The organism is Wohlfahrtiimonas sp. XWW7 (assembly GCF_056716055.1).
The window spans coordinates 1,525,687-1,583,357 of record NZ_CP168032.1 but is presented as its reverse complement, the minus strand read 5'-3'; the positions used below and the strand labels follow the sequence as shown (position 1 = coordinate 1,583,357).

At 37.1% G+C, this 57,671-nt stretch carries 51 protein-coding genes, 1 tRNA gene and 1 pseudogene (2 of these 53 only partly in view); 20 read left to right on the top strand and 33 right to left on the bottom strand.

Annotation, left to right across the window (positions count from 1 at the left end):
* Both ACA100_RS07605 and ACA100_RS07600 read left to right on the top strand, forming a co-directional pair.
* A protein-coding gene (locus tag ACA100_RS07605; protein WP_481077107.1) for an alpha/beta hydrolase crosses the window boundary here: on the top strand, positions 1-617 show its 3' portion. It extends 148 nt beyond the left edge of the window; the window shows 617 of its 765 coding nt (coding positions 149-765); its start codon lies beyond the left edge, outside the window; it ends in the stop codon at positions 615-617.
* 106 nt (positions 618-723) lie between these two features.
* Positions 724-1,431 carry a Bax inhibitor-1 family protein gene (locus tag ACA100_RS07600; protein ID WP_481077106.1) on the top strand — a complete coding sequence of 236 codons (708 nt, stop codon included), beginning with the start codon at positions 724-726 and terminating at the stop codon, positions 1,429-1,431.
* A 45-nt stretch (positions 1,432-1,476) separates the two neighbouring features.
* On the opposite strand, the gene ACA100_RS07595 is transcribed toward ACA100_RS07600, so the two are convergent.
* Positions 1,477-3,093, bottom strand: coding sequence for a nitrilase-related carbon-nitrogen hydrolase (locus ACA100_RS07595; RefSeq protein WP_481077105.1), 1,617 nt, complete (start codon positions 3,091-3,093; stop codon positions 1,477-1,479).
* A 149-nt stretch (positions 3,094-3,242) separates the two neighbouring features.
* Between ACA100_RS07595 and recN the strand changes: the two genes are divergently transcribed.
* Both recN and ACA100_RS07585 read left to right on the top strand, forming a co-directional pair.
* On the top strand, positions 3,243-4,907 hold the full coding sequence (gene recN / locus ACA100_RS07590; RefSeq protein ID WP_481077104.1) for a DNA repair protein RecN: 1,665 nt from the start codon (positions 3,243-3,245) through the stop codon (positions 4,905-4,907).
* On the top strand, positions 4,904-5,593 hold the full coding sequence (locus tag ACA100_RS07585) for a murein L,D-transpeptidase catalytic domain-containing protein (protein ID WP_481077103.1): 690 nt from the start codon (positions 4,904-4,906) through the stop codon (positions 5,591-5,593). The genes recN and ACA100_RS07585 overlap by 4 nt, the downstream gene beginning before the upstream one ends.
* A gap of 3 nt (positions 5,594-5,596) precedes the next feature.
* Here the strand turns inward: ACA100_RS07585 and ACA100_RS07580 are convergent, their stop codons facing one another.
* Entirely contained in the window at positions 5,597-5,782 is a 186-nt protein-coding gene (locus ACA100_RS07580) for a hypothetical protein (protein WP_481077102.1), read from the bottom strand.
* A gap of 92 nt (positions 5,783-5,874) precedes the next feature.
* The gene (gene guaA, locus ACA100_RS07575) at positions 5,875-7,407 is read right to left on the bottom strand and encodes a glutamine-hydrolyzing GMP synthase (RefSeq protein ID WP_481077101.1); all 1,533 of its coding nucleotides are present in this window, start codon (positions 7,405-7,407) and stop codon (positions 5,875-5,877) included.
* A gap of 210 nt (positions 7,408-7,617) precedes the next feature.
* Here guaA and metC point away from each other — a divergent pair, with 210 nt between their 5' ends.
* A complete protein-coding gene (gene metC / locus ACA100_RS07570; protein ID WP_481077100.1) occupies positions 7,618-8,793 on the top strand; it encodes a cystathionine beta-lyase in 1,176 nt (391 codons plus the stop codon).
* Between the two features lie 74 nt (positions 8,794-8,867).
* Here the strand turns inward: metC and ACA100_RS07565 are convergent, their stop codons facing one another.
* On the bottom strand, positions 8,868-10,082 hold the full coding sequence (locus ACA100_RS07565) for an amino acid permease (protein WP_481077099.1): 1,215 nt from the start codon (positions 10,080-10,082) through the stop codon (positions 8,868-8,870).
* 134 nt (positions 10,083-10,216) lie between these two features.
* On the bottom strand, positions 10,217-10,864 hold the full coding sequence (gene grxB / locus ACA100_RS07560; protein ID WP_481077098.1) for a glutaredoxin 2: 648 nt from the start codon (positions 10,862-10,864) through the stop codon (positions 10,217-10,219).
* A gap of 207 nt (positions 10,865-11,071) precedes the next feature.
* Between grxB and ACA100_RS07555 the strand changes: the two genes are divergently transcribed.
* The gene (locus ACA100_RS07555; RefSeq protein ID WP_481077097.1) at positions 11,072-12,325 is read left to right on the top strand and encodes a D-amino acid dehydrogenase; all 1,254 of its coding nucleotides are present in this window, start codon (positions 11,072-11,074) and stop codon (positions 12,323-12,325) included.
* Between the two features lie 60 nt (positions 12,326-12,385).
* Here ACA100_RS07555 and ACA100_RS07550 read toward each other — a convergent pair whose 3' ends face one another.
* Positions 12,386-12,739: a 5-carboxymethyl-2-hydroxymuconate Delta-isomerase gene (locus ACA100_RS07550; protein ID WP_481077096.1), complete on the bottom strand. Its 354-nt coding sequence runs from the start codon at positions 12,737-12,739 to the stop codon at positions 12,386-12,388.
* A gap of 77 nt (positions 12,740-12,816) precedes the next feature.
* Entirely contained in the window at positions 12,817-14,178 is a 1,362-nt protein-coding gene (locus ACA100_RS07545; protein WP_481077095.1) for a sodium-dependent transporter, read from the bottom strand.
* Between the two features lie 300 nt (positions 14,179-14,478).
* Between ACA100_RS07545 and ACA100_RS07540 the strand changes: the two are divergent.
* Together ACA100_RS07540 and ACA100_RS07535 are read left to right on the top strand one after the other, a co-directional pair.
* Positions 14,479-15,910: pseudogene (locus ACA100_RS07540) on the top strand (DASS family sodium-coupled anion symporter).
* A 119-nt stretch (positions 15,911-16,029) separates the two neighbouring features.
* Positions 16,030-16,920, top strand: a complete 891-nt coding sequence (locus ACA100_RS07535; RefSeq protein ID WP_481077094.1) for a DMT family transporter — start codon at positions 16,030-16,032, stop codon at positions 16,918-16,920.
* Between the two features lie 44 nt (positions 16,921-16,964).
* Here the strand turns inward: ACA100_RS07535 and ACA100_RS07530 are convergent.
* The 9 genes from ACA100_RS07530 to ACA100_RS07490 all read right to left on the bottom strand — a co-directional run bounded on the left by ACA100_RS07530 (position 16,965) and on the right by ACA100_RS07490 (position 26,599).
* Positions 16,965-17,041 (bottom strand) — tRNA-Met (locus ACA100_RS07530).
* An 82-nt stretch (positions 17,042-17,123) separates the two neighbouring features.
* Positions 17,124-18,197, bottom strand: a complete 1,074-nt coding sequence (locus tag ACA100_RS07525) for a hypothetical protein (RefSeq protein ID WP_481077093.1) — start codon at positions 18,195-18,197, stop codon at positions 17,124-17,126.
* Between the two features lie 100 nt (positions 18,198-18,297).
* Positions 18,298-19,101 (bottom strand): tryptophan synthase subunit alpha, encoded by an 804-nt coding sequence (trpA, locus tag ACA100_RS07520; protein WP_481077092.1) that lies wholly within the window; start codon positions 19,099-19,101, stop codon positions 18,298-18,300.
* 2 nt (positions 19,102-19,103) lie between these two features.
* The gene (trpB, locus tag ACA100_RS07515) at positions 19,104-20,306 is read right to left on the bottom strand and encodes a tryptophan synthase subunit beta (RefSeq protein WP_481077091.1); all 1,203 of its coding nucleotides are present in this window, start codon (positions 20,304-20,306) and stop codon (positions 19,104-19,106) included.
* Positions 20,307-20,402: 96 nt separating this feature from the next.
* Positions 20,403-21,776: a bifunctional indole-3-glycerol-phosphate synthase TrpC/phosphoribosylanthranilate isomerase TrpF gene (gene trpCF / locus ACA100_RS07510; RefSeq protein ID WP_481077090.1), complete on the bottom strand. Its 1,374-nt coding sequence runs from the start codon at positions 21,774-21,776 to the stop codon at positions 20,403-20,405.
* Between the two features lie 6 nt (positions 21,777-21,782).
* A complete protein-coding gene (gene trpD, locus ACA100_RS07505) occupies positions 21,783-22,781 on the bottom strand; it encodes an anthranilate phosphoribosyltransferase (RefSeq protein ID WP_481077089.1) in 999 nt (332 codons plus the stop codon).
* Positions 22,782-23,043: 262 nt separating this feature from the next.
* Complete coding sequence (locus ACA100_RS07500) at positions 23,044-24,258, bottom strand: pyridoxal phosphate-dependent aminotransferase (RefSeq protein WP_481077088.1); 1,215 nt, start codon at positions 24,256-24,258, stop codon at positions 23,044-23,046.
* Between the two features lie 86 nt (positions 24,259-24,344).
* The gene (locus tag ACA100_RS07495) at positions 24,345-25,004 is read right to left on the bottom strand and encodes a hypothetical protein (RefSeq protein WP_481077087.1); all 660 of its coding nucleotides are present in this window, start codon (positions 25,002-25,004) and stop codon (positions 24,345-24,347) included.
* Positions 25,004-26,599, bottom strand: a complete 1,596-nt coding sequence (locus tag ACA100_RS07490) for a toxin-antitoxin system YwqK family antitoxin (RefSeq protein WP_481077086.1) — start codon at positions 26,597-26,599, stop codon at positions 25,004-25,006. The genes ACA100_RS07495 and ACA100_RS07490 overlap by 1 nt, the downstream gene beginning before the upstream one ends.
* Before the next feature lie 210 nt (positions 26,600-26,809).
* Here ACA100_RS07490 and ACA100_RS07485 point away from each other — a divergent pair, with 210 nt between their 5' ends.
* The 10 genes from ACA100_RS07485 (at position 26,810) to ACA100_RS07440 (ending at position 35,425) form a co-directional block, all read left to right on the top strand.
* A complete protein-coding gene (locus tag ACA100_RS07485; protein ID WP_481077085.1) occupies positions 26,810-27,772 on the top strand; it encodes a DUF2157 domain-containing protein in 963 nt (320 codons plus the stop codon).
* Positions 27,773-27,919: 147 nt separating this feature from the next.
* On the top strand, positions 27,920-28,576 hold the full coding sequence (locus tag ACA100_RS07480) for a DUF4401 domain-containing protein (RefSeq protein WP_481077084.1): 657 nt from the start codon (positions 27,920-27,922) through the stop codon (positions 28,574-28,576).
* Positions 28,566-29,033, top strand: coding sequence for a GDYXXLXY domain-containing protein (locus ACA100_RS07475; protein ID WP_481077083.1), 468 nt, complete (start codon positions 28,566-28,568; stop codon positions 29,031-29,033). Before ACA100_RS07480 ends, ACA100_RS07475 begins: the two co-directional genes overlap by 11 nt.
* A gap of 62 nt (positions 29,034-29,095) precedes the next feature.
* The gene (locus ACA100_RS07470) at positions 29,096-29,638 is read left to right on the top strand and encodes an HdeD family acid-resistance protein (protein WP_481077082.1); all 543 of its coding nucleotides are present in this window, start codon (positions 29,096-29,098) and stop codon (positions 29,636-29,638) included.
* Positions 29,639-29,760: 122 nt separating this feature from the next.
* Positions 29,761-30,258: a division/cell wall cluster transcriptional repressor MraZ gene (mraZ, locus tag ACA100_RS07465; protein ID WP_481077081.1), complete on the top strand. Its 498-nt coding sequence runs from the start codon at positions 29,761-29,763 to the stop codon at positions 30,256-30,258.
* A gap of 6 nt (positions 30,259-30,264) precedes the next feature.
* Positions 30,265-31,053: a glutamate racemase gene (gene murI / locus ACA100_RS07460; RefSeq protein ID WP_481077080.1), complete on the top strand. Its 789-nt coding sequence runs from the start codon at positions 30,265-30,267 to the stop codon at positions 31,051-31,053.
* An 18-nt stretch (positions 31,054-31,071) separates the two neighbouring features.
* Positions 31,072-33,603: an aminopeptidase N gene (gene pepN / locus ACA100_RS07455; protein ID WP_481077079.1), complete on the top strand. Its 2,532-nt coding sequence runs from the start codon at positions 31,072-31,074 to the stop codon at positions 33,601-33,603.
* Positions 33,600-34,145: a nitroreductase family protein gene (locus ACA100_RS07450; protein ID WP_481077078.1), complete on the top strand. Its 546-nt coding sequence runs from the start codon at positions 33,600-33,602 to the stop codon at positions 34,143-34,145. Before pepN ends, ACA100_RS07450 begins: the two co-directional genes overlap by 4 nt.
* Positions 34,146-34,149: 4 nt before the next feature.
* Complete coding sequence (locus tag ACA100_RS07445; protein ID WP_481077077.1) at positions 34,150-34,923, top strand: TSUP family transporter; 774 nt, start codon at positions 34,150-34,152, stop codon at positions 34,921-34,923.
* A gap of 10 nt (positions 34,924-34,933) precedes the next feature.
* Positions 34,934-35,425, top strand: coding sequence for an acyl-CoA thioesterase (locus ACA100_RS07440; RefSeq protein WP_481077076.1), 492 nt, complete (start codon positions 34,934-34,936; stop codon positions 35,423-35,425).
* A gap of 66 nt (positions 35,426-35,491) precedes the next feature.
* On the opposite strand, the gene ACA100_RS07435 is transcribed toward ACA100_RS07440, so the two are convergent.
* From ACA100_RS07435 to pobA, 7 genes are all read right to left on the bottom strand, one after another.
* Entirely contained in the window at positions 35,492-36,037 is a 546-nt protein-coding gene (locus ACA100_RS07435) for an NADPH-dependent FMN reductase (protein WP_481077075.1), read from the bottom strand.
* Positions 36,038-36,151: 114 nt separating this feature from the next.
* Positions 36,152-37,426, bottom strand: coding sequence for an O-acetylhomoserine aminocarboxypropyltransferase/cysteine synthase family protein (locus ACA100_RS07430; protein WP_481077074.1), 1,275 nt, complete (start codon positions 37,424-37,426; stop codon positions 36,152-36,154).
* Positions 37,427-37,694: 268 nt separating this feature from the next.
* Complete coding sequence (gene hemW, locus ACA100_RS07425) at positions 37,695-38,828, bottom strand: radical SAM family heme chaperone HemW (RefSeq protein ID WP_481077073.1); 1,134 nt, start codon at positions 38,826-38,828, stop codon at positions 37,695-37,697.
* A 12-nt stretch (positions 38,829-38,840) separates the two neighbouring features.
* On the bottom strand, positions 38,841-39,599 hold the full coding sequence (gene nadE / locus ACA100_RS07420) for an NAD(+) synthase (RefSeq protein ID WP_481077072.1): 759 nt from the start codon (positions 39,597-39,599) through the stop codon (positions 38,841-38,843).
* Positions 39,589-40,686: a nicotinate phosphoribosyltransferase gene (locus tag ACA100_RS07415; protein WP_481077071.1), complete on the bottom strand. Its 1,098-nt coding sequence runs from the start codon at positions 40,684-40,686 to the stop codon at positions 39,589-39,591. The genes nadE and ACA100_RS07415 overlap by 11 nt, the downstream gene beginning before the upstream one ends.
* A gap of 398 nt (positions 40,687-41,084) precedes the next feature.
* Positions 41,085-41,522 carry a YqaA family protein gene (locus tag ACA100_RS07410; protein WP_481077070.1) on the bottom strand — a complete coding sequence of 146 codons (438 nt, stop codon included), beginning with the start codon at positions 41,520-41,522 and terminating at the stop codon, positions 41,085-41,087.
* Positions 41,523-41,668: 146 nt separating this feature from the next.
* Positions 41,669-42,838, bottom strand: a complete 1,170-nt coding sequence (gene pobA / locus ACA100_RS07405) for a 4-hydroxybenzoate 3-monooxygenase (RefSeq protein ID WP_481077069.1) — start codon at positions 42,836-42,838, stop codon at positions 41,669-41,671.
* A 442-nt stretch (positions 42,839-43,280) separates the two neighbouring features.
* On the opposite strand from pobA, the gene ACA100_RS07400 reads away from it, so the two are divergent.
* Both ACA100_RS07400 and ACA100_RS07395 read left to right on the top strand, forming a co-directional pair.
* Complete coding sequence (locus ACA100_RS07400; protein ID WP_481077068.1) at positions 43,281-44,435, top strand: class II histone deacetylase; 1,155 nt, start codon at positions 43,281-43,283, stop codon at positions 44,433-44,435.
* 148 nt (positions 44,436-44,583) lie between these two features.
* Entirely contained in the window at positions 44,584-45,909 is a 1,326-nt protein-coding gene (locus tag ACA100_RS07395; protein WP_481077067.1) for an APC family permease, read from the top strand.
* Positions 45,910-45,975: 66 nt separating this feature from the next.
* Here the strand turns inward: ACA100_RS07395 and ACA100_RS07390 are convergent.
* The 10 genes from ACA100_RS07390 to ACA100_RS07345 form a co-directional block, all read right to left on the bottom strand.
* A protein-coding gene (locus ACA100_RS07390; RefSeq protein WP_481076906.1) for an IS3 family transposase occupies positions 45,976-47,336 on the bottom strand; the annotation gives its coding sequence in 2 pieces (ribosomal slippage) (positions 45,976-46,856 and positions 46,856-47,336; 1,362 coding nt in all).
* 65 nt (positions 47,337-47,401) lie between these two features.
* Positions 47,402-47,650, bottom strand: a complete 249-nt coding sequence (locus tag ACA100_RS07385) for a hypothetical protein (RefSeq protein ID WP_481077066.1) — start codon at positions 47,648-47,650, stop codon at positions 47,402-47,404.
* Between the two features lie 102 nt (positions 47,651-47,752).
* Positions 47,753-48,724 carry a hypothetical protein gene (locus ACA100_RS07380; protein WP_481077065.1) on the bottom strand — a complete coding sequence of 324 codons (972 nt, stop codon included), beginning with the start codon at positions 48,722-48,724 and terminating at the stop codon, positions 47,753-47,755.
* A gap of 190 nt (positions 48,725-48,914) precedes the next feature.
* Positions 48,915-50,198, bottom strand: a complete 1,284-nt coding sequence (gene dctM, locus ACA100_RS07375; protein ID WP_481077064.1) for a C4-dicarboxylate TRAP transporter large permease protein DctM — start codon at positions 50,196-50,198, stop codon at positions 48,915-48,917.
* A complete protein-coding gene (locus tag ACA100_RS07370; protein ID WP_481077063.1) occupies positions 50,198-50,872 on the bottom strand; it encodes a TRAP transporter small permease in 675 nt (224 codons plus the stop codon). Before ACA100_RS07370 ends, dctM begins: the two co-directional genes overlap by 1 nt.
* 108 nt (positions 50,873-50,980) lie before the next feature.
* A complete protein-coding gene (locus ACA100_RS07365; RefSeq protein ID WP_481079119.1) occupies positions 50,981-51,931 on the bottom strand; it encodes a TRAP transporter substrate-binding protein in 951 nt (316 codons plus the stop codon).
* Positions 51,932-52,300: 369 nt separating this feature from the next.
* Positions 52,301-53,530 (bottom strand): MFS transporter, encoded by a 1,230-nt coding sequence (locus tag ACA100_RS07360; protein ID WP_481077062.1) that lies wholly within the window; start codon positions 53,528-53,530, stop codon positions 52,301-52,303.
* A 15-nt stretch (positions 53,531-53,545) separates the two neighbouring features.
* On the bottom strand, positions 53,546-55,297 hold the full coding sequence (locus ACA100_RS07355; protein WP_481077061.1) for an ABC transporter ATP-binding protein: 1,752 nt from the start codon (positions 55,295-55,297) through the stop codon (positions 53,546-53,548).
* Positions 55,298-55,318: 21 nt separating this feature from the next.
* Entirely contained in the window at positions 55,319-57,061 is a 1,743-nt protein-coding gene (locus ACA100_RS07350) for an ABC transporter ATP-binding protein (protein ID WP_481077060.1), read from the bottom strand.
* 12 nt (positions 57,062-57,073) lie between these two features.
* Positions 57,074-57,671 carry the 3' end of a TonB-dependent receptor gene (locus tag ACA100_RS07345; RefSeq protein WP_481077059.1) on the bottom strand. 1,457 nt of this gene lie beyond the right edge of the window, so only the last 598 of its 2,055 coding nucleotides appear in the window; its start codon lies off the right edge, out of view; the stop codon is at positions 57,074-57,076.

The window sequence follows — 57,671 nt, the reverse complement described above, 5'->3', positions numbered from 1 at the left end:
CAGAATGGGCACGCGCTCAATCCATCGAAATGATTCGTTTTGATTATTCTGGTCTAGGTGAAAGCAGTGGTGATTTTGCGACTGCAAATTTATCGCAATGGCTAGAAGAAGCTTTAGCGATTTATCAACAAATTAAAAATCGCCCCACAATTATTATTGGCTCTTCCATGGGTGCATGGCTCGCTTTGCGTTTAACAGAAACCTTACAAAATACACCAAACATTCAACCAAAAGCATTACTATTACTAGCACCCGCTGTCGATTTTACACATGAAGTGCTCTTAAAAAAGTTACCTCAAACTTTCATTGAACAACTCAATCATATTGGTGAAATTGCGATTCCATCGCAATATGATGAAGCACCTTTAAAATTCTATCAACAGTTTATTAAAGATGCGGATCAACATAGATTATTGAATCGATCCAGCACAATTACTGCACCTATTTCCATCATTCATGGTGAAAAAGATCCTGATATTCCATTAATGTTAGCCATTAAAACAGCGACTCATTTTAAAAATACACAACTTACGACCATCAATGATGGAGAACATCGCTTATCTCGCGAACAGGATATTGATTTAATTCTTAAAAATCTAAAAGATTTAGCAGAATAAAATAATTTAGTTAGATTTACAGGAATTTACCACTATATTGTATTGTTTAATCATAAAATTCGTTATAATCATTCACTGTTAATTTTAATAATCCCATGGAGGTTCTATGAATTCATATTACGGCCAAGATAATAATTTAGTTCATACGCGTGAAAGCGCTTTAGCAGCTAATAAAATTATCCGCCAAGCTTATGCATTGGTCGGCTTATCGTTAATTCCTACAGCAATTGGTGTTTGGGTTGGCTTTATGATGAATGGCTTGCTTGCAAACATTGCGAAAAGCAGTCCATTCATCTATTTTATCGGTGTTATGGTTGTATTTTACGGCTTAATCTTTATGATTGAGAAAAATCGCCGAAACAGCATGGGCATTGCTTTAATGTTTGTATTCACATTTGGCATGGGCTTAATGCTCCAACCTTTATTGGCAAGCGTCGGCTCAATGAGCAATGGTATCAACTTAATCAGCACAGCTGTATTTGGTACTGCAGCAATTTTTGTTGGCTTAGCGTTGATTGGCAATAATACAAGCAAAGATTATTCATTCTTAGGTCGCTACATCGGTATTTTATTCTTCGTATTGATGGGCACTATGATCTTAAACTATTTCTTCTTACAAATGCCTGTGATGTCATTAGTGATCTCTTTTGCGGTCATTGGTTTCTCATCAATGGCAATCGTGTTTCGTATTAATATGGCTGCACGCGGCGGTGAAGATAGTTATATCTCTTTAGCGTTAGATATTTATATTTCTTTATATAATATTTTCTCTAGCTTATTAAGAATCTTAGGCATCTTCGGTGGCGATGATTAATTAATCCGCAAACATTCAAAAGCCAGCAGACCGCTGGCTTTTTTATTATAAACTTTCGATATCCACATTATCCCAATCCACTATAGAAGGAAATAACCAATCATTTTTAAATGATCGATTGGTCAATTTTGGACTAAATCCTGAACGAGCACGATATAACTCTTCCTGATGCAAACGACGAATTAAAACGATCACTGTACTTGAATCATAGCCAGCATTAATAATCTGTTTCACTGATTGATTCTTCTCTATATACAACGTCAAAATCTCATCAATGATGGATACTTGAATTGTTCGAGCATCCTCCACAAAGCTCTTTTTAATCGTCATATTCCGTGCATGATCCAACATTTCATTAGAAAAAATATTGCTTTTATTGGACATATTAATATATTCACCCAACTCCACTAAACGTGTATGGTAAATGTCAATTAAGGGCATAAATTCTGTTAAAGCAAAACTCGAAATATTATCTTTAATGCCCAATGCTACTTGAGTCTTATCTACACTACTGATTGGCCAAGATCCCAGCAAATCAGCAACGGAGACAAAAATTGAAGCTTTAAAACGATCATAAGTCTCTTTTTTCCAATCATCACCCACCAAATGCTCTGCCTGACTGATAAAATCATGCACCAATTCATTTTCCAGCTTCCAGCTATATAGCTTAATACCTAATTCTTCTGTAAACTCTTGAACCTGATCTTTCAATTTTGGTGAGTCAAAACGCGATTGAATGTATAAACCTGAAACGCGATCTATGCCCAAAGATTTCATCGCAATATAAAGCGCTAAATGAGAATTTAAACTACCATCCATTAAGATTAATGCTCTTTTTTGTGGCGTTTTCTCTATAAATTCTTTAATAACATACTTAGTTGCCCAATAAAGTTCTTTCACATAATGACTAGATTTACAGTAAACAGGATGTTCCGTGTCTTTGAGCTGATTCATCGAAGTAATGGCAGAATCCTCTTCAAAGTGCTTTAGCAACAATAAAGTCCGTCCATATTCATTAGTGATCGAAGAACAACCTTCTAATAATAAGCTATTAGTAATACCAACATGGTTCACATAAATCACTGGCGCTATTTTTTCACGTGCTAAATAGTGCAAATATTGCTCGCGCTCAATACTCAGTTCTCTTGACCAAGGAAATGCAGCACAACAACAGATGAGATCACATTCAGGTATTGCAGATTCAGAGAATAACTCTTCAGAAATCACAATACCAATTTTCAAACCTTTAAACTCAATCACGGTAGGTTCGTGACCTGCTTTGAAATAACGATTTTCTGTATATAACTCTAAATTAGGAATGACTGTTTTACGATGATTACCAATAACCTCACCATTTTTCATAATGGCGACGCTACTATACAACGCTTCAGATGTTTGCTCAGGATATCCCACTAACACGACGGTATATTCATTAGTATAACTCGCAATCTCTGACAAAGCTCTGCGACACGATGCTAAAAATTGATCTTTCAAAAAGAAATCATCTGCACCATAACCAGAAACACACAACTCAGGAAAAACAATTAATTCTGCACCTTTACTTTGTGCTTTTTGTATCGCTTCAATAATCCTTTGTGCATTTAATTGAACATCTCCGCCAGTGCTGCTGACTTGCTCTAGCGCTATTTGCAGATTATACATATTGTTCAATCTCCTTTATCATAATTATTAGCAATAATGGCTTTATCTTAGCACTGATATTATCGTGATTTATTATTAATTATTATCCAATTTGTATAATTATTAGTTACAATATGCGCGTTTGACTGCTCAATCATAGGTATCTTTTCATGCTCGTTGAATTAACTATAGAAAACTTAGCAATTATCGAGAATCTCTCATTAGAGTTTGATCGTGGACTCTCTGTCATTAGCGGCGAAACAGGCGCAGGTAAATCCATTACAGTGGATGCTTTGAGCTATATACTCGGCGGCAAAGTGGATCACAGTTTAATCAGCCATGATAAAAGCCAATGCAATTTAGTGGCACACTTTGATATCTCTGATATTCCCAGAGCCAAAACATGGTTACAAGAGCAACTCATCGAATCTGAAGATGGTGAATGCATCATTCGCCGTGTGATTAATAAAGAAGGTCGCTCTAAAAATTATATCAATGGCCAATCCATGCCATTACATGCCTTGAAAAGCTTGGGTGAATTGCTCATCGACATTCATGGACAACATGCACATCAATCGCTCGTAAAAGATGGACATCAACGTGAACTATTGGATCAATATGCAGAAACAGACACAGAGCTCACAGAACTGCAAGCCCTTGCTAAAGAGATTCGTCAACGAACAGAGCAATTGAATCAACTTAAAAACCAAGATGATTCTATGCGTGAACGCGTTGATTTCCTAAATTTCCAATTACAAGAATTCAAAAATATTGCGCCCAAGCAAGGCGAATGGGAAAGTATTGTCGAACAGCACAATGAAGCCAGCCATGCTGAAGAGTTCCAAGAAGGCATTCAAAAGTGCTTAAATTATCTTAGTGATGATCGCGGTGTATTAAATCAATTGAATCGCATTGGACAACAGCTTTCAGCCCTTTCAAAACTCGATGATAAATTCAAAAGCTATGCGGATATGATCAACGAAGCAGATATTCTATGTTCCGAGGTTGCTAACGATCTTAATCGTATGGATAACTCAGAGATTGATGAAAAAACATTGATGCATTTAGAATCTCGCATGCGTGAATTGAACGATCTCGCGAGAAAACATCGTGTTGAACCTGAAGAATTACTCACAAAACAACAAGATATTGAAACAGAAATTGCCTCACAATTTTTATCCGATGAAGCGATTGAAGATTTAGAAAATGAGCTCAAAGACTATCAAAATCAATGGCAGAAAATAGCCAATAAAATCACTCAAAAACGTGAAAACTCTATTATTTTATTGAATGAACAAATCACTAAAGCCATGCAAGGTTTATCCATGACTGGCGGTGCATTTGATATTCGCTTAAATCCTGAAAAAGGTTTTGGCCCCAATGGACAGGAAAATGTGGAGTTCCATGTTCGCTCGAATCCAGGTCTGCCATTTTATCCTCTTGGCAAAGTGGCTTCTGGCGGTGAATTGGCGCGCATTAGCTTGGCGATATCTGTCATTCTCAGCATGAAGTCTTCCCTACCCACTTTGATCTTCGATGAAGTGGATACAGGTGTTGGCGGTGCTGTTGCAGAGATGATCGGCAAACATTTACAAGAATTGAGCGATGGCCGACAAGTATTCTGTGTGACGCATTTACCGCAAGTGGCAAGCTTTGGACACCATCACTTTGCTGTCGCCAAAGCTAAATCAGAAAACCATACTGAAACACAGATCAAAAAACTTTCAGAAGAAGAACGCGTGCAAGAAATTGCGAGAATGCTTGGTGGCGTTAAACTCACTGAAGCGACATTTAATCATGCTCGTGAAATGCTAACTGCAAGCCATTCATCATGAAAAAGTTTTTAAAAAGGTTCATCTATAGTATTTTATTGATATTCATTGCAAGTGGCATTGGCGCTGCTGTTTACTATAAAGATCGCTTAAGATTAATCGTAAAATACTTTGAAAGTGGGACAGAATCACCTGCCGATATTGCACCACAAAAAAGCACAATCTCTCTAGAAAATCGCGCCAAGGAAGCTTATGAATATGCTAAAGCCAATGACTTTGATCTAGAACACGCTGTACTGATCGACTTTTCTCGCCATTCTGGGAAAAACCGCTTCTTTGTGTGGAATTTTAAAGAGAATAAACCTGAGATCGAGAGTTTAGTTGCACATGGCTATGGCAACACAGGCTTTGAAAGCACAAACCAAAATATTGTGTTCAGCAACACGCCCAATAGTTATGCTTCTTCTTTAGGTAAATACAAGCTCGGTGCTCGTTCTTATAGCAAATGGGGCATCAATATTCATTATAAAATGCATGGCTTAGAAGATACGAATAACAATGCTTTTAATCGTTATATCGTGCTCCATTCATATCAATCCATTCCGAATGAAGAAACTTATCCAAGTTACTTGCCATTAGGATTTAGCCAAGGCTGCCCTGTTGTGGACGATGAAACCATGCGAAAAGTAGATAAACTCCTACAAACCAAGAAAAAACCTGTATTGCTTTGGATTTATTATTTGGAATAAGACTTAAAGTAACTGCACCACAATGATTGCAATGGGTGGAATCGCCATGATGATTGCAGGGAAAATCATGCCTTTTTTATACGAGCTACCACGCTCGACTGAGTATTTACCACCTTGCTTAACAACATTCACAGCCGCAAAACCATATAAAACCGCTGCAATCGCACCAACAATATAATACAACCACATAACAACTCTCTCCTAAAATAAAAAACCATTGGCAGGAATCTACAAACCAATGGTTTTGCTATTACTCAATCAATGAGCATTGGCTCATACAATTATTCCCACTCAACTGTTGCTGGCGGTTTACTTGTAATGTCATAAACAATGCGATTAACATGCTGCACTTCATTCACTAAACGCACTGAAATTTTCTGTAAAACATCCCATGGAATGCGTGCAAAGTCCGCTGTCATACCATCTACAGATGTGATCGCACGAATTGCTAAAGTATAATCGTAAGTACGAGTATCGCCCATAACGCCAACGCTCTTTAAGCCTGTCAATACAGTGAAGTACTGCCAAATATCACGATCCAAACCTGCTTTTGCAATTTCTTCACGTAAGATAAAATCACTATCGCGTACGATTTCTAACTTATCTTCTGTAATATCACCCAAAATACGAATCGCTAAGCCTGGCCCTGGGAATGGCTGGCGCCATACTAAATGCGCTGGCATGCCCAACTCTTCACCCAATAAACGTACTTCATCTTTAAACAAAGTATTCACAGGCTCAATTAATTTGAACTTCATATCTTCTGGCAAACCGCCCACATTGTGGTGAGATTTAATCGTTTGTGCTGTTGCTGTACCTGATTCAATGATGTCAGTGTACAAAGTGCCTTGCGCTAAGAAATCAATGTCTTTTAGCTTTTCTGACTCTTCATCAAATAGATAAATGAATTCATTACCAATGATCTTACGCTTTTGCTCAGGATCAGAAACGCCAGCCAATTTCGTCAAGAAGCGTTCTTTTGCATCCACTTTGATGATGTTTAAGCCGAATTTGCCGCTTAAATTATTCATCACTTCTTCTGCTTCACCTTTGCGCAACATACCGTGATCCACAAATACACACGTTAATTGTGAACCAATCGCTTTATGCAGTAAAACACCAACAACACTTGAATCTACACCGCCAGACAATGCTAGCAATACTTTTTTATCACCAACTGTTTCACGGATTGCCTTCACTTGTTGCTCAATGAAGTTTTCCATTTTCCAATCGCCAGCACATTCACACACATTCAACGTGAAGTTTTTCAATAGATCAAAACCTTTTTCGGAATGCTGAACTTCTGGATGGAACTGAACGCCAAACCATTTTTTATCTTTATTTTCCATCGCAGCAATTGGACAATCATTGCTTGTTGCAATCACTTCAAAATTTTCTGGCACTTGTGTCACCAAATCGCCATGGCTCATCCAAACTGTGTGTTCTTCAGGTAAATTTTGTAATAACAATGCATCTTTAACTGTATGTTTCAATACTGCTTTACCATATTCACTATGATCAGCCTTAGAAACAGTACCACCCAATGAATGGGACATTAATTGCATACCGTAGCAAATACCCAAAACAGGAATGCCTAAATTGAAAATTTCCATATCAATTTTAAAAGCATCTTCTGCATATACGCTATTTGGGCCACCTGATAAAATAATGCCTTTCGGTGCTAATTTTTGAATTTCTGCTGCAGTCGTAGTATGAGGAATCAATTCGGAAAAAACACCAATTTCACGAATACGACGCGCGATCAACTGATTGTATTGGCTACCAAAATCTAATACGACTATATTTTCCATCATAGTTCCTTGTGCTATATCTTCTATGTAACTGCAAAACGGGTATTATATTACAAAATCCTCGTATCTTATAGATATTTCAACCAAAATCATTGCGCGCAATAAATAACATTCAAAACATATATGTTTTATTAAAAATAATTATATCTATACACATATCAATATATAATTTTGCTATAGTGAAAACCGTACAAAATTTATGAGGAGATCACAATGAGCCACGCTCAATCTAACGGTTTTTCCACTGAAACAAAACTCACACAATTAGGGCGAGATCCATCGAAACAAACAGGATTTGTCAATGGCCCAATTTATCGTGGCTCCACTGTTGTTTATCCAACATTGGATGATATTAATCATCGCCGTGCAGAATTCACATACGGCACAGCAGGCACGCCAACCATTCGTGATCTAGAAACAGCATGGACAAATTTAACAGGCGGTGCAGGCACTGTACTTTCACCTTCAGGTTTAGGCTCCATTGCATTGGCATTATTAACGACATTGAAAGCAGGTGATCATTTATTAATGCCTGATTCTGTCTATTCGCCCAGCCGTAATTTCTGCGAGCAATTTTTAACTAAGATGAATGTCCAAACTACATATTATGACCCATTAATCGGTGAAAATATTCGTGAGCTAATTCAAGACAATACAACTGTGCTATTTTTAGAATCGCCAGGATCACAAACATTTGAAATACAAGATATTCCTCTACTCACTAAAATTGCCAAAGAATATCATATTGCAACGATTATCGATAACACTTGGGCAACACCGCTTTTCTTTGATGCACATAAACATGGCTGTGATCTCTCCATCGAAGCTGGCACTAAATACTTAGGTGGCCATTCCGATCTATTATTGGGCATGATCTCTGCCAATGAAAAATGGTGGCAACCACTTCGTACAACGTATGATTTATTTGCCATGTTACCAGGCGCAGAAGACTGCTTCTTAGCATTACGAGGATTACGCACATTACACATTCGTTTAAAAGAAGCAGAACAGCGTGCACTAGAAATGGCAAAATGGCTACAAACCCAATCTGAAGTTTCAAGAGTATTGCACCCTGCTTTACCTGATTGCCCAGGACACGAGATTTGGCAGCGTGATTTCACTGGCAGCTCTGGATTATTTTCCATCATCCTAAAGCCTGAAATTCAAAAAGAAAAATTAGCCAATATGCTAGATCACATGCAGATTTTCTCTATGGGATATTCATGGGGTGGATTTGAAAGTCTGATCATTCCTTTTGATTGTAGAACTTATCGCACTGCAACATCTTGGAACCCTGAAGGTTTAGCATTACGTTTGCAAATTGGCTTGGAAGCTATTGAGGATTTAAAAACCGATCTCCGCACAGGATTTGATCGTTTACATCAATAATATACTTACTAAAAAAATAGCCTCTGTTCTGAGGCTATTTTTATTTCTGATTTTAAAAAATTCAGGTAACTATCCTACCCTACAATTTTTGGCAAAACATCCACATAAGTTGATAACACATAAGCGACAACGATCACAATGGCGAAGATTACTGCCAAAATCAATGACAAATTCCCACCGCGAGTATGTTCACCATTAGGATAAATCTTACGTGATTTATAAGCTAGTGCCACAGGCAAGAAAACACCAATGAAAGCAAAGATAATGCCAGCAAATGCGAATGCACTTAAAAAGATTTGCGGATAAGTAAAGCCCACAATAATCGGCGGAATGAAAGTGATTAAACCAATCGTAATGCGATCATGACGCAATTTAAAATGCATCAATAAGTCTTTCACCGCACTTGATAAACCAAGCGCCACGCCGATATAAGATGTGATCAATGCTAATAATGAAAATACACGCACAATTTCACTGATCGCTGTACTGCCTGTCGTAACTTTAAATGCTTCAATTAAACCATTGAGATTTGGTTCTTCATCCAATACTCGTATCAATACTGATTGCTCTAAAACGCCATGAGTTGCAAACTGCCAGACAACATAAATGATGAAAATGCCCGTTGCACCCAAAATACAAGATAACTTAACTTTACGGTTATCACCTTCTAAATATTCATTGATCGTCGGCGTACAAATATGAAAACCAAACGTCATAAAAAATACTGGCATTGCAGAAAAGAGCAATAAATTATTTGTTGGTACAGCCTGTAAATTTGCTAAAGAAACTTTATTCAGCAAAATGGCCAAGATCACAATAAAAATCAAAACTTTTAAACCAAAAGAGATTCTGTTTGCAACATCAGCAATAGAAATCCCAACTGTAACAACTGCACCTAAACCCACGGCAAAAACTAGAGATAGGACTTTTTGTGTCATTTCAGAATTTTCAAAATCTGGCAAAATCCCTAAAAGTAAATTACCACTCGCTGTCACATAGGCTGTTAAAACTGCATACATAAAGAAGAGCAAAATAAAGTTCACAAATAAGCGCCCTGCCGAACCATAATATTGCTCTGCTAAGCTTGCAATCCCTGCATCGTTCTTATTATATTGATGAACTTCTGCATATAAAACGGCTGTGAATGTTAGTAGAATCCACAACAGCGTTAACAAAGCAAATGTTAAGCCAAATCCCATTTGCGCAGATGTCAGCGGCATCGCCAACATGCCTGCACCCACAGCGGTACCTGCAATGATCAAGGTACTGCCTAAAACTTTATTCTTCATAAATGTAACCTTACCCTATTAATCACAAAAACCGATTTAACTTCATCATTAAATCGGCCATTGATTCCAATATTTTCAATTCAAAACAATTCGCGCCAATAGGATAACTCAAAATGAACGCCACTGATTGATTTTTAACAAGCCTGATCAAAAAAGAGTGGTAATTTCCCTTGTTGTGATAAAAGCTTTGTATATTGCAATACAGAATCTGGAAACTCTAAACCTTCCACACATGTTAATGCTCTTAGTAGCGGGAAAAGAATGATGTCATCCATCGAATATTTATGATTTTCTACTCGTGCTAGATCAATTAAATCAACCAATTGAACCAACGCTTGTTCAATCACAACTTTATACTCATCAGACTTTGCATATAGATCTGCAAATGATCCTAAACGTGCTTCATGCCTTGTTATATACATATTGCGTGCACTATCGGTTTCAAATTCAGGAAAATTCATTTTGGCGTAACGCGGCATGACGTATTCGTTCACTCTGCCAAAATTATCACTGATCCACTCAGAAATTTTAGGATTTTGTTGAGCTGTCAAAATAGCATCATCAAAATTAGTATCTAAATATTTCACAATGTCCAAACTCTCAGGCATAAATTTACCAGTTTCATACTCTAAAATCGGGACCATTTGCTTGCCGATCATTTTTGTTGGCGTTTCTTCATCATCTTCTAAAATATACTCAATTTTAATCGGTAATGCTTTCAAGCCCACCGCCAATAACGCGCGCACACAAAATGGGCAATGATCAAATACAAATAAACGCATGATTTTCTCCTACCTGCTCATCAATCAAACATTCAAGATAACAAACTCATATTAAGACCACAATCATGATCATTTTTTAATCTATGAAAGCTTTATAGCAATTTAGATGCAAGAAACACTCCAAAACAACTACATTATTCCGCTCAATCTCCTGTATAGTAGGCACGATTTCATTACAAAATCAGTTTAAAAATTTCAGGAGGATTCATGAACATCATCATTCTAGGCGCTGGTGTCGTTGGTGTTGCACAAGCATATTATCTTGCCAAAAAGGGCTATAAAGTTACTGTATTCGAGCGCCATGAAGGTCCAGCACTAGATACAAGCTATGGTAATGCAGGTCAAATTTCTCCAGGCTATGCAACGCCATGGGCAGCACCAGGCATTCCGTTGAAAGCTATCAAATGGATGTTAGAAGAGCATGCGCCTTTAGCTATTCGCCCAACGATGGATTTAAATCAATACAAATTCATGTGGAATATGTTCTTAAATTGCACTAGCGATAAATATGCAGTCAATAAATCTCGTTTAGTTCGTTTATCTGAATATAGCCGTGATTGTTTGATTAAATTAAGAGAAGATACTGGCATCTATTACGAAAATAGATCTTTAGGTACAACACAATTACTCAGAACAGAAAAACAGATGGAAGCAATCAAAGCTGACATAGAAATCCTAGAAAAGTTCAATGTACCTTACGAAGTATTAGATCAAGAAGGCATACTAAAAGTAGAGCCAGGCTTGAAAGATTCTGTACATAAATTGGCAGGTGGATTACGTTTGCCTGGCGATGAAACTGGCGATTGCTTTTTATTCACCAATCGCTTATCAGAAATTGCAAAAGGCATGGGCGTTGAGTTTAAATTTGGTCAAAATATTGAAGACATCCTAGTTGAACACAATAAAGTGACAGGCATTAAAGCCAATGGCGTTGTACATACGGCTGATATTTTTGTGGATTGTTTAGGTACTTATACGCCATTCTTATTGAAAAAGATCGGCATCAAAGCACCGATCTATCCATTGAAAGGTTATTCATTAACAGCTTCCATCATTGATGAAACTTCTGCACCCACTTCAACAATCTTGGATGAAACATACAAAATTGCGATCACACGTTTTGATCAACGTATTCGCATTGGTGGCATGGCTGAAATCTCAGGTTATAACTTGAATTTAAATCCTAAACGCCGCAAAACCTTAGAATTTGTCACCAATGATCTATTCCCTGGCGGCGGTGATCTACCAGAAGCTGAATTCTGGACTGGCTTACGCCCTAAAACACCAGATAGTACACCAATCATCGGTGGCACAGAATATACAAACTTCTACATTAATGCAGGCCACGGTACATTAGGCTGGACGCAATCTTGCGGCTCAGGCTCGTACTTGTCTGACATCATTGCTGGCAATAAACCAGAAATTGATACAGAAGGCTTAGATATTTCTCGCTATAAATAATTCTATACTCATAACCTTCTCGCCTACGGTGAGAAGGTTTAATTTTTCAGAAGCTTTCTATTACACAATAATCTTATGATACTGCTGCACATGTAGCTCTGTCACTTCCACCATAATTTGAACGCGCTTAGCATTATATGCCAATTCAGATTGTACGGCCGATAGAATTCGTTCTGCCATATCTTTTTGCACTGCATCATTTCGCCCAGGCATAATTTTCAAACTAATGGCAATAAATGCAGCTTCCCTATTATTCAAACCTGACAACGCATAATCTGCAATATAACAACGACTTTTAATATCTTCTGCTATGAACTCTTTTGTCTTTAATAGAGCTTGATTGACGCTCAATAATAAACGATCACAATCTTGCACCAATCCTTTCTCGGAACATTCTATGATGATATGTGGCATATTTTCCCCTTTCAATATAAAAGCCCTGATCATCTATATAATCAGGGCTTAAGTTTATTACTAATGTTTAATACTCATTACACAAAGTTCATAATAGCGATCACAGCGATCAATAATGGAATGAAGAATTTAATGTAATAGAATAAAGGAACAGCTAATTTGTTATTCACAGTACCATCATTTGTGATCTCTTCTAACAACGCTGCTCTCTTCAATACAAAACCAATGAAGATACATGATAAGAAGCTTGTTAAGATGAAGAATACGTTTGCGCTGATGAAGTCGAATGCATCAAAAATCGACATACCAAAGATGCGAACATCTTTCCAAGGACCATCTGATAATACGCTTGGCAAGTTACCCAATAAAAAGATTACAGTTAAAGTAATGAATGTTGCAAATTTACGGCTTACAGGCGTTTTCTCAACCAATGTTGTGATGATCACTTCGTAGATCGTCAATGATGTTGTCAATGCAGCCAAAATCAACAATGTAAAGAATGCCAAACCAAATACTGTACCAAATGGCATATTAGAAAATACAACTGGCAATGCTTGGAATACCAATGTTGGGCCCGCTGAAGGCTCCATGCCCACAGAGAACAATGCAGGGAAAATTACAAAACCTAGCGTTAAAGGGATGATTGTATTAATAACGCCTGCAATTAAACTGATTTTCACCATATTTTCTTTTTTATTTAAATAAGATGACAATGTAATCATTACACCGAAACCTAAACTCAAAGCAAAAAATACTTGGCCCAAAGCTTGTAAGAAGATATTCGCATTAATTTTACTAAAATCTGGAATTAAGTAGAATTTTACGCCAGCGGCTGCATTATCCAATTGTAAAGCGTAAATAACCATAACAATTAGAATGATCAAGAACAAAGGCATGATGCGCGAGATCAGCTTTTCAATTCCTTGAATGATCCCTTTAGTTAAAATGTAGTAGTTAATGGCAACAAATAAGAAAGTGTAGAAGGTAATTTTCCATGAGTTGGCAATCGAGCCTTTAAAGAACTCCGCGATTGCATCATTTTCTAAGGGTTTGGAAAGATCAATTGATCCCATTAAAATATCTGCAATGTAGCCAAATACCCAACCACCCAAAACCATGTAATAAGCCAAGATACCAAATGCACCTAAAATAGCTAAAACACCAATACCTTTCCACCACTTAGAGATAGGATTAGGTAATTTACCTTGCGTAAATGCATCAATCGTATTGGTATGCAAACGGCGCCCAATCACATGCTCAGCCATCAACATCGGTACGCCCAATACAATCATCGCTAGAATAAATACTAAAAGATATGCACCACCGCCATTTTGTCCCACTTGGTAAGGGAATCGCCATGTTGCACCAAAGCCAATGGTTGCACCAGCAACTGTCGAGATGTACAGCAATTGATTACTCCAGCTCTCTCTTTTTGACATGAATCCTCCAAAACTTTACTTTAATATTGTTTTACAAGGCAGTAAGAGTACTACAAAATTCAAAGAATGATACTTTTTTTTGATTTAATTCAATAATATTTCATAATATTTTTTATACAAATAACTTAAATCATTGAATATAAACTATTTAAAGGCATTTGTTTTTATACAAATTAACTACAACATATTAAATATTGCATTTTTTCCTGTATCTAAATCAATAAACATAACTTATAACAATACAGATTTTCTTATTTACAATAAAATACAATAATTAACATTTATAAAATAAGGTCGTTCATAATGAATCACTCTATTAAATTACTCATAACATTTTTAGTTGCATTGACACTTTGGTTTGTACCACCACCAGAGGGATTATCCATAGAAGCATGGCATACTTTTGCCATTTATCTTGCAGCTATTATCGGCTTAGTCATTAAACCATTCCCTGCCCCCCGTTGTATTACTCATTGCTGTCGGTGCAACTGCCTTATTATTAGATGAAACCAGTATTGCTTTGAGTGGCTATTCATCTTCAACCACTTGGCTCGTCTTTTCAGCATTTACTCTCAGTATTGCCTTTATCAAAACTGGTTTAGGCCGAAGATTGGCTTATATTTTGATTGATAAATTGGGAGGAACAACTTTAGGGCTTGGTTATGTGACTGCATTTTTGGATTTGGGTATTTCTCCTGTGACACCTTCTAATACAGCTCGCTGCGGCGGTATTGTTTATCCGATCATTCATAGTATTGTTAAAGCTTTGGGTTCTGAACCTGGTGAAACAGCCAAAAAAGCAGGTAGCTATTTAATGATCAACACCTATATGGTGACAAAAGTCACAAGCTTTATGTTTCTCACAGCAATGGCACCCAATGCTTTAGCAGCAGACCAAGCCGAAAAAATATTGGGCGTACACATTAATTGGATGATTTGGTTCAAAGGCTTATTCCTGCCAGGCTTCTTTTTATTATTATTAATCCCTCTTGTTAACTACATCATGATACGCCCAACATTAACAAAAGTGGATAATAAAAAGATCTCTGCTGAAGGTTTAGCGGAATTAGGCCCAATGAAAATGAGTGAAAAAATCCTCGTGACGATATTTGCACTATCATTAACAGGCTGGATTGCTCCGACATTATTAAATTTATTAGACTGGCTTGATACACCAATCACAATCAATGCCACCGCAGTTGCTATTTGTGCAATGGTGGCAATTTTAGTCACTAATGTTATTCAATGGTCAGATGTTCAAGAGAATAAAGGCGGATGGAATACCTTTATTTGGTTCGGTGGCATCATCGGTATTTCTGCTGTATTAACTAAACTTGGATTTTTCGTCTGGCTTGCTGATTTTATGGGGAAAAATATTAATTTTGGCGACAATGCCTTATTAATTCTATGGTTCATCATATTTTTAAGCGTCATTGTTCGCTATCTTTTTGCTTCTGGTTCAGCGTACATTGCCGCAATGCTACCTGTGTTTCTAACGGTTGGTAAAGTTGCAGGCGCGCCAGAAATGGCATTGGCACTAGCATTATGTGCCTCCAATGCTTACGGAGGTTCTCTCACCCATTACACAGGTGCAGCAGCACCCATCGTATTTGGTGCAGGTTACAATACCATTAAGCAATGGTGGATTATCGGCGCATTCATTGCCATCATCTGTTATCTATTTATGATGACACTTGGCATGGCATGGTGGCAACTCATTGGTTTAATATAGTATTTATAGATCATTCATCAAAGGTGCGACTCAGCACCTTTTTTCATGCTAGCCTTTTCTACAAAATCCATTACTATGAATGCTTCGCGTAAATTTTAGCTTCCATAAAAAGATCCATCATGACCAATATCGCTACCACATTAAATAATCGCACATCTACGCTCAAAATGGCGATTGCCATGATTCTGTTTGGCTCAGTGGGATTCTTCTCAGAACGAAGTGGCGTACCAGCTCTAGAACTCGTATTTATACGCTGTGTTTGTGCTGTGATTTTTTTAGGGTTCTTTTGGTGGGCTTCAGGTAGATTACGCAGTGAAAATTGGCATAAGCAAGAAGTTTTTCGCATTTTGATTTGTGGCATCTTCTTAATATTAAACTGGCTCTATTTCTTTAAAGCCATTGAAGAATCTGGTGTAACCGTTGCCATTTCAATTTATCACTTAGCGCCTGTGATTGTGATGATCTTGGGCGCATTCATATATAAAGAGAAGCTCACGCTCATCCCTATGATTGCGATTTTAGCCTGCTTTATCGGAACTTTGGCGATTGCAGAGATCAATCGCACATCTTCTATGAGTGAATTCTTTTCACAAGGTTTGATCTTTGGTTTACTCTCTGCCCTATTTTATGCGCTGTTAACACTAACAGGCAAAGGCTTTAAATACGCAAGCTCCTATGCAATCACAACAATCCAAGTGGGATTTGGTGCACTATTATTGATTCCCTTTGTGGATTTCTCTGCCTTTGATAATTTAACGGGCATGAATTGGTTTTATATTTTGATCACAGGTTTTGTGCATACAGGCATTGTGTTTTATCTCTTCTTTGATTCCATTCGCCATTTATCCACGCAATTGATCGCTATCTTAGTGTTTTTAGATCCATTAGTCGCTATTTTGATGGATATCTTCATCACAGGTTTTGCGCCATCCATCGAGCAATGGATTGGTATTATTTTGATTTTTGGTGGCATGGCATTAACGCTAATGCCAAAGAAGAAGCAAATCTAGCAAAATCAAAAAAGCCCTCATGAAATCATGAGGGCTTTAATATGTGGTTGCGGGAGCCGGATTTGAACCAACGACCTTCGGGTTATGAGCCCGACGAGCTACCAGACTGCTCCATCCCGCGTCTGTATTGAGTGATGCATTATACACAGTTTCAAATAAATTACTGCGTAAAATGTACTCACACTAACGTATATATAAATAGTTTATTTATCAATCTTCTGAATATTATCAAATTCAATTTCTTCATAATCAAATATACCCTCAGGCATGTATCCTTCACTTTCAAGTTCATAAAATTTTTGAATAGCATTATCTATATAATCTTTACTTTTACCATTCAAATACTTATAGCCAGTCTGTTCTATTGGGTCAACTCGAAATATATTATTAGCAAAATAGCCTGAAATATATTCAGTGTATTCTATAACTTGAAGCTTACCATCGTCACTCATATCTGTTTCTCGTGAGTTCATTTTAATCCAATGTGTAGCATCTGAAGAAAACCCATAATTATGAGAATCTTTTGGTAAATTTTTAATAGTTTGTGGAAAAATACATTTTTCTCTAAATTTAGAGTTTAATTGAGGGAGATCTAATATTTTAGCTTCCACACCACCTTGAGTAGTCACACATATACATACAGTATCTTCTCGAGAAAATCGTTCTGAAACATAATCGTTAGTATATTTAAATGTTTTTTCTAAAGGAATAATTACCGATGAATATGCAGAAATGATTATCGGTTTAAAGGTATCTTGAAAAAATCTAATCCTCTTGCCCTTGATCTCATAATCTACGGCAAAAATAACTATAGATTTATCCTTGGCATTATGCAAAATAATTTTTGAAATATATGCTAAATCATTATCCTGCTGAATAGAACAGTTAAAATATATCTCATTATCTGACTTTCTTCTATAATTTTTAAAGGCAATGATGCCTGCAACTGTAGCTAGACAGACCGTTATTAATTGCACTTGTAAAGTAATAGTATCTTTACCATATTGTGCTGATTCAGATGATAAAGGGGACAACCAAATAATTAATGATAGGAATAAAAAGATCATTCCTGTTATATAAATTATTTTATAATCTTGGTCTTTTTCATATTCCTTACACCTTTTTTTCCACCAAGCCACAACACAACTACTAAAATTATTGAAATATGGAGTAACAGAAATCCATAAATACTCTCCCCATCTTATAAACACAACAGTGCTTACTACACATAAAAATACTAACACTGATAAAAATATAATTTTTAATACAATGAACATGCACAACAACCAATAAATTAATAATAGCGTTATTCTAGCTGATAAATAAAAAAACCACCTATTCCATAAAGAAATAGATGGTCTTCAAACCATAAATAAGCTACTTCGTGCCCGATTTCAGTGCTGTGACAGTATTTTTTAAGACTGCTTTCAACTCATCCATATTGTCATGATGTTTTTCAATCAACGATACAATATAAGAACCAGAGATTGCGCCATCTACGCCCATTTTAATAGCATCATTCACTTGCTCTTTCGTGCTGATGCCAAAGCCTTGCACGATTGGTACATTCGTAACTGAGCGAATCAATTTCACTAAATTCGGTAAACCTGCGTCCGTTGCTTTATTTAAGCCTGTAGTGCCGCTACGTGACATTAAATAGATGTAACCTTCTGCGGCTTCTGCTGTTTTACGAATCGTTTCATCACTTGCATTAGGCGGCACAATCAAAATAGATTCGATACCATGTGCAGTTGCCACTTCTTTAAATGCTTTGAACTCACTTAACGGCACATCTACAACCAATACAGAATCCACACCGATTTCTGCCATTTTCTTATAGAAAGTCTCTAATGTTGGGCGATAAACTAAGTTGGCATACATTAATAAACCAATTGGAATTTCAGGATATTTTGCACGCACTTTAGCAATAATCTCAAAAGATTTTGCTGCATTTGTACCTGCATTCATCGCGCGAACGCCTGCATTTTGAATTATAGGGCCATCCGCCATTGGATCAGAAAATGGCACGCCCAATTCCAATGCATCCGCACCACTTTCCACCAATGTTTCAATGATTTCTAAAGAAGCTTCAGGATTGGGATCACCGATCATTACAAATGGAATAAAAGCACCTTCATTTTTAGCTTTTAATTCGCTGAATTTTTTAGCGTAACGACTCATGATTATTCTCCTTTCTCTTGAGCATCTTGTTCTGCAAAAATCTTCGCCACCGTGAAAATATCTTTATCACCACGGCCTGATAAGTTCACTAAAATCAACTGCTCTTTTTCAGGATTTTCACGAATGATCTTCAAAGCATGCGCTAAAGCATGTGAAGATTCCAATGCAGGAATGATCCCTTCATTACGACATAAATCTTTAAAGGCAGCCAACGCTTCATCATCCGTAATGGATACATATTGCGCACGACCAATGGATTGTAAATATGCATGCTGCGGACCAACAGATGGGAAATCTAAACCTGCTGAAACTGAATGAGATTCCTCAATTTGCCCCTCTTCATCTTGCATCATTGGTGCTTTCATACCAAAAAAGATGCCTGTAGAACCATGTCCTAATGGTGCACCATGTTTACCTGTTTCAATACCAAATCCACCTGGTTCAACACCGATCAATTCAACGCCTTCTTCAGGAATAAAGTCTGCAAACATACCAATCGCATTAGAGCCACCGCCAATACAAGCCAAAACTTTATCAGGCAAACGGCCTTCTCTTGCAACGATTTGTGCTTTTGCTTCTTCACCAATCATTTTCTGGAACTCACGAACAATTGTTGGGAATGGATGTGGACCCGCTGCTGTGCCTAATAAATAATGTGTTGTTTGATAATTTTCAGCCCAGTCACGTAATGCTTCTGTACATGCTGACTTCAATGTTGCTGTGCCAGAATAGACAGGAATCACAGTTGCGCCCATCATTTTCATACGGAATACATTTGGCTCTTGACGTTCAACATCTTTAGCGCCCATGTAAATACGACATTTTAATCCTAATAATGCACATGCGATTGCTGTAGCTACACCATGTTGACCTGCACCAGTTTCTGCAATGATCTCATGTTTTCCCATACGTTTTGCCAATAATGCTTGACCCAAAACTTGGTTAGTCTTGTGCGCACCACCGTGCAGTAGATCTTCACGTTTCAAATATAATTTTGATTTCGTACCTTTGGTTAGATTTTGACACAATGTTAACGCTGTTGGTCGGCCCGCAAAATTCTTCAATAAATCCATAAATTCCGCTTGAAATTCAGGATCATCTTTTGCATCCACAAATGCCTTTTCCAATTGATCCAGTGCTGGAATCAATAATTCAGGCACATATTGACCGCCAAATTCCCCAAAATATGCATCTAAAATTGCCATGATTTCTCCTTCCTTATTTAACCTATCTCTAATATCTGCTTGTTTAGCTTCCCACGCTCTGTGTGGGAAGCTTATGACTATTTCTGTGTTTTAATCTTAAACAGTTCTATATTCACGAATTGCTTTAAAAACACTTTGTATCTTCTGTGTACATTTTTCGCCCTTTGTCATTTCTAGCGCTGAGTTCATATCAACACCTGTAACATTTTGCGCTAATGCGTCACTAATGTTCTCTTCGCCTACGCCGCCAGCCAATAAATAACGGCGCTGTGGCAATGTTGGGATGATGGTCCAATCAAAACTATTCCCCGTGCCACCTTGACCATAATCTAATACGATACAATCGATTAAATCACTGCCTAAATAATCTTTCTGCGCTTCAATCTGCGTCGCATCAATGGCTTTAAATATCTCCACATTCTGTGGTAATTGCGTGCGTAATTGAGCAATATATTCTAAATTTTCCTCACCATGCAACTGAATTGCTTTCAGATTCAAATCTTTTACCATTGAATTGATCAATGTAATCTCTGCATTTTGAAAAACCCCCACAAAATTCAAAGGTACGTTCATCAGAGCTTTTGCATCTTCTGGTGAAATGTATCGCGGTGATTTCTCTACAAAAATCAAACCACCATAATAAGCACCCGATTCATACGCTGCTGTTGCTGCTTCTAGTGATTTCAAGCCACAAACTTTATGCGTACCGAAAATTAATTCTCTCAATGCTAAGTCTAAATTCTCTGAACCCACTAAATGGCTACCCACTAAGAATCCATCTGCATACGGTGATAAATCCACAACATCATTGTGAGATGAAATCCCTGACTCACTGATCACAATACGATCTTCAGGAATTTTCACTGCCAATTTTTTAGTGGTTTCTAAATTCACAGTTAAAGTATGTAGATCACGATTATTAATGCCAATCACTTTTGCATTCAACTCAATGGCTCTTGCTAACTCTTCTTCATTACTGGTTTCTGTTAATACGCCCATATTCAATGAATGCGCGACTTCACGAAGTGCTAAATACTTGGCATCTGATAATACTGATAACATTAATAATACAGCGCTTGCACCATGTAAACGCGCATAATGAATCTGATATTCATCGATAATGAAATCTTTACACAACAGTGGTTTATCCGTTAATTCACGGGCAATTTTTAAATTTTTAAACTCACCACCAAAATATTTATTGTCGGTTAACACTGAAATTGCAGATGCAAATGGTGAATAAGCCGTAACAATTTTAGTTAAATTAAAATTAGGATTGATCGTACCTTTTGAAGGTGACTTTGGCTTACATTCCAAAATATAAGCTGGCTTTGATGAAGCTAATGATGCATAGAAATCACGATCATTTGGCACAATGTCCATTTGGAAATTACACAATGGCTTTTCTTGCTTCAACAAGCTCACTTCAATGTATTTGTCTGCGACGATTTTTTCTAAGATAGTTGCCATGATCGATTAACCTCTGCTCACCATTTGTTGTAATACTTCATAAGGCTTCGCAGTACGAATCATGCTTAAAACCTCTTCCACATTTTGCTTCACATCACGCTTACCAAATAAGCGCATTAATAATGCAACATTTGCAGCAACCACATTTTCATGTGCTACTTTGCCTTGACCTTGTAAGATATTTTCCAATAAGATTTTATTTTCAGCAGGCGTTCCACCACGAATGTCATCAATGCTCATCACTGGCAAACCAAAATCTTTCGCTGTTAAATAGTATTCTTCGATATCACCATCAGCCAACTCTGCAACATGCGTATCTGCATGCAATGAGACTTCATCCAAGCCCGCAGTATGAATCACTGCTGCATTTAAGTAGCCTAAGTTTTTCAATACTTCTGCCATTGGGCGAACTAAGGAATTTTGATAGACACCAACGATCGCAACTCGTGGACGCGCTGGATTAATTAATGGCCCTAACACATTGAAGATTGTACGTGTTTTGAGCTCTGCACGAATCGGTGCAACATTTTTAAAACCTTTATGATACTGCTGAGCAAATAAGAAACATACCCCCAATTCATCCAATAATTCACGAGATTTTTCAGGTGTTGCATAGATATTCACACCCAATTCAGTCAACACATCTGATGAACCACTTAAGCTTGAAACGCTACGATTACCATGTTTTGCAATCGGATAACCACAGGCTGCTGCAACAAAAGAACTTGCTGTAGAAATATTGATGCTTTTTGAACCATCGCCGCCTGTGCCAACAATGTCAGCAAACATATAATCTGGTGTTGGAAATGTTTCTGCATGTTTCAATGATGCCATTGCAGCACCTGTTAATTCCGCGATGGATTCACCGCGCACTTTCATGCTTGTCAACATCGATGCTAAATGGATTGGGGAAACTTGCCCTTCGATGATATTACAAAAGATTTCAAAGCTCTCTTCTTGAGATAAGTATTCGCCGTTGTAAACTTTTAGTAATGATTGGTTCATATCTGCCTCTGCTGTATTTAAATGCTAATTTCAAATTCTGGGTGCTACAGCGGGCGAAAAAAAACCCGCTTATCGCGGGTTCTTTATGCATGTATTGACTTTTATTTTTGCCATGACACGACTAAATCTCCCGCCTTGTGAGAGATTTGCCACCAAAAATTACGTGAAACTAATGTAATGCGTGTCATGAATGAATTCCTTAAAATTGATGGTTTTTAATCTATCGGAATAAAAACCATCCGTCAACAATAATTTTGAAATTTTATTTCTTAATCTCACCTAAATAATCACCAACTCTAACCACAGCATCAGTTAAAACATCACTATACGGCAAAAATGTGATTCTGAAATGATCAGGTGTTGGATAATTAAATCCTGAGCCTTGTACAATTAATACGCGCTTTGATTCTAATAAATCCAAGGCAAATTCTTCGTCAGATAAGAATGGATACATATCTGGATCCATTTTTGGAAACATATACAAAGCACCTTTTGGCTTCATACAAGAAACGCCTGGAATGCTCGTCAACAAATCATAAGCCAAATCACGCTGTTTCGTTAATCGACCATTGGGCGCGATTAATTCATTGATGCTTTGATAACCGCCCAATGCCGTTTGAATCGCATATTGCCCTAAAGAGTTAGAACATAAGCGCATAGAAGACAAAACATTCAAACCACTAATATATTCTTTCGCATGCTTTTTAGGGCCAGAAACAATCATCCAACCTGCACGATAACCACAAGCACGATAAGCTTTAGATAATCCATTGAATGTTAAACATAAAACATCATCAGCTAAAGCAGCTGTCGATGTATGCGTATGTCCATCGTATAAAATTTTATCGTAAATTTCATCGGAGAATACAACCAAGCCATATTCACGAGCCACTTCCAAAATATCTAATAAAATCTGATCACTGTACAAAGCACCTGTCGGATTATTTGGATTAATGATCACAATCCCTTTTGTGCGTGGTGTGATTTTCGCGCGAATGTCATCAATATTTGGCTGCCAATCATTATCTTCATCACACATATAGTGCACTGGGCGCCCGCCAGCAAGCGATGTTGCGGCTGTCCATAATGGATAATCTGGCGTTGGGATTAGTACTTCATCGCCATTGTTTAACAACGCATTCAAACTCATAGTGATGAGCTCAGAGGCGCCGTTACCAATGTAGACATCATTCACATCAACATTTTTAATATTCTTCTGTTGGGCGTAATGGACGATGGCTTTGCGTGCGGCGAAGATCCCTTTTGAGTCCGTATACCCAGAAGCTTCTGGCATGTTCATGATCATATCTTGTACGATTTCATCTGGTGGCATAAAGCCAAAAGGTGCAAGATTCCCGATGTTTAATTTGATGATTTTTAGGCCATCTTCTTCCATTTGGTTCGCTTTATCGAGAACTGGGCCTCGAATTTCATAACGAACATGATTCAACTTATCTGATTTACCAATTGTTTTCATAGTGCACGCAAGCCTTCATTTTCTAGTACTAAAGCCAATAAAACTTTAATATAGCGCCTAAAGAATTAAGACGCAATGATATCGCTCTACAAAGGCTTAGTATTAATGCGCATTAATGGAAAAATAAATGTCATGCCGCCTATCCCAATCTCTGAATATGTGTAAACGAGGAGATACTGCATGCGTTTCAGATCTTGAATGGAAGGCTTTGGATTCCATTGAAAATATTCAGCATAAGCCTGAAATTGTGACAAATCTTGTAGTGATAATTTAGAAGTATCAATGCTGTACAGATAGACATTGTGATCAAAATCTGCTCGACACATAATCACTTGATCACTCTTTTTGGGATTATCCTCATCATAACTTGCTCCCAACATTTCAAATAAACCATCGTTCATATAACGATCAGGATATTCGACAGTGATTTTAGCGACATTTCCGCTATTCATGCCTTTTCTGTACCATTGCCCTTTCTTCATTCCAATGTGATACAACGGCTTTTTAAGATCCGCACCCAATGAAACAAAACCTAGCTCTTTAGCTAGATTATATGGAATATTACTTGGTGCAATATTGGAAAAACCAAATGTCCCTGTTAAAGCATCTTTACAGTTTTTACTTAATGCCGGCTGGCTTTTTGGGAAAAAAGCGGTTTTACCTGCTTGATAAGCTTTTGTTACTTCGTCTGCATGCGCAAACGCGCCTAAAAATAGTACGACACATATCCATTTTAAATGCTTCATTATTTAATCTCCTGACCATATTCATAATGCATCACTTCCAGCACATTACCTTCACTGTCCAACACTCTAAAATCACCATGACGTTGACCATTTAACATCGGAATTTCATAAACCCTGCCATCATTCAAGTAACTATAACGAATCACAAATTTTCCAGGTTGCACCCAAATGCTTTGATTATTAATCACATCCTTTTCAAATTTTTGTGTCCATGTGCCAGAAGGTTCATCATGCTGATAGTATTCTTCTTTCGTTAAAAAAATTCCATCAGATGAAAACTCATAAGCACGACCATTAAGTTTTCCATGCTCATAATCTTTAATGGATTGAATGGGATTCATTTGATTGGCATCATTCGCCCATGTTGTTTGCGGACCATGCAAAATCTTCTGATTATCTTCAGAAAAATAAAAATACTCGGATAAATACGGTTCATCATCACTATATTTAGCTGAATAATAATATTTTGGATAATCAGATAAACGCTGTATTTCTGCTAATTTATCTCCAGTGTTAATATCCCTTACGATTTGATATTGCAAAGTGCCATGATCATAATCATTTTGAATCATAATCACTCTAAAATCTGATGACTCTTTTAAATAAGATGTACCATTCATTTTTCCTGATGCATCCAAAGGTGAAAAATTGATCATTGATGTCATGGATGGTTGCTGTGCAGATAAATATCGCCAACCAATCGCATGATTACCATTGAATAAAAGCGCCTCTTTCATCTTTGGTTTATCCAATAGTCCTGCACCCAACACACATTCTGTTGCCTGTGTTTTAACAGCTTTAGCAATGTCGTCACATTGCAAATAATACGCATCTGAAATAGGCTGATCTTGATCATTATAGTTTTGAATTAAAACACCATGTTCATTATTAGTCAAAACAACGCGTTTCACTTCATAAGGCTGATCAGGATAACGTGCCATCATCCAACCATCTTGATTAAAATAATAGACATCTGACTCTAATTCTATCTTTTGCGGTTTAAAAACTGGTAATTCACGGCTGATCAAGGAACCATCATAATCCCGCCATTCCCAAGATTTTGGTATGCCTTGTTCATAATCCACTGCCAATAGAATTTGTGAATCATCGCCATAAGCTTGCCATAAACCTGAGCGCAATCCGTTTTGATATTGCCCTTTTAATAATATTTGTTGATTCAAAGCATTATAAAGAATTAAAGAATCATCATTAACCGATGGTAATGCAATTGGATCGTATTTTGCAGGTGAGTTTTGATCATGATAATAGATCAATGGGCGATTGAATGGCTCAACTGAGTGTTCTTTTGTCTGGTAAGAATAATCAGATAAATCTGACTTTTCATGAATGGAATAAACTGGCGTAATGGCAGGATTAAAACGATCGATAAAATCAACTTGTTTAAAATCCTGCACCCAATAAACGCCCTTATCATCTTTTGCTAAAATCACTCGAAACGATCCTCCATAAATCGGTTCAGAGATTTCATTACCAGCATCATCAAAATAGATAAAATATGGCTCAAATGGCCGAGCATTAGCAATATTGATTGCTACCATTAAACCTATATATGTGGCGATTATTATTGTTTTCATATCAGCCTTTATGATCAAAATTTACCCATGAGTATGACACACATTCATCGTAAGGGCATGATGTTTATCAAGCTAAACACTTAATTCATCATTATCATGATTATTGATTGATTGACCAAAATTTCCACCAAGAATCATAAAATTGATCATCGTTTTATTAAATGCTAAATTAACAACTATTGAATGACAATAAACTCATAGGTTTTAACCATGATTGATCTAAAAAAATCTTCAAAGCCCAGAATGATTCTGAGATTTCTACATCAAACGAAAGTTCTTTCTGATGATAAATTTGAACAGGCAATGGCCAGCAATCTAACCTCAACACAGCCATGGCAATTAGTTGATAGTTATATTCACTTGTTAGGATGGATTTTAATCGCTGCGGGCATGATCTGCTTAACGGCATTTAATTGGTTTCAACTCACAGATTTTAATAAATTAGCGATTGCTGAAACAGCATTATTAATCTCTTTTATTTCGATATTGCTCACCCAAAAAGCACATCATCGATCCATTGCAGGTGGAATATTCGCCATTGTAATTGGTTCATTCTGGGCTGTATTTGGGCAAATTTACCAGATCAATAGTAGCCTATATCACTTCACTTTAGTTTGGGGCATTTGCTTATTACCTTTTGCTATTATCTTGCCCCAGCAATTTGTCACGATTGTTACAGCATTACTGTTTTACAGCACAATCACGCTCTATTTATCGAGCCATTCACAGTGGTCTTTGTTTGATGATTCATTAACATATGTCGTTATTTCTATCTTATTCACAGTCGCAATGCTATTGACTAAATGGCTTAAAATTCCCAGCTTCCAAAAAAGCATTGGTTATATATTCTTTACTTTGAGTATTGCATCCTTATTTACATTCAGCATAGAACTCGTGTTGACAAAAGATAGTACAAAATCATGGATAATTTTATTGAGCTTGCTGATCCTTGGCATATTACTATTGGCTCATTGCCATGAAAAAACCATGATGGTGATTCTTTATCTTGTCACAATTTTAATCTTTTTCTTTCGCATTATATCGCTGCCGAATATGGATATTATGTCCATCATGATCACGACGTCGCTTTGCGCAGTTTTAGCCATTTATCCCACATATCGAGGGGCAATTAAACTCATTAGCTATGCAGATAAGGTGAACCATCATGAATAGCCTCAATCTAAGAAATTTATTATTAACAGGATCAGCCATCATTCTTATGGAATTCATTATAGTTTTCCTGTCTATTTCACACTAGCAATCATTGATGATGAATCAATCACAGCATTATTACTCATCATATTTGCTATCACATCATCCGTGATTGCTGGTCGAATCCACCAAGATACATTCAGTACAACGATTCTTAAACTATCACTCTTCACTTTCACTTATATTTTAATGATGGCAACGCTTTTAAATTATGAACATCATTTCACATACGATATATTTCCGATCACAGCCTCATTAAGCGCCTGTTTTAGCATTTGTACTGCTTATTTCTTTCGTAACCCTTATATTCGGATTGCACTGTTTACATTTGCATTGATTGCCTTGATCCTTTGCTTGACCGATATTTTCCATTTCATCAAACTCATCAATGGCGAAGTGATTAATATCATTATGATTGTTTATCTTATCATTTTGATCATCATCAGCTTATCGAAGCAAGCATTGCGCTATTACACTTTCATCATTGCATTAACTCTGGCATTAATGTTTTCGCCCATTTGGCAATCCTACGATTGGCTCAATATTACTGCGAGCATAATCATCATTGCAATTGGCTTCTATCTACAATCTAGAACAATACATCTTTTAGGTATTCTTTTTTTCGGTTTCGCACTATTTTTCTATTACTACAATTTAGAAAGCTCATTGAGCACCAAAGGCATCATTTTAATCTCCACAGGCATTGTGATTTTAATTGCTCGCTATGCATTTCACTATTTTGAGAAAATACGCCATGAAAATTAAACAGAATTATCTACTGCTATTATCATTCATTGCCATATTGTTATTCATGAATGTGCAAATTTTCCAAAAAGAAGCCATCAAAACCAACGGTGAAACGATCTATTTTGAATTGGTGCCTGTTGATCCTCGTGCTTTTATGTTGGGCGATTATATGGCATTAAACTTCAAACATAATTTACGCAATCATTCTGATGAGAATATTCAAATGTTCATTGTGACATTAGATGATCGTAATATCGTGATAGATGCAAAATATTACAAAGGTGAACCCCTGACAAAGAATCAGCGATTATTCAAAATTCAGGACAAATTAAGACCAGATCGTTTCTATTTTCAAGAAGGCTATGCTGATGCTTATGCCACTGCAAAATACGGTGCATTTCGCTATATTTCACCTGATCAATTTTTGCTGAACGATATGATGGATAATCATCTCCAAGCCATCAATCTGATATAATGAAAAAGTGCAGTCCATTATCGTTATACAAGTCATCTTAAATAATCATATAAGGAGTCAGAATGGCAAATACAGATAACAACAATTGGTGGTTAACGGCGATCATCGGCGTTTTATTCATTATTATTGGATTTTGGAGTTTATTCACACCTGAATCAACATTATTAACCATTGCTTATTTTGTGGGCTTCATGTTCTTAATGACAGGAATTTTTGAAGTTTTCTCTGTTTCAGCTGTTAATCAAAACTGGGGTTGGTCACTTTTATCTGGTGCAATTGATATCATCATTGGTATTTTATTCATCACAATGCCAGCAGGTGAAGCTATTTTAGTCATCTGTTTCTTATTTGGCTTTTGGGTATTATTCAGATCAATCCTAGGTTTAGGCATCGTGTTGAGCTTAAAGCATTCAGATATTCCAGCGATTGCCAACACGCCAAAAGGCATCATCGCGCTACCAATCATTGGTATTGTTTTTGGCTTTATTTTCTTAATGTCTCCTATTATTTCTGGTGTATTTATTGTGGGTATTTTCAGCATCGCCATCATTACATTCGGCATCTTTGAATTATATTGGGGATTTTTTCTTAAAAAGAACAGCTAAACCAAGATAGGACATTGAATTCATAATGAAAACCTCGATAATATTATTGAGGTTTCTTTCTTTGAGCTTTTGAAAATTGTGCTACAATCGTCGGAACATGTTAAATATTTGATCAAATAATTATGACTAGCTATTTAGGTGAATTCGAGCTCAAAATGGATGCTAAAAAGCGTCTTGCGCTCCCTGCTAGCCTAAAAAAACAGTTAGAAGAAACGGATCGCTTTGTTCTCAATCGCGCCTTTGATAAATGCTTAAATCTTTATCCCTACCATATTTGGCAAGAAGTAGACGCACAACTCACCAAGCTCAATTCATTTGTTAAAAAAGAACGAGATTTTGTACGCTTTGTGCGCGGTGGCGCAACTGAAATTCAGCTAGATGCTCAAGGTCGTTTTGTCATTCCTGCAAGATTAATGGCTTATGCCAATATTACTTCTGAAATCATCTTGTCAGGTAACGGATCTTTAATTGAAGTTTGGGATCGTGATACTTATGACTCAATGTTATCCATCGATCCTGAAGACTTCTCTAACTTAGCTGAAGAAGTCATGGTAAAATACGAAGAGGAAGAACTCTTTGAGTTCGATGAAAGTATTGTTGTTCCCATCATGCGTCGTTAATCTGAAATGAAAATAGGCTTCATAGATTCTGGTATCGGTGGGCTTTCAGTGATGAAAGCCTTTGTTTCGTATCCCATCACTGCGGATTACATTTATATAGCAGATACTGCTCATTTGCCTTATGGTTTAAAAAGCCACGATTATATTCATGATCGAATGCAAAAATTAACAGAATATCTCATCCAAGCACATCACATCGATTGTTTAGTCATCGCGTGTAATACTGCAACTGCAATCAGCGCAGAGAAATTGAGAAAAGCGTATCCTAATCCAGCCTTTCCTATTATCGGCATTGAACCTGCTATTAAACCTGCGGCGCGATCATCCAAAAGCAAAGAAATTGCAATTTTAGCCACAACATCCATGATCAACAATCATCGTTTAACACATCTCATTCATGAGTTTGCCACGGAAGTCTCTGTGACTAAAATCCCCGCAGATGATTGGGTAACTTTAGTTGAGCAAGGCATTTTTGACGGTCCAATTGCCGAACAAACGATTCATGAAACATTAAAACCATTGAACAATAGCGCCGTCGACCAATTAATTTTGGGTTGTACGCATTTTCCATTCTTAGAACCGAAATTACGTTCTATACTTAAACCTGAAATAGCGTTAGTGAATCCCGCAGATGCTGTTGCGAAGCATACACAACATTGTTTAGCGCAATACAGTATCCAGCCGAGTGAATCATCCACTTATCACTATTTCACGACAGGCGATTTGGCAACATTCCAAAACCAAATCGACCTTCTTCAGATGCCTCAAGGCTCTGTTTGTACATTAGCAGTTTAGTTGACTAAAGGAATCTACATGCCAGCATTGCAAGAAATTTTTCGTAAAGATTATCAAGCGCCAGATTTTTGGGTAACAGATGTCTCACTCAAATTTGTATTAAATCCCAATGCAACTTTAGTCACAACAGAATTAAAGCTTTCTAAAAACACAGAAACAACTTCTCGTACATTGATTTTAAATGGTACAGAGCATTCGCAGCTTTTATCATTAAGAATTAATGATACCTCGATCATTTTAGATGACATTCAATATGTTGAACATGACATTCATCTGAACAATCTGGAAGATGATGAATTAACCATCACTTTATCTAATCAATTAGATCCTGCAAATAATAGTGCACTAGAAGGTTTATATTTATCCAACAAAATTTTCTGTAGCGATTGTGAGCCTGAAGGCTTTAGAAACATTACTTATTATCCTGATCGCCCAGATATCATGGCGAAATATACAGTGACAATCATTGCAGATAAAGCAACCTGCCCTGTTTTATTATCCAACGGTAATTTATTGGAAGCGAAAGATTTAGATAATGGTTTACATCAAACCATTTGGCATGATCCATTCCCAAAACCAAGTTATCTATTTGCATTAGTTGCAGGTGATTTGGGTTACATTGAAGACAAGCACATTCGCCCAGATGGATCACCAGTACAACTGCGCATTTATGCAGCGCATAACGAAGTGGATCAATGCCATTATGCTTTAGGCGCGTTAAAACGTGCGATGAAATGGGATGAAGAACGCTTTGATTTAGTGTGTGATGTAGACCAATACAACATCGTTGCCATCCACGATTTCAATGGCGGCGCGATGGAAAATAAAGGCTTAAATATTTTCAATGCCAAATATGTGCTCGCTAACTCAGAAATTGCAACAGATGCAGATTTTGAAACCATCGAATCCATCATTGGTCATGAATATTTTCATAACTGGACAGGTAATCGAGTCACTTGCCGTGATTGGTTCCAGCTATCTTTAAAAGAAGGTTTAACAGTTTTCCGTGATCAAGAATTCACAAGTGATTTACGCCATCGCGGCTTAAAGCGTATTGACGATGTTAAAATGTTACGCGCTTATCAATTCCCAGAAGATGCTGGCCGTTTAAAGCATCCTATTCGCCCAGAAAGTTATGTGGAAATGCGTAACTTCTACACAACAACCGTCTATGAAAAAGGCGCGGAAGTTGTCCGCTTATACCAAACATTATTAGGTGAAGAAGGCTTCAAAAAAGGTTTAACTCACTATCTCAATAAATTTGATGGCACAGCGGCAACTTGTGATGATTTCTTAGCATCTATGGCGGAAGCTAATAATACGAATCTTAAAGGCCTAGAGCATTGGTATAGTCAAGCTGGCACACCACGAGTACAAGTTGCAAAAGAAACGACTGAACATGGCATTAAACTTACATTTAAACAGCTCTTATCTGCCGAAGGTAGCAATTTACAACCACAATGGATTCCGATTCGCTTTGCGTTGATTGGTAGCGAAGATAAAATTATTTATGAAGATACATTCATTCTCAAAACATGGGAAGAAAGCATCACTGTGCCTTGCAAAGACAAGAATGTTGCATTATCGCTCTTTAGGGATTTCTCTGCGCCTGTGATTGTGGATTATCCATACTCTGAAGAAGAACTGATGAAAATTGCCTTCTTTGAAACTGATGACTTTGCACGCTGGGAAGCATCACAACGCTACATTTCAGAATTAATTGCATCGAATCAAACCATCGAAGAAAAACAAGCAAAATTCATTGCACCATTGGACAGTTTCTTTGAAGCTTGCCGTGAAGAGCCAAGTTTTTATGCATTATTTTTCACATTGCCTGATCCTATTTCAATTCAAAGTACAACTGCTGAAAAAGATTTAGCAAAAATTTGGGAACAACGTGGAGGTTTGATCCAATACGCGGCAAAAGCATACGAAACACAATGGTTTGACATCTATCAATCACAAATGATTGGTAATGCTTCAGCCCGTGATCTAAAGAATAGCGTATTGAATTATTTAGCAACTTTACCGAATCACGAAATCACGGTTGCCAAGCAATATGAAGCTGCAACTAATATGACGGATCGCATGGCAGCATTGCGTGCTTCTGTATTGAATAATCACAGCACAGCAAAAACATTACTCACTAACTTCTTAGAAAAATATAAAGCTTATCCTTCAGTTGTGGACAAATGGTTTGCATTACAGGTATCTAGCCCATATATTACATTAGAAGTATTGAATCAATTGCGTCATCACAATGAATTCAATAGTCATAATCCTAATCGTGTTCGTTCATTATTAGGCGCATTAGGACAAAATAAAGTGGCATTGTATCAGCAGCCACAACAGTTTTATCCTTGGTTATTGGACAACATCATGATGATCGACAAGATCAATCCACAAGTTGCCGCGAGATTAGCAACGCCATTTTCACAATTAGATTTCTTAAAGCAATCTGATCAAGATGCGATTCGCAACTTAGTGAAAGCACAACTCGCTAATCAGTTATCAACCAACCTTGCAGAACAGTTGAGTAAATCGTTATGAGTATTAAAGAGAGCATCATAAAGCGCCGCACAACGCATCATTACAAACCAGAATCTATTGATGATGCAATCATTGATGAAGCTTTGGCTTTAGTGGTGCATGCACCGAATCATCACTTAACTTTCCCTTATCATTTTTATAAAGTGAAAGGTCAAGTTCGTGAAAACTTACTCGCTTATGCTTATGATTCTTTTGCACAAAAATCACAAGAATCAGCCGAACAAAAGTTAAAAAAATGGTCATCCATTCCTGGTTGGTTATTAGTGACGCAAAAGCGCTCTGAAGTGGATAAAACAGCTAAAGAAGACTACGCGACCATCAGCATTGCGATGTACATTTTAATGCTGGCTCTAGATGAAAAAGGGATTGGTGCTAAATGGTCCACAGCATCACTGTTTGAAACAGACGAATGGTATCGAATCTGTGGCGTAGATGCTGAGAAAGAAGAGATCATCGGAATGCTTTGGTATGGTTATGCTGATAAAGAGCCGAAAACTTTCTCTCGACCAACAATAGACCAATATTCCTCTATTTTGGAGTAGATATATGCACTACTCAGATCCAACTCTTCTGCTGTTTATTGTATTGTTCTTAGCTGCTATTTTAGCAGGCTTTGTGGATTCTATCGCTGGCGGCGGCGGTTTAATCACTGCGCCATTAATGCTAAGCATTGGCGCACCACCACATATCGCCCTTTCAATGGGAAAATATATGGGGGTTTTTGGAACCTCTATCGCAGCTTGGGCTTACATTAAACGCAAAGTGATTAATCCTAAAGAGTGGATTTGGTGTGCTGCTATGACTTTAACAGGCAGTTTTATTGGTGCATTATTCTTATTGAGTTTAGATCCAAGTTTCATTAAAAAAATGATTCCACCTTTATTGATCGCCATTGGCATTTATATGCTGATTCCAAAATCTAGAAACTTCTTGGAATCAGAAGATCACACCGTATCCAAGCCAAAGCAGATTGCTTCGGGCTTAGGATTGGGCTTTTACGATGGCTTCATCGGCCCAGGCACAGGATCTTTCTGGACAGTTTTGTATAACCGAATTTTTAACCAAGACTTTATGATTTCTTCAGGTGTTGCACGCTTAATGAATAGCATGAGCAACATCGCTGCACTTGTGATCTTTGCTATTGCTGGTAAGGTTGCATGGATCATGGGTGCATTCATGGTGGTTGGGTTTACACTCGGCAGTTATATTGGTGCACGTAGTGCGATCAAATATGGCGAAAAATTTATCAAACCACTTTTCATCACCCTTGTATTTATCATTGCAGGGCGATTAACATATATTGAGTATTTCACAAATTAAAGAGACCAAAATGAGTAATGTAGAAAGCACACTCGCACCTGAACGCGAATTAGAGATGACAGTTTTAATGACGCCTGATATGGCCAATTTTTCTGGCAATGTTCATGGTGGCGATTTATTAAAACTACTCGACCAAGTAGCATACAGCTGCGCAAGCCGTTATGCTGGTCAATATGTCGTAACTCTATCTGTGGACTATGTTCTATTCAAAGAACCTATTCATGTACAAGAATTATTAACTTGTAAAGCATCTATCAACTATGTGGGTAACTCTTCAATGGAAGTGGGCATTCGTGTTGAAGCTGAAAATATCACAACACGTAAAAAACGTCACACTAACAGCTGCTATATCACAATGGTTGCGGTTAAAGATGGTAAATCCACAAAAGTTCCGCCTCTTTGCATCGAAAATGAAGAGCAAAAAGAGCGTTGGAATAAAGCACTAATGCGCCGTAAAGCACGTAAGCTTGCACAAGAGATGTTAGATAAGAACGAACTATAATTCGCTTTTATAACTGCAAAAGCCCTTGGGATTTAATTTTCAAGGGCTTTTTTATGCCAATAACTTTTATACCGTTTTCTTAACCCACTCTAGATAGTGATTCACCCAGCCTTGTAGATATGTTTTTGTACTATCATTTGTGATATTGCCATCCGCATCAAACGAGCTTTCGTTGAATTGTAAATAAACTTCTGGTTGGCTTAATACTGCCATATCCAAAAAAGCTAACACATTACGCAAATGTTGTTGTGCTAATGCAGTACCCAACGCTCCTGGACTCGTACCTAAAATACCCGCAGGTTTACCATGCCACACATTATTACCATAAGGACGCGAACCTTGATCAATAGCATTTTTCAAAACGCCAGGAATTGAGCGATTGTATTCTGGTGTTACAAAAATGACAGCATCGGCTGCTGCAATCACTTTCTTAAAATCTAATACTTCTTTTGGTGTATTGGCATCATTATCTTGATTATATAAAGGAAGTTTGCTGATATCTGCAAACACAGCCGTATAATCTACAGGCAATAAATGACTAACTGCTTTAGCCAATTGTTGATTATATGATCCTTGACGTAAACTTCCCACAACGAACGCAATTGTTTTCACGTGGTTACTCCTTTATCAATAAATACCGATCGATTATAGATCACATGCAGTGTGAATGATAATGTTTTATCCTATCCACACTAACATGATCAATTAATCCTTTGAAGCCTAGGATTATTTTCTTAATGCTTGGTCTAAATCGGCCTTGATGTCTTCAATATTTTCTAAACCCACAGAAATACGGATGAAGCCTTCAGAAATACCAATTGCTTTTAATTCTTCTGCTGGTGTTTGACGATGTGTTGTACTCGCTGGATGCGTCACAATTGTTCTCACATCGCCCACATTCACAGCATGAATGCCTAATTCCAAGCCATTGATGAACGCTTTACTCTTCTCTCTATCACCTTTAATACCAAAAGCCAAAACACCACCTGCGCCTTTCGGGAAATATTTTGTTGCACGATCGTAATCAAGGCTACTTTTTAATAATGGATAGCTCACCCATTCAACTTCAGGATGCGTTTCCAACCATTCAGCCAATGCCAATGCATTTTTAGAAACATAATCCAAACGAATGTGTAAAGTTTGGATGCCTTGCAAAATCAAGAATGCATTGAATGGGCTCAATGTTGTGCCGATATCACGCAATACATGGGCACGCGCTTTCACTAAGAATGCTAAGTTGCCAAATGCTTCTGTATAAACTAAGCCATGATAAGCATCTTGTGGTTGTGTGAAGCTTGAGAATTTACCATTTGCCCAGTTAAATGTACCTGCATCCACAATGATGCCGCCCAATGCATTACCATGACCGCCCAAATATTTCGTTGCTGAATGAATTAAAATATCAACACCATGTTGAAATGCCTTAAAAATTGCAGGCGGTGTAAATGTGCCATCTACTACGAACGGGATATCATTCGCTTTCGCAATTGCTGCAAATTTTTCCACATCCAACACTTCAACTTTAGGGTTACCAATCACTTCAGCAAATAATAATTTAGTATTGGGTAATACCGCTTTTTCAATCTCTTCTTTCGGTGCTGATTGATCAATATAAGTCACATTGATACCAAATGGTTTCAATGTATTAGATAGTAGTGAATAGCTACCACCATAAATCGACTTAGATGACACAATGTGATCACCTGCTTCACAGATCGTTAAGATTGTTGTCAATAATGCTGCCGCACCAGATGCCACTGATAAACCGCCAATACCGCCTTCCAATTCCGCTACAACATTGCCTAAAGCATCATTCGTTGGGTTTGTTAAGCGAGAATAGATATTCCCCGCTGCTGTTAAGTTAAATAGATCTGCGCCGTGATCAGCATCATTGAAATGGAATGCTGTTGATGTGTGAATTGGACGAACGATTGAGTTCGTTTCGTCGCCTCTGAATCCTTGGTGAACAGCTAAAGTTTCTAAATGTAATGGGCGTGTCATAATTATTTTCTCCTCAATAAACTCATTAATATAAAATTACAGCATAAAAAAAACCGAAGGGACTTTCGTCACTCCGGTTGTATTTTGCATTTTGAAATATTTGCGCTTTAGAGTGACTCAATCGAAAAGGAGAGTCACTCTTGCAAGTAACTCTCTAAAGCATCATCATTTCAACTACAAATAAAAAGTTCATTTCTGTTCCCAGATAGGTTTTACAGCATCCATATAAGCATATTAAATAAATGCCGTCAACCCCATTAATTAAAGATTAATCTATAAACTCAGACAGGACATTATTTAAAAACAGAAAGCCTTGATCTGTCGTTCTTAATTGACCTTGCTCACGCACAATCAAATTGCGAGATTCTAATAAATTTAGCTTATCTTCAATCACGGATATTGGTAAATAGGTTCGTTCAGAGAAAATCGCTTCTTCAACCCCATACTTTAAACGCAATGCGTTGAGCATAAATTCAAAAGGCAATTCTTCATTAACCACGTCCTCTATCGTTAAACGCTCGCTCGCACTTTTTTTCAAATACTGTGTCGGATGTTTTTCAATAGAAGTGCGTAAAATACGAGATTCACCTTGCATTGTAATCTTGCCATGCGCACCAGCACCAATACCAATATAATCTCCAAATTCCCAATAGTTTCGATTATGTTTCGATTGATGCCCTGCTTTGGCAAATGCAGAAACCTCATAATGCTGATAACCATTGGCTTTTAATAAAGCATAGCTTTGCAATTGCATTTCTTCGATCAATTCACTTTCAGGCAATTTTGGCGGATATTTATAGAAATAAGTGTTCGGCTCCATCGTCAATTGATAATGAGAGATATGATCGGGTTTCAAATCAATCACACCTTGTAGATCACTCAATGCTTGCTCTACCGTTTGATCTGGCAATGCAAACATCAAATCACAATTGATATTATCAAAGCCTGCATCACGCGCGATTTGCACTGCTCTTTTTGCTTCATCACTTTGGTGTATTCTGCCTAACTTTTTCAAATGAGCATCGTTTAAGCTCTGAATACCAATGGAAATTCTATTGATACCTATTTCATGATAAGCCTTAAAATAATTAGCATCCACAGTGCCAGGATTTGCTTCAATAGTAATTTCAGCATGAGGATCTAAAATCAGATAGCTGCGCAAACCACTCATTAAACGAGCCATATCATCTGGCTTCATTAAGCTTGGTGTTCCTCCACCGATGAAAATTGTGCGAATGGTTCTCCCCCAAATTTTGGGCACAATTTCCACAATGTCTGCCAATAAAGCATCCACATAATCCACTTCATAAGAGTCGTTTTTCAATTGATGTGAATTAAAATCACAATATGGGCATTTTTGAATACACCAAGGAAAGTGTATGTATAAACTTAATGGAATCATATGTCTCGTAGCTTAAAAATCTGCAAATGGCTGAGGAACTTTTGGCATCTCACGTTTATGCTGAGAGCGATCATGCCAATGCTTAATGATAGCACTAGTTTCCTCAGAAACGCTTTCACCACGTAAAGCACGATTCATTTCAGCATAACTCAAGCCAATTTCACCTTCATCTGTCTGCGATTCCCATAAACCACCCGATGGTTTTTTATCAATCACTGAGTTTGGTACACCTAAATAACGAGCGAGATCATAAACATCATCTTTCATGAGATGAAACAGCGGAATCACATCCACACCGCCATCACCATATTTTGTGAAATATCCCATTTGCCATTCCACTTGATTATCCGTACCCACAACTAAGGCATTGCGAGCTTGTGCGATGGCATACAATGTCACCATTCTTAAGCGAGCACGAACATTACCATCGATCACTCGTGCATCATTGGCTGTTTTGCCTTGTAAATTAGCTGTGCCGACTGTTTGGTAAAACGTAGAGTGCGTTGCAGATAGATCCACTGTCGTGTGATCTAACTGACACACATCTAAAACCCGCTTAGCATCTTCCAAATCAGCATCATTGCTATGGCAAGGCATCATCACAGCAAAGCTATTCTTTAAATCTGCCTTAGCCAATAAACAACTGACAACGGCAGAATCAACACCGCCACTTAAACCCACAACAAAACCATCTAAATTACGTTGCTTTCGTTCTTCATTTAACCATTCAATTACATGATCGACGTAATTTGCGATTTTCTTATCCTTCATAAATAACCTTCTCTAATCTTGGATTTGGCCAATATGCTCGACCTGCTTTTGCCTGAGGCTGACCATCCAATAAAACATTGTCGCCAGTAAAACCAACATTAATCTCAATCAAACTTGCACCCACACCATAAACATTAATAGGCACATTATGTTTTTCAAATTCGCTAATTTTTTCAGGTGTTAAACCACCACTGACGATGATATTCACATGTTGGAAACCTTCATCATCCAATGCTTTACGCAGTGCAAATACTAACTCTTTATTACAACCTCTAGGATCAAACTGCCCCAATAATTGTGGATTTCTCATGAAATATTGATCCACCATATTGCCCGATGTATCCACACGAACAGCTGCTAGTTTTTCACCCAAAGCACGGGCAACCTTCAATGAATCTGTGATCACATCATTATGATAATCCACTAAAACGACTAAACGATCTTCTGGGAATGTTTCACGATAGGCTAAAGATGCCGCGACAATATCGCCATCAAATAATTGGATCAAAGCATGCGGCATTGTGCCAATACCTTCTTTGCCCCACCATTCATTCATTGCATGCGTAGCTTGAGCAGAGCTGCCGCCGATGAATGCTGCATAACCATCACCTGCTTGCTGACTAAAATGATCATTACGATCCGCCATAAAGAGAATGGATTTATCACCCGCTGCTTTCACGACTCTATGAACATTTGTCGCAACTGAACTGCGTCTTGCCAAAATACCATCGATCAAACCTTCGAGATAACCAAAGTCTTCATATTTACCTGTGATGGTTAATACAGCTTCAAAGGAATTGATCATATCGCCATCATGTAATGCTTCGATTTCTAAATTTTCAGGATGCTTGGCAAATGTATGTAAAAGCGCAATGGATTCATCAATGCCACATACGATTACTTGCTCTTTACGTTGGAAAAACTGCATCGTAACTATACGATCTTTGCAATATTTTTCAGCAAGCTCTGTAGTTTTTAAAAAATATACAGCTGAGAACCAGCCATCCTTCACACGCTCATCAAACTTAAAAGTTTCATTTGTTAAACGTTTAATTTTTCCCTGTTGCTTCAACTCTAATTCTTTCATAGCCAGTATCAATCTTAGTAAGGAAACTTATTATCGCATGTTTGTAAAAAATATCAAACTAAACGATCTTCAATAAATAAGCATGACAAACAGACTAAATAATCTCGTTTAAATATACACTAAACACATAATAAATAACTACTTTTTAGTTTAAACCACCTAATAAAACACATGCTAATAACAAATAGATAATCGACTCAAAATTATGAAAAAATACCCATAATATTATTATAAGTATATTGATATATATGAATAATTTTACACTAAAAATATGATCAAAAATTAGACAATAATATTTTTTGAGACATTGCTATTTTTTAGTCTAATTTTCAAACTTTGTTTAACTTACTAAACAATATAGGCACTCTAAGCAGCATTAATAATTAATATGATAACAATTATATCAATCGATTAAATAACGCTGATCCACCATAAACCCACAGTAAAATCATAATGGCATATCGAAAAGTTTTGCCAATGAATAAATAGATCACACACAGCCAAACGGACAATCTCAACCATCCCGCCGCAATGGGTAAAGCATCACCAATGAAAGGAATCCAAGAAAATAGCAAAATCGAACTACCATATTTATGAAGATATTTTTGCACTCTTGGCGATGGTAATTTTTTAGGTGGAATCAATCGCCCTAAGAAATAAGAAACAACCGCTCCAGCACTATTACCAAGACTTGCGACTAGCCAAGCAATCAATGTTGCATTAGGATATTTCTCTAAAAAAGCCATCAATGCAACCTCGGAACTGCCTGGCAAGATCGTCGCGGATGTAAATCCAGAGATAAACAAAAGCGTTAAAGCTGTATAAATAGAGCCCATATCCTCACACATTATAATAATTGGTTAGTGAGTTAGTATGAGCTGTCATATACAGGCTGACAAGCATTAAAACCAGCCATAAAAAAGAGTGATGCACTAATCTCTAGCGCCATCACTCTCATGAGAAATATTTAAATTAATTATGATCAATAAGGCAAGCCCACATAGTTTTCCGCCAAAGATAACTGAGCATATTCAGAATTCACTAAATGCATGAATTCAGCCTTTCTCATCTTATCTGTAAAGACATCATCTTGATCAAAATGGTGCAATAATGTTGTCATATACCAAGAGAATCGCTCCGCACCCCAAATGCGTTTAAGTGCTCTTTGCGAGTACTGCTCTATACCTTCACCATCTTTTTCTACAAAGTATTGAATGAGAGCATCTGCAAGATACAGAACATCACTCGCCGCTAGATTCAAACCTTTTGCACCTGTTGGTGGAACAATATGCGCAGCATCACCAGCTAAGAATAAATTCCCATAACGCAAAGGCTCAGAAACAAAGCTACGCAATGGCGCGATACTTTTTTCTAAACTTGGGCCTGTCTCTAAATTACGTGCAGCTTCAGGATAAAGGCGATGACTCAACTCATCCCAAAAACGATCATCAGACCAATTCTCAATTTTTTCAGCCAAAGGCACCTGTAAATAGTAACGACTACGCGATGCAGAACGCTGACTACATAATGAGAATCCACGCTCTGTATATGAATAAATCAACTCATCTGACACAGGTTTCGTATCCGATAACAAACCTAACCAACCAAATGGATAAACGCGTTCATATTCCTGAATCACATCCTGTGGAATAGATTTACGGGAAACACCATGAAAACCATCGCAACCTGCAATGAAATCACAATGAATTGTCATAGATTGACCTTGGTACATAAAAGTTACATGAGGATCAGCACCTTTAATATCATGCAAAGCCACATCTGTTGCTTCATAATATGTTGTTGTACCTTTGGCTTGACGAGCTTCCATCAAGTCACGCGTGACTTCTGTTTGGCCATAAACAACCACTGATTTACCAATCAGTTTGTTGAAATCCACACGATGATGCATATCATCAAACACTAATTCAATACCATCATGTACTAAACCTTCTTGATGCAATCGATGGCTTACGCCAACTCTATCCAATGCATCCACTGTCACACTTTCCAAAACGCCCGCACGAATACGGCCTAAAACATAGTCGCCAGAGCGCTGTTCTAGAATGACATTATCAATCCCTTCTTTCGTTAAAAGCTCACCCAATAATAATCCTGCTGGCCCAGCACCAATTATGACAACTTGTGTCTTCATCCCTCTCTCTCCCTTTTAATCTGTTGTGGTTTTGTAGGCATGAATCAATTATGCTATTTTTTTCAAAATATACTATTACTAATTAGTAATATCTGATATCCCATCTACCACTAATTGACATAACAATGAGCAATATTTAATCAACATATTTATACACTTTTCAATAACTGAATTTATCACTACATTTGCCATTAATTAGATAAAAAACATATAAATATCAAATAGTAATAACACTAACAAATGAATGAGCAAATTTTACTCAATATATTTTGTATATGAAATCATGGCTAAAAACAGCCATTAAGCCTAAAATTTAATTTAAAAGTTTTATTTTTATAGTCTAGCTTTTTTGATAATTATCAATTACTTTATGCGATTAATTAAAACCACTCCACCCTTTCTTCTTATCCCATTTGAGCATCCTGCTCTTTAAGGAAGATCTATGAAAAAAACTGCTTTTTTTACAGATGAGAGAACGTTTTGGCATTCAGTTGGTCAATACATTCTTGAATTCAAAGTTGGTGGCTGGGTTCAACCACCATCAGGCGCTTCTCATGCTGAATCACCAGAAAGTAAACGTCGATTAAAGAATCTCATCATTGCTTCAGGTTTACATGAAGAGCTCGCCATTGAAACAGCCAAACCATTAACGAAAGAACAAGTTGCACTTGTTCACACTGAATCTTATTTAAATGAGTTCAAGCGCGTGAGTGATTTAGGTGGCGGTGATTTATCTGCACCTCATAATTTAGATACACCAATTGGCCCTGGTACTTATGATATAGCTCTACTATCTGCGGGTTTAGCAACACAAGCTGTACGCGATGTTTACACTGGTCGTTTTAAAAATGCGTATGCACTATCTCGTCCACCAGGTCATCATGCAACAAGCGATCAAGCAATTGGCTTTTGCTACTTAAATAACATCGCGGTGGCGATTGAAAATGTTAAAAAAGAGCTTGGCTTAAAGCGCGTTGCTATCATTGATTGGGATGTACATCATGGCAACGGCCAGCAAGATATCTATTACAATAATGAAGATGTTTTAACGATCTCTTTGCATCAGGATATGTGTTATCCCAATGATTATGTTTTCGATGGTGCATCTCAATCCAGCACATTAGAAGCTCGCGGTGAAAATGCAGGTACTGGCTATAACATGAACTTGCCATTCTTCCCAGGCGCTGGCCATGATGCTTATCTCTATGCCATGGAAAAAGTGATTGCACCTGCAATCCGAGACTTTAAACCAGAAATGATCATTGTTGCTTGCGGCTTCGATGCCAATGCATTTGATCCGCTAGGGCGCATTTTATTACACTCTGATAGCTTCCGTTTATTAACGCGCGAGGTTATAAAGCTCGCAGATGAAGTATGTGAAGGCAAAGTTGTTTACACGCACGAAGGCGGATATGCGGAAAGCTATGTGCCATTCTGTGGCATGGCGGTTATGGAAGAACTGTCTGGCATTAAAACAGAAGTTGAAGATCCAATGTTAGGTTACTTTATTCAGCAACAACCAAATGCACGATTCAATGACATGCAAAATGCAGAAATTGATCGTTGGGCTGAATTTTTCGCTCAGAAAACATCCTAATTTTTTTCACAAAAAAATAGTTTCATCACAAGAACCGAGCATCGGAATGGCACCCACTTTGATGCTCTTTTTTCCTCTTTAAGACAATTTTTTGACCTTTATTTTTTATTGTCCGCGTTATGCCCATAACGTGAACGGGAGACTTTTCATGCAACAAAATGAACAAATTACTTTAAAACGCAGCTTAACATTATGGCAATTGGTGCTCTTCGGTTTAGCTTTCATGATGTTAACCACTGTATTCACAACATACGGTCTTGCCTCACAAATGACCAAAGGCATGGTGACAGGGGCATACATTGTCGCAATGTGTATCATGCTATTCACAGCTTACAGTTATGGTCAAATGGCCAAAGAATATCCGATTGCAGGCTCCGCTTATTCTTATGCACAGCGTGCAATTCATCCCAATGTTGGCTTTATGGTTGGCTGGGCTGTATTAATGGATTATATATTTATCCCAATGGTGAATTATTTAGTGTTCGGGATTTTCTTCCATGCAGCTTTTCCAGAAGTGCCTGAATATGTATTCATTCTTGCCATCATTATTGTCGTCACCATTATCAACTTGCGTGGCATTACATTGGCTGCCAATGCAAACTTAATCATCATCGCATTATCTGCGGCATTCTTAGTAATCTACTCTATTTTTGTTATTAAGAGTATTTTAGGTGGCACTGGCACTGGCACATTATTCAATTTATCCTCCATCTATAATCCCGAAAATTCATTCTCATACATGTTGGCAGGTGCATCTTTATTATGCTTCTCATTCTTAGGTTTTGACTCAATTTCTACATTTTCAGAAGAAGCTGTCAATCCTAAGCGCAACATTCCAAGAGCCATATTAATCGCAACATTATTGGGCGGCGTACTGTTCTCTTTCATTGCATATTTGAGCCATAATTTATGGCCAGATTATGATTCATTCTCTAATCCTGATGCTGCATCTTATGAGCTTGTTTCACTTGCTGGCGGTAAATTATTAGAGGCGCTATTTTTAGCCATTACAGCAATTGCCATTACAGGCTCTGCATTATCTGCTCAAGCAAGTGGTGCACGCGTACTATATGCAATGGGCCGCGCTAAATTATTACCTGCATTCTTTGGCAAACTACATCCAAAGCACCAAACGCCGATTAACAACATCTTATTGATCTCATTTTTATCGTTATTTGCAATCGTCATGACATTGAACTTCATTGCATCTTTCATTAATTTTGGTGCATTCGTAGCATTCATCTCGGTCAATATTGCAGTCATGTTTTTGTACTTCAAAAAGCAAGAGAAAACGACAAAGAATAAAATCTTATTCTTGGTGATCCCATTCATTGGCGCATCATTAGACTTTATCTTGTTAATCAACCTTAACCATTACTCATTGATTTTAGGGTTCATTTGGTTCTTATTGGGATTATTATATTTATTATTCTTAACCAAAGGCTTTAAAACTAAGCTCAGTGCAGATTTATAAATACTACAAATACGACAAAGCCAGTTCACATTTGAACTGACCCCATAAACTTGGACAGTTTATAAATTATAAAGACAAGGACTGATTTCGATATTCTATCGGACTCAGTCCTTTTAGTTTGAGCTTAATTCGATCATTATTGTAATAATCGATGTACTCATGAATCTCTTTCTCTAATTGATCGATAGATTCAAATTTTTTCACATGAAATAGCTCTGATTTCAAAACACCAAAGAAGTTCTCAATCACAGCATTATCATAGCAATTGCCTTTGCGTGACATGCTTTGTCTAACTTTGTGATCTTTTAAAGATTGTTGGTACTGTTTCATTTGATATTGCCAACCTTGATCAGAATGTAAAATCAGTTTCTTGCGTCCTTTCTTATGTAACTTTAAATGCTTCAATGCCTTATTCAGCATTTTACCCACCAACTCATATTTGGAGTTTTTAGCAACTTCATAGCTAATAATTTCCTGATTATATAGATCTAAAATCGGAGATAAATACAGCTTTTCACCGTTCACTTTAAACTCTGTGACATCTGTTACCCATTTTTGGTTGGGCCTTTGAGCCTTAAAATTACGCTTCAAAATATTCTTCGCTATTTTTCCAACTTTTCCTTTATAAGATTGGTATTTCTTCGGTCTTACTAAAGATTTAAGATTCAGTAATCGCATGATTCTTTGAACTTTTTTATGGTTAATGGGGAAATCTTTTTGTAATATCGCAGTGATGCGACGATAACCATATCGACCTTTATGCTCATGAAAAAGGGCTGTTATCCTTGCTTTAAGGCTTTCATCTGAATCAGGCTTAGCCAATACTGCCTTATGATAGTAATAAGTGCTTTTGGCTAGATTCATGATTTTCAGTAACGATGACAATGAATGCTTTACTTTGAGTTCTTCTGCGATGATTGTTTGCGCCTGAGCGCTTCTTCCTTCTCGTCCAATTCCTGAAACTTTTTTAACACATCATTCTCCGCACGAAGATAGGCTAATTCAGCTTGAAGTTGATCTATCAACTTTTCTTGTTCAGTGCGATTATCAGGTTTTTTGGGCAATCTCATCTTTTTAGGTCTTCCTTTTTGACGTGGTTCAAGTGCACTCAAACCACCTTCTTTAAACAGTGATTGCCATTCTAATATAGAAGTAAATGCTGGAATATTAAAATATGAAGCCGCTTCGCGGGCAGAGTAATAATGATCTGACATAAACTTCAATACATAATATTTGAATTCAGCAGAATATAATCGTTTTGTTGTTCTTGGCTGAATCCCTGATTGACCATGATACTGATAAGCTTTGACCCACTTTTTAACGGTGGAGTGATCAATATTAAAATGATCAGCTGTAGAGCTATATCCATTTCCTTTTTGATAAAACTTAACAACTTTTAATTTGAAATCAAAAGAATACTTCGCCATATAAAAACACCCCAAAGTTGTGTCCAACTTTTGGGGTGCAGTTCACATTTGAACTGGCTTTTTATTTACTCTTCAGCTTTCCACTGATTATCCAACAATTGTTCTTGGATATTTTTCACAAATTCTTCTAAATCTGCACGAGTCATTTCCATTCGCGAACCGTAACGCTCGTTTTCAATGGAAGTTGCATGTTCAATCACGAACTTATCTTCGCCTTCTTTGATCAAACTGAATTCTTCTGCATCCTTGTCCATACATCTAAAACCCACCATTTGGATATTGCTATAGACAACATTTTTATTCAGTTCTGACATAGTAAACCTCTTTCATCCGTTTAAAAACAGGCGACATTATAACGTCTTCACCCAGAAAAATCTGATTTTAATTTACAATGGCTAACATTAAGAATCTAGAAATTAAAAAGCTCCAACTTTCACTTGCCCATTAATATATGTCAATGTGGGACTGAACCATGTTCTCTGATTATTTCTTTCCCAACTCACAGGTGATGCCTCACGATTTCTCAAATAAAAATAACTAAAGAGCTTACCATCAGCAATCAATACGAATTGGTATCCTTCAGGAATATTGGGGTCAGATTTCCAGCCTAGTTGAACATCCAATGCCAATTGATTAAATAACTGCTCTCTTAATTGATTAAAATACTCATCTCTGGTTATAAATTTAATAGTAGCCATATCCGTCAAACCTGGCTCTAATAACTCTTTGAGTTCATCCCATTCCCTATTTTCAATTGCAATCCGAATTTCTTTATACTTATCCAATGCTAATTGACGGATTTCTGGTGTATCTTTTACGGGTGTTGCATCATTAACCCAACTCAGTGGAATATCATGATTCACTTGTAAGGTTCTTGTATATGACGGAAGAGTTACAAATACAGAACCATTCTTATAAATATCTAAAGAATATTTTTCTAAAAATTTAATCTCTCGCCCAGCCAAGGATTGTTGACGATAATCCATTGACTCTTCTGTGGAAATTATGGGTTTTTTATTACCGTTTGCATCAGCCTCTTCCTTAATCGTAAACCGCATATTGAATACATCTTCTCGCTTTATTTCTTCAGTTTCAGGATGAACGATAATGGCAGTGACTGTCACCTCACAATAAGCTCTATTTTTCTCTTTAGGATTTAAAAAATAGGCAGCGTCATCCACTTTTACTTTAAATAAATTTTTACCTTTATTAATGTACTGTGTCACACCATGTGTATAGTTTAATAAATACGGTAAAGATTTTTTATTAATATACGCTGTATTAAAAATATTTTTATTATTTAGATCAACAGTACAACTCATAAGATGAGCTCTATAGTTGATGTCATAGCGCACCATTAATGTTTCTTTTGTTACATCTTCACTCATTGCCACTCCCAACATTAAGCCTAGTAATAATATTATTTTCTTGTACATTTTATTCAAATCCTCATCACTCGTATGTTTCTGTCAGGTGCTTTGTAGTGTAATTTTTTAATGCCAAACAAAAGCCCAATAATATTCTATTGGGCTTTGAAATATAATCTACTTATTAATTAAATAATAATTTGATTAACCACTACTTCGCATTAATTAATGTTGGTAATCCCATAGAAATGGATGGAATATAAGTAATCAACATCAAGAAGAACAATAAGATTAATAACCATGGCAATGCTGCTTTGATTGTGCGCGTAATTGGCATACCAGTAACAGCTGATGTTACAAATAAGTTCAAACCAATCGGTGGTGTGATCAAGCCAATTTCCATATTCACAACCATGATGATTCCTAAATGAATCGGATCAATACCCAGCTCCACAGCAATCGGGAAAAAGATCGGCGCTAAAATCATAATAACAGCAGAAGGCTCCATAAAGCTACCTGCGATCAGTAATACAATATTAACAATCACCAAAAACATCCATGGTGATAAACCTTGCTCAACCACCCAAGCCGCAATGGATTGTGGAATTTGTTCTGTTGTTAATACATGTGCAAACAGCATGGCATTGGCAATGATGAACATCAACATCACTGTCAACTTACCTGATTCCAACATCACTTTAGGAAAATCGCGAATTCCCATATCTTTATAGACAAAAAGCGCAATCATCGCAGAATAAACCGCTGCAACAGCAGCTGCTTCCGTCGGAGTGTACATTCCTGAGTAAATACCACCCAAGATAATCACCATCAACAATAAACCCCACAATGCACGTCTAAACGATACAATCCACTCTTTGAATGTTGCGCGAGGTTGTGCTGGGAATTTTTTAATGCGTGCAACAATATAAATTGCAACCATCAATGCACCGCCCAACATTACACCAGGTACAATGCCTGCTATGAACATTTTGCCCACAGATTGCTCTGTTGCAGCCGCATAAACAACCATGACAATAGATGGTGGGATCAGAATCCCCAATGTTCCTGCATTACATACAATGCCCGCACCAAACTCTTTTGGATAACCAGATTTCACCATACCTGCAATGGCAATTGATCCAACTGCTGCAACTGTTGCAGGACTTGAACCTGACAAAGCCGCAAACAACATACATGCCAACACTGCACCAATCGCTAAACCTCCACGAATGTGCCCAACACAAGTATTCGCAAAATCAATCAAACGGCGCGCAACACCGCCCGTCGTCATAAATGCGCCTGCAATCAAAAAGAATGGGATTGCCAATAATGTCGTATGCTCTGATGTTTCAAACATCTTAATCACCAAGCTGCGTGGTGAATCAGGGCTGAAAAAGATGATCGTCAATGCGCTTGATAAACCTAGCGAAATCGCAACAGGCACACCAATGAGCATTAAAATAAATAATAAAATGAATAAAAAGGCAATGGTCATTAGATCGCTCCTTTTTCTTCAGTTTTTTGTGTTTCTTCTAATGCCAAAGCATCCGCAGCTTCATCTGCTAACCCTAATGTATTTTGTTGGTGAGTCACAATACGATAACCTATCTCTAAATAACGCCACATCAACAAGAAAAAGCCGATCGGAACAATGACTGTAATGTGCCAACGCATAATCCCAAAGCGATCCAAACCTTCCGCCAATGTACTTAAATTATAAAAGTTTAAAACCCAATCAATACTGGCAAATAGCATAATACCGCCATATGCTAAACATGCACCCAAGCCGACATAAGCTAAAATTCTTTGGGTTGTTGTATTAAAGTTTTTAACCAAAGCATCTACGCCAATGTGCCCACCAATGCGAACACCATAAGACATACAAAAAAAGATCAACCATGCAAAAGAGGCCTTTGTGAATTCATTGGACCAGCTAAAAGAGCTCGCCAAATCCATCATATAATCACCTGCATCTAAGAAAAATATTTCTAATTTTGACTCTTCTTCCCCTGCAACCCAATCCGCCAGTTTATAAAATGGCATATAGAGATTGTTCAGCATGGTATAAATAAATGTCACAAGCGTCATGGAAGTTAGGATAAAAACCATCATAAAGATCTCTGTCTTTTGCCACAGTTTATCCATGAAGCGATAAGCATTAATAAACATATATTCCCTTCATGATCTATAACGCAACAAACCCCTGATATTTTTCATATTAGGGGTTTTCCCTGCCAAGGCAGTTAATATCTGTTGCGACTGATCATTTTCTGATGATTATGGATTATTTGATTGAACAGCAGCTTCGATTAAATCTGCACCGATGTCGCCTTCAAACTTCTTCCACACAGGACGAACAGCATCACGCCATTGAGCACGCTCTTCAGGTGTTAAAGTGATGATTTCTGTTGTACCCGCTTCTAAAATATTCTTCTTAGCGCCTTCATTCAAAGCATTCGCTTGTGCATTAACTTCTAATGTTACTTCAGCCAAAATTGTTTCTAATTCAGTGCGAACATCTGCAGGTAAACCATCCCAGAATTTAGTGTTTGTGATTACCATATAATCTAAAGTACCGTGATTAGATTCAGTGATATTCTTTTGCACTTCATGAATTTTTTGTGAATAAATATTGGAGTATGGGTTTTCTGCACCATTTACAACACCAGTTTGCAAACCTTGGTACATTTCAGCAAACGCCATTTTACGTGGGTTTGCACGCAATGCTTTAAATTGTTCTTCTAATACTGCTGATGCCTGTACACGGAATTTCAAACCACGCGCATCTCTTGGCGTACGCAACTCTTTATTCGCTGACAATTGCTTCAAACCATTATGCCAATAAGCCAAACCTGTGATGTTTTTATCTTTCATACTGTTCAACAAACTTTGACCTGCTTCACTGTTTTGGAAACGATCTAAAGCTGCCATGTCATCAAACAAGAATGGTAAATCGAATAATTGAATTTTCTTTTGATAATGTTCAAATTTTGCTAATGATGGCGCTAAAATATGAACGTCGCCCAATAACAATGCATCCATTTCCTGTCCATCACCATACAAAGATGAGTTTGGATAAACTTCTACTTTAACTTTGCCAGGTAATCTCTCTTCTGCCAATTTCTTGAACAATTGAGCACCTTGACCTTTTGGTGTTGAATCTGCAACAACGTGCGCAAATTTAATCACGATAGGATCTTGATTCTGTGCATTTGCCATGCCTAACATCCCACATGTTAAAACTACTGGCGCAACTACTTTACTTAATAATTTACTCATCAAATTATTCATTATTTTACCCCAAACCCTTTTTTAAAATATTAAATATTAATCCCTAAAATGTAGATAACTGACCTTGTTATATTATTTTTCGAGCCAATATCTTTAGAAACTGTAGCACACAAAAAAGCAAATAAAAATATATTAACCAGTATTTTTCAAATAAAAAACAATTTATATATATTTATCATATAGATACAATAATATAAAACTACAGAGAGATTACATTATATGAATATATGTGCATTAAAAAACCTCAAAAATAACTATTTTCAAGGCTTTAAATATAATACATGTAATAATAATGATTAATAAATTTTACTCATTAGTGATAAAAATACGTTGGCAGAATAATATAATAAACAAAACCGTTAATAATGAAATCATGGCAGAAATTCCATAAACCCATTGAAAACCTAATGCACTTGCTAATCGCAATGAAATAAAACTTGCAAAGGACGCGCCTGTCATCATGACAGTATATTGCAGAGAAGAATCTACCGTCACCATATCTCTACCCGCTTTATCCATAAACACTGCCATGACAGCTGGCAATAATAACGTATAACCAATACTTAAAATCATGATCTGTACAATGAATGCATTGTGATAAAGAGTCGCCAACTCCTCTTTCCACATGAAAGATGCTAAAACAAATACCTGTGATAATAAAATACTAAAAATCATCGTATAACGACTTAAATGACGCATCATCCAACCTGAAATAGGACTAGAAAGCATGCACAATATCGGCAAATAAATCGCTAGAATTTTACCAATATTCGCAGCATCCAATCCTTGATTACTTAAGACAGGAATGAATGTTGTAGCAGTCAAAGCATAAGGTACACACGATAAAAGCAACAAAATAAACCAACGCCAACCTGTTGTAGGTTGCATCCAATATATCCAAATACGTTTAAACAGATCTTGCCATGCAATCACAGTTTTTTTTGTCTTATTCTGTAGCAAAGGTTCACGATAAAAATAAAGCTGAACATTCATTAACAAAGACAATATGAGCATCAAACCAACTGCAACATGCCAACCCCAATGTTGATAGAGATACAAGACTAATCCACCGCCGATCATTCGACCAGATCGCGCAGATAACACCTGTACAACACCACCAAATCCTCGTTCACGATAACTCAGAATCGTACTGTTTAAACCTAATGTTGCACTGGCTAAAAAAATCCCCATGATACTCAAGACAAAGCAGATCACTAATAACCAATGAAATTGTGTCGTAATATCAATCCAAAAAAGTGCACATAAAGCTATAAATATCACTCCATTACTGAGCAATAACCAAAACCTAAAATGTCCTGATCGATTATTCACTTGATAGCGCTCAATAATGAGTGATACCAAAACCTGCACCAATTCAATAGATGCCAATAAATAAATCAAACTCAATTGATTTAAACTGTATCCATTCTGTTTTAAGATCGTGACAATACTGATCATATAAAAGCCCACAAGAGTAATTTTAAAATTACCCAAACTTAGGAGCAAAAACCAATCTCTACGAGAGATAGAACTCATAATCAAAATCCTTATTTACGCAATGTGCTGTGTTTGCCAAAATTCGTAATAACGTCCTTTTTGATTAATCAAATCAGCATGTTGACCTTTTTCAATAATTTCACCATCCTCCATCACAAGAATCTGATTTGCCCCCACAATCGTGGATAAACGATGTGCGATCACCAAGATGGTTTTATCCACTAAAAGTGCATCCAATGCTTTTTGCACCAACAATTCATTCTTTGTATCCAATGCAGCAGTTGGCTCATCCAAAATCAAAATTGGCGCATCTTTTAAAATGGCGCGTGCGATGGCAATGCGTTGCTTTTCACCGCCTGATAAACTGCTGCCTAAATCAGATAAAACAGTTGTATAGCCAGATTTCGTACGCATAATAAAATCATGACATTGTGCCTTTTCAGCAGCAGCAACCACTTCTTCATCAGTTGCATTTGGCTTTGCCATACGAATATTGTTTAAAATCGTATCTTGAAAAAGATAGACATCTTGAAATACGACAGAAACCATGCTCATTAATTGATTCTGTGTCATATCACGAATATCAACGCCGCCAATTTTAACAGCTCCTTTTGTCACATCATCATGGCGCAGAATCATCCTTGTTAAGGTCGTTTTACCAGAACCAGAATGTCCAACTAAAGCGGTGAAAGATTTTTCAGGAATCGTTACATCAATATTTTGTAATGCAATCTTATCTTCGTTGTAAGCAAAATCCACATGATCAAATGTAATGTCATATTGCTTGGGCATATTTTTACACTCTTTCTCTGGTAAATCTTTCTGTGACAGCATGTGCTGTAGCTTTTCACAACCAATCACAAAAATTTCCAAAAGTGATGACATTTGCACAAAAAAGTTCAATAAATCCGTCACACGAACAATGATCACCATCGCTGTTGCTAATAGAAAAAATGATGCACTGCCACTTTGTACGAGAAAAATACCTAAAAGCACAATTAAAATTAAACCCAATTGCACTGTCGATGTGATCATCAAATTAGGGATCTCGCCTTTCTTCGTACCATAAGCTTGAATTTTAGCGACATCATGCGCCACTTCTGCAAAAGTATTATGCTTATTTTTCACTTCACCTGTAGATTTTAAAACATCCAAACCTTGAATAAATTCAATTGCTTCACCCTTAAGCTGTCCATTAGCTTCCGCTAAAATACTGAATCCACGACGAAATGCTTTTCTACGCCAAAAATAGAGTGGAATTGCCATTGGAAAGACCAATAACATGACAGCAGCAAATCGCCAATCATAAACCGCCATTGTGATTGCTGCCGCAATCGGCACAATCATCGCATAGATAATGGTTGTCATCAGCATGAATCCATAACCCGCTGCTTCATTCACGCTTTGTACTAATACAGCATTGATCTCTCCAGAACGCTGATTACTTAAGCTCAGCAAAGGAATACTTCGCAATTTTTCACCTAAACGATGACGCAATTCGTGAATGGCTAAATTTGCATAACCTTTTGTATCATAACTTTCTGACAATAAACGCAGCACTAAACTGATGGACAAAAGCACCAAAACCACTATCAATGGTGATAACCAGCGTTCGCCACTCACCAAAGCTGCAAAAAATGGATACAACATAGTGAGAGAGATACCAAAAAATACAGCAGATAGCACACCAAAGATTAAACAGCGCATTAATATCGGTCTTTGCTCTCCCGCTGCTAATAATAGCTGATTCACAGTACCGAAAACGCTATCAACACTGCGAGTTTCTTGATTAATATAATTTTTCATAATAATAAAATCATTTCCTAATTAATGAGATTGCGTCATTGTCCAATTCTGTGTTTGCTGATAATCACACCACAATTGCTGATAAGCTTCATTAGTTTCCAATAATGTCGAATGATTACCTTTGGCAATAACTTTGCCCTGATCTAAATAGACAATCTGATCTGCATCCACGATCGTAGATAACCGATGGGCTATCATAATTACAGTTTTATCCACCATTAATTTTTGAAATGCCTGCATTAATAATGCTTCGTTTTTAGCATCAGAAAATGCTGTTGGTTCATCCAAAACTAGAATTGGACGATTTTGCAAAAATGCACGTGCAATGGTTAATCGTTGTTTTTGCCCACCAGATAACAACTGTCCGCGCTCACCCACTTTTGTGTCATATTGCTCTGGCAAAGTCATAATAAAATCATGAATATTCGCCAATTGAGCAGCTTCAATCACTTGTTCATTCGTGGCTTCTAAACCATAACGAATGTTTTCTGCAATGGAACAGGAAAAAAGAAAGCTGTCTTGGAATACAAAGGAACATCTGCTCATGAGATCTTCCTGCTTCATCATTCTGATATCCACATCACCAATTTGAATGCTGCCATTTGTCACATCCCAAAATCTAGGCAATAAATTGATCAATGTTGTTTTCCCCGATCCAGAACTCCCCACAATGGCCGTGAAGCTTTTTTCAGGCACATCAAAACTGACTTGATTCAACACAGATTGACCATCTTCATCGTATGCAAAAGAGACATTGTTATAACGAATAGCATGCTGTGTTGGTGATTGCGCCTCTGCATCCGTCGGCTCTTTTAAACCTGACATTGCTTCAATTTCCCAAATTCGCTCAATGGAAGCTCGGGACTTTTCCAATAAACTATGCAACGCCATATAAGGATGCAAACTTTCAACAATGCCCGCTGCCAACATAAAGTAGAGAACAAGATCAATGAAATCCACATAACCTTTAACATACAAACATGTCCCGACAATTAAGAGTAAAATCTGCATCGGCATCGGTGAAAATAACGTTCTCGCTAAACGATTTCCCACACCAATTTTACTGAGCCAAGCTTGCATCACATTATTATAATTTTCCAATGCCTGTTGATAACGACCAAATGAGCTATCACCTGCATCAAATGCTCGGACAGTGCTCATTCCTTGAACGTATTCAATAATGGCAGAGTTAACATGAGCCAATGATTTCATATATTGACGTCGAAATTCTCGTCCTCTACGCATCAATATTTGTAATGCCACTAAAATCACCGCACACAATAGAAAAACTGCTAATGCAAAAGGCCAATTAAAAATTAACAACACACTTAAAATTAATATTGGCGTTACATAAGCCTCAGCTTTTAATGGCGGAGCATCCGCAACATATGAATGTAAAGCATGCACATCATCCAATAAGATCTTCGCCAAACCGCCTGTACCAAGATTTCGTACATAACCTATCGGCAGTTGACTGATTTTATCTGCTAGACGAGCACGTAAAACTTCCTCGAGCTCAAATGCACCATAATGAGATTGATCATGTGCTTTAATTTTCAACGTATAATAAATAATGGAAAATACTAATAAAGCACCTGTTACAGCATATGCATAACCAAATTTTTGTTCAGATAACAGCCAAATAATGGCTAGCATCATTAACCATAATCCCATTTTCATCAACTGCGCAATCGAAGCCATAATCATGGATTTCTTCAACCAACCCGAAATGGGCTGATAAATATCTTGATGTCGTAAACTCATGTTTCAATACTCTTAAAATTTAAATTCAGCAGTTAAACCAATCGCACGCGGACGTTGAATAATTGCTTCTTTTCTCTCATTGGCTGGGATGAATGTGGGGCGTTTTGAATTCAATATATTGTCTGCATAAAATGAAATTCGTGCAGATTCCAAACCTGCCACTTCAAATGTATAACCTGCATATAAATTCATTTGTGTATAAGAAGAGATTCGGCCATTTTTATCATTTGTATAATTGGAATAATAATGATCTGTCCAATGAATATTGCCACCTAAATCCCATTGACCGTGTGTATAATGCGTACCTAGATTAAATGTAAATTCAGGCGCTCGGCTTAAGGATTTCCCTTCGACGCCACTATTGGGATATTTTTTAATGTCGGTTTTTAAATAACTCACACCGCCATTAATCGACCATTGATTCGTTGCTTGATAACTTGCAGAAATTTCTGCACCGTATGTATCCACTTTATCTGCATTCCGAATCACAACCGAATTTGTGCCCAAATAATAAGGCAATTGCATATCTGTATATTGGTTATAAAAAATATTGGTGAACACTTCTAACTTATTATCCAAAGCGCGAATACGGTTATATAACTCATAATTC

Coding starts and splice junctions, on each gene's coding strand:
- ACA100_RS07600 (WP_481077106.1), top strand. CDS start 724: ATGAATTCATATTACGGCCAAGATAATAATTTAGTTCATACGCGTGAA.
- ACA100_RS07595 (WP_481077105.1), bottom strand. CDS start 3,093: ATGTATAATCTGCAAATAGCGCTAGAGCAAGTCAGCAGCACTGGCGGA.
- recN (WP_481077104.1), top strand. CDS start 3,243: ATGCTCGTTGAATTAACTATAGAAAACTTAGCAATTATCGAGAATCTC.
- ACA100_RS07585 (WP_481077103.1), top strand. CDS start 4,904: ATGAAAAAGTTTTTAAAAAGGTTCATCTATAGTATTTTATTGATATTC.
- ACA100_RS07580 (WP_481077102.1), bottom strand. CDS start 5,782: ATGTGGTTGTATTATATTGTTGGTGCGATTGCAGCGGTTTTATATGGT.
- guaA (WP_481077101.1), bottom strand. CDS start 7,407: ATGATGGAAAATATAGTCGTATTAGATTTTGGTAGCCAATACAATCAG.
- metC (WP_481077100.1), top strand. CDS start 7,618: ATGAGCCACGCTCAATCTAACGGTTTTTCCACTGAAACAAAACTCACA.
- ACA100_RS07565 (WP_481077099.1), bottom strand. CDS start 10,082: ATGAAGAATAAAGTTTTAGGCAGTACCTTGATCATTGCAGGTACCGCT.
- grxB (WP_481077098.1), bottom strand. CDS start 10,864: ATGCGTTTATTTGTATTTGATCATTGCCCATTTTGTGTGCGCGCGTTA.
- ACA100_RS07555 (WP_481077097.1), top strand. CDS start 11,072: ATGAACATCATCATTCTAGGCGCTGGTGTCGTTGGTGTTGCACAAGCA.
- ACA100_RS07550 (WP_481077096.1), bottom strand. CDS start 12,739: ATGCCACATATCATCATAGAATGTTCCGAGAAAGGATTGGTGCAAGAT.
- ACA100_RS07545 (WP_481077095.1), bottom strand. CDS start 14,178: ATGTCAAAAAGAGAGAGCTGGAGTAATCAATTGCTGTACATCTCGACA.
- ACA100_RS07535 (WP_481077094.1), top strand. CDS start 16,030: ATGACCAATATCGCTACCACATTAAATAATCGCACATCTACGCTCAAA.
- ACA100_RS07525 (WP_481077093.1), bottom strand. CDS start 18,197: ATGTTCATTGTATTAAAAATTATATTTTTATCAGTGTTAGTATTTTTA.
- trpA (WP_481077092.1), bottom strand. CDS start 19,101: ATGAGTCGTTACGCTAAAAAATTCAGCGAATTAAAAGCTAAAAATGAA.
- trpB (WP_481077091.1), bottom strand. CDS start 20,306: ATGGCAATTTTAGATGCATATTTTGGGGAATTTGGCGGTCAATATGTG.
- trpCF (WP_481077090.1), bottom strand. CDS start 21,776: ATGGCAACTATCTTAGAAAAAATCGTCGCAGACAAATACATTGAAGTG.
- trpD (WP_481077089.1), bottom strand. CDS start 22,781: ATGAACCAATCATTACTAAAAGTTTACAACGGCGAATACTTATCTCAA.
- ACA100_RS07500 (WP_481077088.1), bottom strand. CDS start 24,258: ATGAAAACAATTGGTAAATCAGATAAGTTGAATCATGTTCGTTATGAA.
- ACA100_RS07495 (WP_481077087.1), bottom strand. CDS start 25,004: ATGAAGCATTTAAAATGGATATGTGTCGTACTATTTTTAGGCGCGTTT.
- ACA100_RS07490 (WP_481077086.1), bottom strand. CDS start 26,599: ATGAAAACAATAATAATCGCCACATATATAGGTTTAATGGTAGCAATC.
- ACA100_RS07485 (WP_481077085.1), top strand. CDS start 26,810: ATGATTGATCTAAAAAAATCTTCAAAGCCCAGAATGATTCTGAGATTT.
- ACA100_RS07475 (WP_481077083.1), top strand. CDS start 28,566: ATGAAAATTAAACAGAATTATCTACTGCTATTATCATTCATTGCCATA.
- ACA100_RS07470 (WP_481077082.1), top strand. CDS start 29,096: ATGGCAAATACAGATAACAACAATTGGTGGTTAACGGCGATCATCGGC.
- mraZ (WP_481077081.1), top strand. CDS start 29,761: ATGACTAGCTATTTAGGTGAATTCGAGCTCAAAATGGATGCTAAAAAG.
- murI (WP_481077080.1), top strand. CDS start 30,265: ATGAAAATAGGCTTCATAGATTCTGGTATCGGTGGGCTTTCAGTGATG.
- pepN (WP_481077079.1), top strand. CDS start 31,072: ATGCCAGCATTGCAAGAAATTTTTCGTAAAGATTATCAAGCGCCAGAT.
- ACA100_RS07450 (WP_481077078.1), top strand. CDS start 33,600: ATGAGTATTAAAGAGAGCATCATAAAGCGCCGCACAACGCATCATTAC.
- ACA100_RS07445 (WP_481077077.1), top strand. CDS start 34,150: ATGCACTACTCAGATCCAACTCTTCTGCTGTTTATTGTATTGTTCTTA.
- ACA100_RS07440 (WP_481077076.1), top strand. CDS start 34,934: ATGAGTAATGTAGAAAGCACACTCGCACCTGAACGCGAATTAGAGATG.
- ACA100_RS07430 (WP_481077074.1), bottom strand. CDS start 37,426: ATGACACGCCCATTACATTTAGAAACTTTAGCTGTTCACCAAGGATTC.
- hemW (WP_481077073.1), bottom strand. CDS start 38,828: ATGATTCCATTAAGTTTATACATACACTTTCCTTGGTGTATTCAAAAA.
- nadE (WP_481077072.1), bottom strand. CDS start 39,599: ATGAAGGATAAGAAAATCGCAAATTACGTCGATCATGTAATTGAATGG.
- ACA100_RS07415 (WP_481077071.1), bottom strand. CDS start 40,686: ATGAAAGAATTAGAGTTGAAGCAACAGGGAAAAATTAAACGTTTAACA.
- ACA100_RS07410 (WP_481077070.1), bottom strand. CDS start 41,522: ATGGGCTCTATTTATACAGCTTTAACGCTTTTGTTTATCTCTGGATTT.
- pobA (WP_481077069.1), bottom strand. CDS start 42,838: ATGAAGACACAAGTTGTCATAATTGGTGCTGGGCCAGCAGGATTATTA.
- ACA100_RS07400 (WP_481077068.1), top strand. CDS start 43,281: ATGAAAAAAACTGCTTTTTTTACAGATGAGAGAACGTTTTGGCATTCA.
- ACA100_RS07395 (WP_481077067.1), top strand. CDS start 44,584: ATGCAACAAAATGAACAAATTACTTTAAAACGCAGCTTAACATTATGG.
- ACA100_RS07385 (WP_481077066.1), bottom strand. CDS start 47,650: ATGTCAGAACTGAATAAAAATGTTGTCTATAGCAATATCCAAATGGTG.
- ACA100_RS07380 (WP_481077065.1), bottom strand. CDS start 48,724: ATGAGTGAAGATGTAACAAAAGAAACATTAATGGTGCGCTATGACATC.
- dctM (WP_481077064.1), bottom strand. CDS start 50,198: ATGACCATTGCCTTTTTATTCATTTTATTATTTATTTTAATGCTCATT.
- ACA100_RS07370 (WP_481077063.1), bottom strand. CDS start 50,872: ATGTTTATTAATGCTTATCGCTTCATGGATAAACTGTGGCAAAAGACA.
- ACA100_RS07365 (WP_481079119.1), bottom strand. CDS start 51,931: ATGTTAGGCATGGCAAATGCACAGAATCAAGATCCTATCGTGATTAAA.
- ACA100_RS07360 (WP_481077062.1), bottom strand. CDS start 53,530: ATGAGTTCTATCTCTCGTAGAGATTGGTTTTTGCTCCTAAGTTTGGGT.
- ACA100_RS07355 (WP_481077061.1), bottom strand. CDS start 55,297: ATGAAAAATTATATTAATCAAGAAACTCGCAGTGTTGATAGCGTTTTC.
- ACA100_RS07350 (WP_481077060.1), bottom strand. CDS start 57,061: ATGAGTTTACGACATCAAGATATTTATCAGCCCATTTCGGGTTGGTTG.